Source organism: Pseudomonas sp. RG1, assembly GCF_025910115.1.
GTDB classification, from domain to species: domain Bacteria; phylum Pseudomonadota; class Gammaproteobacteria; order Pseudomonadales; family Pseudomonadaceae; genus Aquipseudomonas; species Aquipseudomonas atacamensis.
In genome coordinates this window covers 170492-228162 of record NZ_JAPCIK010000040.1, presented here as the reverse complement: position 1 = coordinate 228162, position 57671 = coordinate 170492, and the positions used below count along the sequence as shown (strand labels likewise).

Here is a 57671-nt window from a genome sequence, read left to right as displayed (position 1 = left end):
CAAGCGCTGTGGGACATCAAGGGCAAGGCCCTCGGCGTGTCGGTCAGCGATCTGCTCGGTGGCCAGGTGCGCGACAAGATTCGTGTCTATTCGTGGATCGGCGGCGACCGTCCGGCCGACACCGCGCGTGCGGCGAAAGAAGCAGTGAGCCGTGGTTTCACGGCGGTAAAAATGAACGGCACCGAAGAACTGCAGTTCCTCGACACTTTCGAGAAAGTCGACCTCGCCCTGGCCAACGTTGCCGCCGTGCGTGATGCGGTGGGGCCGAACGTCGGTATCGGCGTCGACTTCCACGGCCGCGTGCACAAGCCGATGGCCAAGGTGCTGATGAAGGAGCTCGACCCGTACAAACTGATGTTCATCGAAGAACCGGTGCTCAGCGAAAACTACGAAGCATTGAAAGAACTGGCGCCGCTGACCAGCACGCCGATTGCCCTCGGCGAGCGGCTGTTCTCGCGCTGGGACTTTAAACGGGTGTTGAGCGAAGGCTACGTCGACATTATCCAGCCGGATGCCTCCCACGCTGGCGGCATCACCGAAACCCGCAAGATCGCCAACATGGCCGAAGCCTACGACGTCGCGCTGGCGCTGCATTGCCCGCTGGGACCGATCGCGCTGGCGGCCTGTTTGCAACTGGACGCGGCTTGTTACAACGCGTTTATCCAGGAGCAGAGCCTGGGCATCCATTACAACGAGAGCAACGACTTGCTCGACTATGTGAAGGATCCGCGCGTGTTCGACTACGACCAGGGCTTCGTGAAGATTCCGAACGGCCCAGGGCTGGGCATCGAGATCAACGAGGAATACGTGATCGAGCGTGCCGCCGTCGGCCACCGCTGGCGCAACCCGATCTGGCGCCATGCCGATGGCAGCTTTGCCGAGTGGTGAGTCTCTGACTCGCTAGCATCAGATCGTTCCCACGCTCTGCGTGGGAATGCCTCAATGGACGCTCTGCGTCCGCTGCTGGGACGCGGAGCGTCCCGGGCTGCATTCCCACGCCGAGCGTGGGAACGATCAGTTCTCCGAGGGAGAGGAGATCTGCGTCATGACCTCAACAAACATAAAAAGAGGCATCTCTCATGCAAACGCACACCCTCTCCGGGCAGGCGTCTTTAGTCACGCCTAGCCGCAAGCGATTTTTCATCATGGTGTTGCTGTTCATCACCGTGGTCATCAACTACCTGGACCGCAGCAACCTGTCGATTGCCGCGCCGGCGCTGACCAGTGAGCTGGGCATCGATCCGGTTCATGTCGGTCTGATCTTCTCCGCCTTCGGCTGGACTTACGCCGCGATGCAGATCCCCGGCGGCTGGCTGGTCGATCGCGTGCCGCCGCGCATCCTTTACAGCGTCGCGCTGCTGCTGTGGTCGGTGGCCACAGTGATGCTCGGATTCGTCAGCAGCTTCATCGCGCTGTTCGTGCTGCGCATGGCCGTCGGTGCGCTGGAAGCGCCCGCCTATCCGATCAACAGCCGCGTGGTCACCACCTGGTTTCCTGAGCGCGAGCGCGCCACGGCGATCGGTTTCTACACCTCCGGGCAGTTTGTCGGTCTGGCCTTCCTGACCCCGGTGCTGGCGTGGCTGCAACATGCATTCGGCTGGCACATGGTGTTCGTCGCCACCGGCGCGGTGGGCATTCTCTGGGCGCTGATCTGGTACGCGGTGTATCGCGAGCCGCGCGATTTCAAAGGCACCAACCAGGCGGAAATCGACCTGATCCGCGAAGGTGGCGGGCTGGTCGATATCCAGGCCGAGACAGCCAAGGTCAAAGCCAAGTTCAGCTGGACCGATCTGGGCATCGTCCTCAGCAAGCGCAAGTTGTGGGGCATCTACCTCGGCCAGTTCTGCCTGAACTCGACGCTGTGGTTCTTCCTCACCTGGTTCCCGACTTACCTGGTGAAGTACCGTGGCATGGACTTCATTAAATCCGGCCTCCTGGCGTCGCTGCCGTTTCTTGCCGCGTTCGTCGGTGTTTTGTGCTCGGGGTTCTTTTCCGACTGGTTGATCCGCCGTGGTTACAGCGTCGGGTTCGCGCGCAAGTTGCCGATCATTGGCGGGCTGTTGATTTCGACCTCGATCATCGGCGCCAACTTTGTCGAGTCGACGCCGCTGGTGATTGCCTTCCTCGCCCTGGCATTTTTCGGCAACGGTCTGGCGTCGATCACCTGGTCGCTGGTGTCGACGCTGGCACCGGCGCGGTTGCTCGGCCTGACCGGTGGCGTGTTCAACTTCATCGGCAATCTTTCGGCGATCGCTACGCCGATCGTGATCGGCTTCCTCGCCAGCGGCGATTCGTTCGCTCCGGCGATCACCTACATCGCCGTGCTCGCACTGGTCGGTGCCTTGTCCTACGTGCTGCTGGTGGGCACGGTCGAGCGTATCGAGTTGTAGTGCTCAGTCTCGGGCGACCATAATGCCGCCCGTTCCTTCGCTCAACGGTAAAAGGCTGGATATGCAGGAAGACGCCCCGGAAAAAACCAAGGACGCCGCGCCCACCGGCACCCAGACGCTGCTGCGCGGCCTCGGTGTGGTGCAGGCGGTGGCCAGTGGCGCGCGTGATCTCAAGGAGATCGCCCGGCTGATCGGCACCACGCGCAGCACCACCCATCGTCTGGCCAGTTGCCTGGTCGACGAGCGTTATCTGCGCGTGGTGCCGCAGATCGGTTATCTGCTCGGGCCGAAACTGATCGAACTGGGCTTTCAGGCCCGCGAAGAGTTGCCGCTGGTGACGTTGGCCGGGCCGTATCTGGATGAGTTGTCGGCGCTGACCGGCGATACGGTGCACCTCGGAATCCGCGAAGGCGACGAAGTGCTGTATCTATTGAAGAACCCCGGACGCAACGGGCCGGAAATGCGCTCGCGGGTTGGCCATCGCATGCCGCTGGTACGCACCGGGATCGGCAAGGCGTTGATGCTCGATGATTCGCCGCAGGATTGGCGGCGGCTGTACGACATCAGCCTGCCGGCGGGTGGCAAAAGTCAGTTCTGGCCGCAGCATCCCCAGCAGTCGTGGGAACAGCTTGAGCAGCGCATGGGCGAATACGTTGCCGGTGGCTACGCGTTCGATCTGGAAGACAACGAACCGTCGATCCGCTGTGTGGCGGCGCCGATTCGTGATGCGAGCAAGGGCATAGTCGCGGCGATCAGTATCGCCAGCACCGTGCCGTATATGCCGCTGGAAAAAATGGCCGAGTTGATTCCCCTGCTGAAAGGGGTCACAACCCGGCTGTCGGCGGAGCTGGGCTTGAAGGTGTAAGCCGTGAAGGTTTAAGCCTTCAGCGTGGCCATGTCGATGACGAAGCGGTACTTCACATCACCGGCAATCATCCGCGCGTAGGCTTCGTTGATCTGGCGGATGTCGAGCATTTCGATGTCGCAGGTGATGTTGTGCTCGGCGCAGAAATCCAGCACTTCCTGGGTCTCGGCGATACCGCCGATCAAGGAACCGGCCAGCACGCGGCGGCTCATCACCAGTTTGCCGGCGTGGACGGGCGGGTTCACCGGCTCGATCAGGCCGACCAGAATGTGCACACCGTCGAAACGCAGGGTGTCGAGGTACGGGTTCAAATCGTGTTGCACCGGAATGGTGTCGAGCAGGAAGTCGAAGTAACCGGCCGCGGCCTTCATCTGCTCGGCATCGGTGGAGACGATGACGTGATCGGCGCCCTGACGGCGACCTTCTTCAGCCTTGCTCGCCGAGCGGGTGAACAGCGTGACTTCCGCGCCCATCGCCTTGGCGAACTTGATGCCCATGTGGCCGAGGCCGCCCATGCCGAGAATCCCGACCTTGTCACCGGCCTTGACGCCGTAGTGCTTGAGCGGCGAGTAGGTGGTGATGCCGGCGCAGAGAATCGGTGCGGCGCTGGCCAGAGCCAGTTTCTCGGGGATGCGCACAACGAAGTGTTCGCTGACCACGATGCTGTCGGAGTAACCGCCCATGGTGTTGCTGCCATCGACCCGGTCCGGGGTGGCGTAGGTCATGGTCGGGCCTTCGAGGCAATATTGCTCGAGGTTCGCCTGGCAGGCTTCGCAGCTGCGGCAGGAATCGACCATGCAGCCGACGCCAACCAGATCGCCTACCTTGTGACGGGTGACATTCGCACCGACAGCGGTGACTTTTCCGACAATCTCATGGCCGGGCATCAGCGGATAAACGGCGATGCCCCATTCGTTGCGTGCCTGATGGATGTCGGAATGGCAGACGCCGCAATAGAGAATTTCGATCGCTACGTCGTCGGCGCGCGGGCTGCGGCGTTCGAATTTCATCGGGGCGAGGGGAGTGGTGGCCGATTGGGCGGCATAGCCGATGGCGGTGTACATGGGTAACCTCGCAAAAACAGTGACAAGTGAGGCGGTGAATTCTGGGCGCCAGAGGCGGGTGCGGCCATGACGATTTCTCCGGGTCTCATGCCTAATCCTCCGGCATGCGGGTTTCGGCGATCGCATTGGCCAGCGGATCTGCGATGATGTTTTCATCCCCTTTTCCGTGAATTTTACGAAGACCTATTCGATGCAGTTGACCCGTCATCTTGATGCCAATGCCCGGCTGGTTTCGTTGATCGAACCGCTGGCGCTGCGCGATGGCTACAGCCAGACCGGCCTGCCCGGTGTGCAGATTTTGCGCGCCAGTTGCGACGTCGCCCGTGGCCCGCACATTTACGAGCCGAGCCTGATGATTATCGCCCAGGGCAGCAAACTGGCGTTCCTCGGCCCACGAACCATGGAGTACGGCGCCGGGCATTACCTGATCCAGGCGCTGCCGGTGCCGTTCGAATGCGAAACCTTTGCCTTGCCCGATGCGCCATTGCTCGGTGTGTCGGTGGCGATCGATCGTGTCCTGCTCGGCGAACTGGTGCTGGCCATGGGGCTGGCGCCGGGGCGGCATATTCCGGCGCAGACGCCGGAGTCGATGACCTCGGTGGTGCTCGACGATGGCATGCGCGGTTGTGTCGAACGGCTGCTCAGCTGTCTGCACGATCCGCTGGAATGCCAGATTCTCGGCCCGGCGCGGGTCCGCGAGTTATTGTTCGTCGCGCTGCGCGGGCCGCAAGCGGATGTGTTGCGGGCATTGGTCGAGCAACAAGGGCAATTCGCCCGGGTGGCGGCGTCGATCAGCCATCTGCATGCGCATTACACCGAGCCGCTGAATGTCGAGACACTGGCCAGTTGCGCGAACATGAGCGTGTCGACCTTTCATGAGCATTTCAAGCGCAGCACGCTGTTGTCGCCGGTGCAGTATCTGAAGCGTTTACGCTTGTTGAAGGCGCAGACGCTGCTGGTGGCGGAGGGGCTGGGCGTGGCGCAGGTGGCGCATCGGGTGGGGTATCAGAGCACGTCGCAGTTCAGCCGCGAATACAAGCGCTACTTCGAACGCAGCCCGGGGGAAGAGCGCGCTGCCTGAACCGACGATATTCTCCTGTGGGAGCGAGCCTGCTCGCGAAGGCGGTGTATCAGTCGACATCATTTTCATATGACACACCGCTTTCGCGAGCAGGCTCGCTCCCACAGTTGTCTTGTGGTGGCAGAGGAATTTTGGGCAACAAAAAGGCCCCCATGTCGGGAGCCTTGTTGTTCAGCGTTTCGACTTACATGTTCGGGTAAGTCGGGCCGCCGGCACCTTCCGGCGCCACCCAGGTGATGTTCTGCGCAGGGTCCTTGATGTCACAGGTCTTGCAGTGCACGCAGTTCTGGGCGTTGATCTGGAAACGCTTCTCGCTGTCTTCCTTGGTGATCACTTCGTATACGCCGGCCGGGCAGTAACGCTGCGCCGGTTCGTCGTACAGCGGCAGGTTTTTGCTGATCGGGATGCTCGGATCGGTCAGCTTCAAGTGGCACGGCTGCTCTTCTTCGTGGTTGGTACCGGAGATGAACACCGAGCTGAGTTTGTCGAAACTCAGTTTGCCGTCAGGTTTCGGGTAATCGATCTTCTTGCAGTCGGCCGCGAGCTTGAGGCAGGCGTAATCCGGTTTGGTGTCGCGCAGGGTGAACGGCAGTTTGCCGCCGAAGATGTTCTGGTCCAGCCAGTTGAAACCACCGCCGATGATCGCGCCGTACTTGTGAATCGCCGGGCCGAAGTTACGGCTGGCGAACAGTTCTTCGTGCAGCCAGCTGTTCTTGAATGCGTCGACGTAAGTGGTCAGTTCGACGGTGCAATCCTGCTCGGCGAACAGCGCATCTGCCACCGATTCCGCCGCGAGCATGCCGGACTTCATCGCCGTGTGGCTGCCTTTGATCTTGGCGAAGTTCAGGGTGCCGAGGTCGCAACCGATCAGCGCGCCGCCCTTGAAGACCATTTTCGGCAGCGAGTTCAGGCCGCCCTTGGCGATGGCGCGGGCGCCATAGCTGACGCGCTTGCCGCCTTCCAGATATTGCTTGAGCACCGGGTGATGCTTGAGGCGCTGGAACTCATCGAACGGCGACAGGTAAGTGTTGCTGTAGGACAGGTCGACGATCAGACCGACCACCACCTGATTGTTTTCCAGGTGATAGAGGAACGAGCCGCCGGTGTTCTCGGTGCCCATGATGTCCAGCGGCCAGCCGGCGGTGTGCACCACCAGGCCTGGCTGATGCTTGGCCGGGTCGATTTCCCAGATCTCTTTCAGACCAATGCCGTAGTGCTGAACGTCGGCATCGCTGTCGAGGTTGTAGCGCTTGATCAGTTGCTTGCCGATGTGGCCACGGCAGCCTTCAGCGAACAGCGTGTATTTGCCACGCAGTTCCATGCCTGGGGTGTACAGGCCTTCTTTCGGGTTGCCTTCACGGTCGACGCCCAGATCACCGGTGATGATCCCGCGCACCACACCGTTTTCATCGATCAGCGCTTCCTGAGCGGCGAAACCCGGGTAGATTTCAACACCTAGGTTTTCCGCCTGCTGAGCCAGCCAGCGGCACAGGTTGCCCAGGGAGATGATGTAGTTGCCTTCGTTGTGCATGGTCTTGGGCACAAAGAAGTCAGGAATCTTCTGCGCGCTGTCAGCGTTTTTCAGCACGAAAATGTCATCGCGTGTGACGGGCGTGTTCAGCGGCGCGCCGAGCTCTTTCCAGTCCGGGAACAGTTCGTTCAGGGCGCGGGGTTCGAATACCGCACCGGAGAGGATGTGTGCACCGACTTCGGAGCCTTTTTCGACCACGCAGACGCTGATTTCCTTACCGGCGTCAGCGGCCTTCTGCTTCAAGCGGCAGGCGGCGGACAGACCAGCGGGGCCGGCACCGACGATGACGACGTCGAATTCCATGTATTCGCGTTCCACAGGCTATCTCCTACTCAAGGCTCAACAGTTTTTTTTCTAATATGGAGGTTTGATCTCGCATCCGTATTGCCTTTACGTTAACGTCAAAGGGAATATTGGCGAATCCACCTTTCTCTCTAGGCGGCGCATTATATCTACACCACTCCGAGCGTCCAATACAAACGTTTGTTTGAATCGCCTCCAGCCCTGATAAATCAAAGAAGCGCGGCTTATGACAGGGCATTTTGGCGTATTGACCAGAATGGGCGTTCCGGTCAAGATACGGGCGGTTTTGCGCTCGCCGTAGGCAGACTGGCGGTTTCAAGAGCACCTCTAAAGACAGGGCACAGGCAGTAGACGGTGATGCGCAGCGCAAGTCCGGCGCGCAGTTTACACAGCGTGAGAATGAATGACCCGACAGTCACCCCTGACGAACGGTCACCTCCCTTCGCGAAGTGAATCACCTCACATTCAAGCCGGCGTTTTTAGAGGTGCCCTTGTCGCCCGATGAGCATCATCCGCCAGGTTCGCCTAGGCGACTTTCTTTTCACCGGAGAGTAACGAGGAATCCATGAAGGTTCTTGTAGCTGTCAAACGCGTTGTGGATTACAACGTCAAGGTCCGCGTCAAGGCGGACAATTCCGGCGTCGACCTCGCCAACGTCAAGATGTCGATGAACCCATTCTGCGAAATCGCCGTGGAAGAAGCCGTACGCCTGAAAGAGAAGGGCGTTGCGACTGAAATCGTCGTCGTCTCCATCGGCCCGACCACCGCTCAGGAGCAGCTGCGTACCGCACTGGCTCTGGGTGCCGATCGCGCCATCCTCGTCGAATCCGCTGAAGACCTGACCTCGCTGGCCGTGGCCAAGCTGCTCAAGGCTGTTGTCGACAAGGAACAGCCGCAGCTGGTGATTCTTGGCAAACAGGCGATCGACAGCGACAACAACCAGACCGGCCAGATGCTCGCGGCACTGAGCGGCTACGGTCAGGGCACCTTCGCTTCGAAAGTCGAAGTCTCCGGCGACAGCGTTGCCGTGACCCGCGAAATCGACGGCGGCGCGCAGACCGTTTCGCTGAAACTGCCAGCCATCGTCACCACCGACCTGCGTTTGAACGAGCCGCGCTACGCGTCCTTGCCAAACATCATGAAAGCCAAGAAGAAGCCTCTCGAAGTGCTGACTCCGGACGCTTTGGGCGTTTCCACCGCCTCCACCAACAAGACCCTGAAAGTCGAAGCGCCGGCTGCACGCAGCGCGGGCATCAAGGTCAAGTCGGTGGCTGAACTGGTTGAAAAACTCAAGAACGAAGCGAAGGTAATCTAAATGACTATCTTGGTTATTGCTGAACACGACAACAAAGTGCTGGCCCCGGCCACACTGAACACCGTGGCCGCTGCTGCCAAAATCGGCGGCGACATCCACGTTCTGGTAGCAGGTCAGGGCGCAGGCCCGGTGGCCGAAGCCGCGGCGAAAATCGCTGGCGTGAGCAAAGTCCTCAACGCTGACAATGCCGCCTACGCGCATCAGTTGCCGGAAAACGTTGCTCCGCTGGTTGCAGAGCTGGGCGCTGGCTACAGCCACATCCTCGCTGCCGCCACTTCCAACGGCAAAAACATCCTGCCGCGCGTTGCTGCTGCGCTGGACGTTGACCAGATCTCCGAGATCATCTCGGTCGAAAGCGCTGACACTTTCAAGCGCCCGATCTACGCCGGTAACGCCATCGCTACCGTGCAATCGACTGCTGCGATCAAGGTGATCACCGTGCGTGCCACCGGTTTCGATCCGGTTGCTGCTGAAGGTGGTTCGGCTGCCGTTGAAGCCGTTGGCGCTGCGCACGACGCCGGTACTTCGAGCTTCGTCAGCGAAGAGCTGGCCAAGTCCGACCGTCCTGAGCTGACCGCTGCCAAGATCGTCGTTTCCGGCGGTCGCGGCATGCAGAACGGTGACAACTTCAAACACCTGTACGCGCTGGCCGACAAGCTCGGCGCTGCTGTGGGCGCCTCGCGCGCTGCGGTCGACGCAGGTTTCGTACCGAACGACATGCAGGTCGGTCAGACCGGCAAGATCGTTGCGCCACAGCTGTACATCGCCGTCGGTATCTCCGGCGCGATCCAGCATCTGGCCGGCATGAAAGACTCCAAGGTGATCGTTGCGATCAACAAGGACGAAGAAGCGCCGATCTTCCAGGTGGCCGATTACGGTCTCGTGGCGGATCTGTTCGAAGCAGTACCTGAGCTGGAGAAGCTGGTCTAATCCGGCGGCTTCACTTATAAAGAGCCCGGCCTGTTGGTCGGGCTTTTTTTTGTCTCGAATTTCAAGCGGGAGCGTTTTGCCATGGATCTGCGCTGCGGATGGTTGTTGGGATGGTTGCTGTTGCCAGGTTTGGCCTTGGCCGCTGGCAAGTGCGAGCGCCTGGTCGTCACCGGCAGCCCGGACGCGCCGCCCTACTTGTGGCAGGACCCGCAAAACCCCAAGCGCCTGATCGGCGCCAGTGCTGACTTGTTGCAGCAAGTGGCCAAAGATCTGGGCATCAAAGTCGACCTGCTCTACGCCGGCAAACGCTCACAGGCCCTCGATGAAGTGCGCAGCGGGCGCATGGACATGCTGGCCGACGCGCCGCTGACCGTGACTGAGCTGGAAAACCTTGACTACATCCATCCGCCACTGCTGGAAAACGACTATCTGGTGTGGACGCGCAAAGGCTCGACGCTGACCTATGCCGAGGCCAGCGACCTGAAAGGCCATGCCGGCGCGGTGTCGGAAAAGTCGCGGATGACCCAGGCATTCGGCACTTTCGCCGAGCAGAATCTGACCCTGACCCGCACAGCAAACCTTACCGAGGCACTACAGAAGTTGCTGTTGGGCGAGGTGGAATATGTCCTCGCCGGCCGTTACTCAGGCCTGGCCGCCGCGCAGACATTGGGCATGACCAGCGATCTGTTGGCGTTCGAACAACCCATCGACCGGCCGGGTCTGTTCCTCGCGGTTTCGCATAACTCGGCCTGCAACGATCCGTGGTTGCGCGGACAGCTCGCCAAAAAGATGACAGAATTGCCCGCGTCCGGACTGACGGAAGCCGCGCTGCAACGCAACATCGAGCGCTGGAAGGCGCAACAGCAACAGCCGCCACAACCTGTCAGTGCCCCAAAACAGTAGGGATTCTTAGTGAGTATTCGACCTCTTTTCGCGGCTGTGGCCGTTCTGGCCCTGGCCGGGTGCGCATCCGATCCGGCACCCAGTGAACAAATGCGTTTGACCGAACAAGCCATCGTGCAGGCCAAGGCAGTCGGCGCCACCGCTGACGAAGTGCCGGAAATGCAACTGGCCGAAACAAAATACAACCGCGCCAAAGGCAGCATGGCCGACGAGTCCTATCGCAACGCGCGCATGCGTGCCGAGCAGGCCGAACTGGATGCGCGTCTGGCCGAGGCCAAGGTGCTGACGAAAAAAAGTGAAGAACAGCTGAATGTGCTCAATACCCGCATTGTCCGCCTGCGCAAGCAGCTGCAACTGGGGGAAGCACAATGAACCTCAAGTCCAATGCTCTCGGCATTCTGCTTCTCGCCGGTTGCGCCAGCCTCTACGGCTGCGCCGGACAGCACAGCGAGGCGGCGCTGCAACAGGCCGGCGCAGATTTCCAGAAGGTCAAGGAAGATTCCAACGTGCTGCGCATCGCGCCGAAAGACGTGATCCGCGCCGGCGAATCCCTGGCCCGCGCTGATCGGCTGTCGACCTATTGGGGCAGCGGTGCCGACGTGGTGCATTACGCCTACCTGAGCCAGCGCTACAGCGAAATCGCCCGCGAGCACACCAACCAGGCGCTCAACGAGGAACGCGCCGCCAAGCTCGAGCTTGAGCGTCAGCGTCTGCAACTGGCCCTGCGCGAATCGAAACTGCTCAGCGTGCAGCAACAAGGCAAGTGGCTGGAGGAACAGATCGTCGCGCTGGCGACCACGCAGACTGATCGCGGCCTGGTGATGACCCTCGGCGACGTGTTGTTCGACACCGGCCAGGCGGAACTGAAAAATTCAGCCAACCGCGTCGTGCTGAAGATCGTCCAGTTCCTGCAACTGAACCCCAAGCGCGTGGTGCGCATTGAGGGTTACACCGACAGCACCGGTGGCAGACAGGAAAACCTCAAACTGTCCCGCGATCGTGCGCAATCGGTGGCTGACGTGCTGGTCGATCTGGGTATCGACGAAAAACGCATTCAGGTCGAAGGTTACGGCGACCAGTTCCCGGTCGACGCCAACGCCTCCGAGCGTGGACGGGCGCAGAACCGCCGTGTGGAAATTGTGTTTTCTGACGAAAAAGGCCAGCTCGGCGCCGCCCGCTGAGGGCTGCGTCTCTGGAAAGCCCGGACTGTCATGCAGTGCCGGGCTTTTTTGTGTCTGTCGATTGCCGCGCAAAACCGTACAGATGGGGCAGACACCGCACTGTACGGTCGAGTAATCTGGCAACTGTCCCAGTACACTTCTAAACTGTTCCGGTATTGTTTCAGACAAGAATAAAACGCCCGTGAAATCGAGTGCTGCGTCATGACCAATCTCTTGCTCTACCAACGTATTGCTCAGCAACTGGCCGAAGACATCCGCCGTGGTGTCTATCAACCGGGGGAGCGCGTGCCTTCGGTGCGCAAGATGAGTTCGCAGCTCAACGTCAGCCATGCGACGGTGTTGCAGGCTTACGCCAACCTTGAGGATCAGGGCCTGATCCGCGCCCGGCCACAGTCGGGTTACTACGTACACCAGACCCCGGCGCTGACCGCGCCGACGCCGGACATCGCCCGGGTCGAACGGCCGGGGCTGGTGACGCGCAGCAGCATCATTCAACAGGTATTGGTCGAATCCCGCCGCGAAGGCGTGTTTCCGCTGGGCGCTGCGGTGCCGAGTGTCGATTATCTGCCGGTGCGCGCGCTGCATCAGCAATTGGCCAAGGTCACCCGCTTCCACAGCCCTCGGGCGTTCAGCTACATGTTCAGCCCCGGCTTCGAACCGCTGCGCCGGCAAGTGGCGATCCGCATGCGTGACGCTGGCGTGGTGGTCGATCCGTCGGAAGTGGTGATCACCCACGGCTGTGTCGACGCCTTGCAGATGTCGTTGCGCGTGCTGACCCGGCCGGGCGATCTGATCGCTGCCGAATCGCCGACCTATTACGGCCTGCTGCAACTGGCCGATCTGCTCGGCCTGAAAGTCATCGAAATCCCCAGCGATCCCGCCACCGGCATGAGCCTGGAGGCCTTGCAACTGGCCGCCAACCAATGGTCGATCAAGGCACTTGTGCTGACCACGCGCCTGAGCAATCCCCTCGGCGGGACCATGCCGGAAGAGCGGCAGAAACAGTTGTTGCGTCTGGCCTCGGATTTCGACATTCAGATTGTCGAAGACGATATCTACGGCGAACTGATGTTCGAACAGGGCCGCACCAAAGCGCTGAAAGCCTACGACCGCCTGGATCGGGTGATCTACTGCTCGAGCTTCTCCAAAACCCTGTCACCGGGTGTGCGCATCGGCTGGATGATCGCCGGCAAATACCAACAGGAAATCCAGCGCCTGCAAACCTTCAGCACCCATTCGGCGTGCAGCGTTACGCAGATGGCGATTGCCGCGTATCTGGAAAACGGCGGTTATGACCGGCATTTACGCTACATCCGTCAGGAGTACCGGAAAAACCTCAGCGCGTTCCAGCTGGCGGTGCAGCAGCACTTCCCCGAGGGCACGCAAATGTCCCGGCCTACGGGCGGTTTCATCCTCTGGGTGAGCTTGCCGGGGCGGGTCAATACTCAGGAATTGCATGTCCGCGCGCTGCAACAAGGCATCAGCATCGCGCCGGGGCTGATCTTCAGTAATACCGAGCAGTTCAACCACTGTATCCGCCTCAATTGCGGCATTCCGTGGAACCGCGAAGCGGAGCGGGCGCTGATGACGCTGGGTCTGTTGGCCACCCAACTGTGTCAGGAAACCGCTGGCGGATTCTGAACGGGGAGGCGCTGAGGCTTGTCATGTGACGCACAACAGGCGAGCATGTGGCCCTCTGCCGTTAGTTCGTTGGGTCCATGAAAGCGATTGTTCCTGCCGCGTGGGTATTGCTGGGTTTGCTGATGGTCGGTCAGGCACCGGGTGCTATGGCGGCCGCAGCCCAGGAAAAACCGGCAGCGACCAGTACCACGAACAAAGCCACCAAAACCGCGGCTCCGGCAAAAAAAGCCCAGGCGAAAAAAAACGCCACGGTGAAGAAGCGCCGCCCGGTGGCCTCGAAATCGAAATCCGCCCGTGAAGTGGCAAAGACCAAATTGCCGCCGGCAAAACTCGATCTCAGCCTGCCCAAGGATATGGTTGAAGACTTGAAGCCAAAGGGCACCGTGGAGCTGCCCAAACGCGAGGCGATCCTGCCGCAGATGTTTGGCGAGAAAGATAACGGCTTCCAGCTCAACGGCCGCTTGCTCAGCAATGAAATGGAGCTGCAATTGCGCAACGAAGCGCGACGCGATGTGGAAGGCGCGGCGCTGGATTTCGAATTCAAGCAATAGATGCGGCCCTCTGCAACGCGCAGAGCAGACGCTTCGTCGGAGACTGCCCGGTCACTTTTACTTATCGTTGAAAACCCGCTCGTAGCAATTTGAAACAGTCGTTTTAGCGGTTACTCTGTTTCCCGTCTCTTTACACATCGCCCGTCGCGAGGATCTGTTCGTCATGAAATGCCGTGAAGGCTGTGGCGCTTGCTGCATTGCCCCCTCCATCAGTTCGCCGATCCCCGGCATGCCCGATGGCAAGCCCGCCGGCGAACGTTGCGTGCAACTGTCGGTCGATAACCTGTGCAGCATTTTCGGCCGTCCGGAACGTCCGGCTGTCTGCTCGGGCTTCGCTGCGGATGTCGAGGTGTGCGGCAGCAGTTCGGAAGAAGCGATCAGATTGATCGGCTGGTGGGAGCAGATGACGGCGGCGTGATGTGTTCACCAACGGAACTTCAACAATAAGGAATAACACTATGGGTTCGCTGCACCGTATCGCTGTGTTGTGTGGTCTGACTGCCGTACTTGCCACTTCGGTCGCCCACGCAGAAGACTGGAAAGTGGCGAAGAACGAAGACGGCATCAAGGTTTCCCTGAGCGAAATACCCGGTTCGGACTACAAGTCCTACCAAGGCGTCGCGCTGATGAAAACCACCGTTGCCAAACTGCGCGCCTTGCAGGAAGACGTCTCTGGCGCCTGCGCGTGGATTCACGAGTGCAAGAGCCAGAAACTGCTCAAGCACGAAGGCGATCTGAGCTGGACCTATTCGCAATTCAACACGCCGTGGCCGGTGACCCCGCGTGATTCGGTGCTGAAGATCACCACCGTTGAAGGTGCCGATGGCAGCCTGACCCGGAACCTTGAAGGTGTACCGACCTATCTGCCGGAAGAAAAAGGTTTCGTGCGGGTTCAGCAGGTCAAAGGCTTCTGGAAGTTCGTGCCTAAGGGCGATCAGGTTGAAGTGACTTATCAGGTGCACACCGAGCCGGGCGGTAGCGTGCCGGCCATGGTCGCCAACAAGTTTGTGGTGGATGCGCCATTCAATACCCTGAAAGCGCTGAAAGAACGCGCCGAGAAATAATCAATTCGCTGTAAGCAAAACGCCCCGACCGGTTCGGGGCGTTTTGTTTTGTCTCTAAATTGTATTTCCAGATATGCGTTGCACGAAATTTTCACAAAGTCTCCAAGACAATTCGCCCGCACTTGTTGCCTGCCATTGCGCTGTCAGCCCTTTGAATGAAAGTCTCGAAGGGCAGGGCAGTAATCAATGGCAATGGTGTGAACGATCGTGCAACATTTGCGCACCGCGCACGCCCCGGGGTCTGGACTGACCAATAGAGGGCCTGGCGCCGCTGTATTTTTGCAACTTCAACTTCCAATGGGTCCTAAAACGACATGGCAAACCCGGACGCCCTGAATCAGCAGCGATCTTCTGCTCGCCTGCTGCAACCGACCGTCAAATCGCATCTGGCCTACACGCTGCTGTGCGCACTGGTCATGATGGTCATGTTTTCCGCGCTGCGCCTTGCGCTGCTGGTCTACAACCGCGAGATGATCCTCGACACCCCGGCCGCGACCTTCCTTGAAGCGTTCGTCAACGGTCTGCGTTTCGACCTGCGCCTGGTGGTCTACCTGTGCATTCCGCTGGTGCTGGCGCTGTTCAGTGCCCGGGCCATGGCCGCGCGCGGTTTCTTCCGTCTGTGGCTGACCGTCGCCTCGAGCATCGCGCTGTTTCTCGGCCTGATGGAGATGGACTTCTACCGCGAGTTTCACCAGCGCCTCAATGGTCTGGTGTTCCAGTACGTGAAGGAAGACCCGAAAACCGTAATGAGCATGCTCTGGTACGGTTTCCCGGTGGTGCGCTACGTGCTGGCATGGGTAATCGGCACGGTCATTCTGACCCTGGCGTTCAAAGGCGCCGACCGTGCTACCCGCCCGCGCGGACCGTTCAGCGGCGGTAGCGTCAGCTCCCGTCAGGTTGCGCCGTGGTACACCCGCCTGGCGGTGTTCGTGGTCTGCCTGCTGATCTGCGTCGTCGCCGCTCGCGGCACCTTGCGTCAGGGCCCGCCGATGCGCTGGGGTGACGTCTACACCACCGATTCCAACTTCGCCAACCAGCTCGGCCTCAACGGCACGCTGTCGCTGGTCGCCGCAGCCAAGGCGCGCATGGGCGAAGACCGCGACAACATCTGGAAAGCCACGCTGCCCCAGGAACAGGCGCAGCAAGTGGTGCGCGACATGCTGCTGATGCCGGACGACAAACTGGTCGATGCCGACATCGCCGCTGTTCGCCGCGACTACATGCCGCCGGCCGACAAGACCCTGCCGATCAAGAACGTCGTGGTGATCCTGATGGAAAGCATGGCCGGTCACTCGGTCGGTGCTTTGGGCGCGCCGGGCAATATCACCCCGTACCTGGACAAGCTGTCGAAGGAAGGTCTGCTGTTCGACCGTTTCTTCTCCAACGGCACCCACACCCACCAGGGCATGTTCGCGACCATGGCCTGCTTCCCCAACCTGCCGGGTTTCGAATACCTGATGCAGACCCCGGAAGGCAGCCACAAACTGTCCGGCCTGCCGCAGCTGCTCAGCGCCCGCGACTATGACGATGTCTACGTCTACAACGGCGACTTCGCCTGGGATAACCAGTCGGGCTTCTTCAGCAACCAGGGCATGACCAACTTCGTTGGCCGCAACGACTTCGTCAATCCGGTGTTCTCCGATCCGACCTGGGGCGTGTCCGACCAGGACATGTTCGATCGTGGCCTGCAGGAACTGAAGGCGCGGGAAAACGGCAAGCCGTTTTACGCATTGCTGCAAACCCTGTCCAACCACACGCCGTACGCCTTGCCCACGCCATTGCCGGTCGAGCGCGTCACTGACCGTGGCAGCCTCAACGAACACCTGACCGCCATGCGCTATTCCGATTGGGCGCTCGGCCAGTTCTTCGAGAAGGCGCGCAAAGAGAAGTACTTCAACGAAACCCTGTTCGTCATCGTCGGCGACCACGGCTTCGGCAACGAGCGTCAGATCACCGAAATGGACCTGGGTCGCTTCAACGTGCCGATGCTGATGATTGCCCCGGGCATCCAGCAGAAGTTCGGTACCCGCGACCACACCGTGGGCACGCAGATCGACATCGTGCCGACCATCATGGGCCGTCTCGGTGGCGAAGTGCGTCACCAGTGCTGGGGCCGCGACCTGCTCAACCTGCCGCAGGGCGACACCGGTTTTGGCGTGATCAAGCCTTCGGGCAGCGAGCAGACCACCGCCATCGTCACCGCCGATGAGATTCTGGTGTTGCCGCGTGACAAGGACATGGGCCCTAAAATCTGGAAATATCAGCTGGGCGCCAACCCGCACGCCGAAGTTGTACCGGACGCGCCGCGCACTGCCGAACTCAAACTCAAACTTGAGGCGTTCCTGCAAACCGCGACCAAGAGCCTGCTCGATAACACCGCCGGTGTCATTCACGGCAAGCCGGACTGATAACTGGTTAAAGTCCACGCAATAAAAAAGAGGCCCTTGCAAAGGGGCCTCTTTTTTTACAGCTTCAAATCGTCATATCTTGCCGAGTAACAACAGCACCAGCAGCACGACCAACACCACGCCGATAATACCCGACGGGCCATAACCCCAACTTCTGGAGTGCGGGAAGACCGGCAGACCACCGATCAGCAACAGGATCAGGATGATGATTAGAATTGTGCCCATGGGTGATTTCCTTGTTCAGAGTCTGGAAGAGTCTTGATGCTCAGTGGGCAGCTGGAGAGCAACTAAATTCCAGCCGGCTTACATGTTCCGACTTGCGCCGGTGAAAAATAATTCAATGTTTTTTTAATGTATTTGGATTGCTCGGTTATTTCCTTTCCAGCAAAAAGATCGCAGCCTCGTTGCACTCGTCAGCTCCTACATGAGGCCAACCGGAACGATGACGGCTGGAATCTTTTGATCCTCCATTCAGCAACTGGATGGAGCGTGGGTGAACGAAGTTCCTTCGCTACACTCGGCGCATCTCTCCCGGAACAACAAGGCTGTCCGCTATGCAAAATCGCATGATGATCACTGGTGCAGGCTCAGGCCTGGGTCGCGAAATCGCCCTGCGCTGGGCCCGTGAAGGCTGGCGGCTGGCCTTGTCCGATGTCAGTGAACCCGGCCTGCAGGAAACCCTGAAACTGGTGCGCGAGGCGGGCGGTGACGGCTTCATCCAGCGCTGCGACGTGCGTGATTACAGCCAGCTCACCGCCTTCGCCCAGGCCTGCGAAGAGAAGCTCGGCGGCATCGACATCATCGTCAACAATGCCGGCGTCGCCTCGGGCGGATTCTTCAGCGAGTTGTCGCTGGAAGACTGGGACTGGCAGATCGCGATCAACCTGATGGGTGTGGTCAAGGGCTGCAAGGCGTTCCTGCCGCTGCTGGAACAGAGCAAGGGCAAGATCATCAACATCGCCTCCATGGCCGCGTTGATGCAAGGCCCGGCAATGAGTAACTACAACGTGGCCAAGGCCGGCGTGGTGGCGTTGTCGGAAAGTCTGCTGATCGAACTGGCGCAACAGGAAGTGGCGGTGCATGTGGTTTGCCCATCGTTCTTCCAGACCAACTTGCTCGATTCTTTCCGTGGCCCGACCCCGGCCATGAAAGCCCAGGTCGGCAAGTTACTGGAAAGTTCGCCAATCAGTGCCGCCGACATCGCTGACTACATCTATCAGCAAGTCGCCGCCGGTGAGTTCATGATCCTGCCCCACGAACAAGGGCGCATGGCCTGGGCGCTGAAACAGAAGAATCCGCAACTGCTCTACAACGAAATGACTTCCATGGCCGAGAAAATGCGCGCCAAGGCCAAACAAAACAACGCTTGATCTTGTTCGATGCCCGCCGCGTCGTTAGGGTGGCCGCCACGGTCACCCTGTCGAGACGCCTCCATGCTCAATTACTTGTGGTTCTTCCTTGCGGCGCTGTTTGAAATCGCCGGCTGTTTTGCCTTCTACATGTGGCTGCGCCAGGGCAAGAGTGCGTTGTGGGTGATTCCCGCGTTGCTCAGCCTGACCCTGTTCGCGCTGTTGCTGACCCGTGTGGAAGCGGCCTACGCCGGGCGCGCCTATGCCGCGTATGGCGGGATCTACATCGTTGCTTCGATTGGCTGGCTGGCGGTGGTCGAGCGGGTGCGTCCGCTGGGCTCGGACTGGATTGGCATGGCGCTGTGCGTGGTCGGTGCCAGCATCATTCTGTTCGGGCCGCGCTTTTCCGCTGCCTGAGGCGTTTGTGCGAAGCGTCTGACAGCTGCGGGCGTGGGCAGCTGTAGGGCAAGACTGATTTGCTCGTCGTGGATTGTGAAGACGCTGTAAGCCGCGCATCTTCAGGGTTTGCCAGTCCTGAAGGATGAATCCCATGCTTGTACTCAGCCGTGTGGTCGGTGAGTTGATTTCAATCGGAGACGACATCACCCTGCGTGTTCTGTCGGTCAACGGCTCCAGCGTGCGCTTCGGCGTCGAGGCGCCGAAAAAGGTCCATGTACACCGCGCCGAGGTCTATGACCGGATCAAGCGCAAGGAGGCCGCAGCAAAGGCTGGCTGACGGCTTCAGTCGAACAAATGCTTGGGTACGTCGTGCTTGAGCATCAGCTGGCACTGTTCGCTTTCCGGGTCGAACACGATCAATGCCTGGCCTTTGGTCAGTGCCTGACGCACGCGCAGGACGCGGGTTTCCAGCGGGGTGTCATCGCCGTTGTCGGTACCGTCGCGGGTGACGAAATCCTCGATAAGGCGGGTGAGGGTGTCGACTTCAAGCGCGTCGTGGGGAATGAGCATGGGCACCTCGGTCAAATCAATGTCGGGATGCTACGGGGATTGGGTTTCGTCTGCCAGTTCTGTATTGGCCGTGCCGGGCAATTCGCGAGCAGGCTCGCTCCCACATTTGAAATGCGATCCCTGTGGGAGCGAGCCTGCTCGCGAAGGCGGTTAACTGTTCACCGAAGGCTCAACTGTCAGAACGCTGCCCCACCAGACTGTCCACCGGCGGCACGCGGGTTTCGCTTTCCATCTGCGTGTCATGCTCGATCTGATGGCTGAAGCGATCCAGTGAAGCATTGGCCGGTGCCGCGTCGCTGGCAAAGACCGGCGGGCTGAGGATGTACGCACCGAGCAAACGGCTGAGCGCTGCCAGACTGTCGATGTGCGTACGCTCGTAGCCGTGGGTGGCATCGCAGCCGAAAGCGAGCAGGGCGGTGCGGATGTCGTGGCCGGCGGTGACCGCCGAGTGCGCATCGCTGAAGTAATAGCGGAACATGTCACGTCGCACCGGCAATTCGTGTTCATCGGCCAGACGCAACAGATGCCGCGACAGGTGATAGTCATACGGCCCGCCCGAATCCTGCATCGCCACGCTCACGGCGTGTTCGCTCGAGTGCTGGCCGGGGGCGACCGGTGCGATGTCGATGCCGACAAACTCGCTGACGTCCCACGGCAATGCCGCCGCTGCACCGCTTCCGGTCTCTTCGGTGATGGTGAACAGCGGATGGCAATCGATGTTCAGTTCCTGGCCGCTGTCGACAATCGCCTTCAGAGCAGCGAGCAATGCGGCAACACCGGCCTTGTCGTCGAGGTGGCGGGCGCTGATATGGCCGCTTTCGGTGAACTCGGGCAGCGGATCGAAGGCCACCACGTCGCCGACATGAATGCCCAGCGACTCGCAATCGGCCTTGGTCGTGCAGTAGGCGTCCAGACGCAGCTCGACATGGTCCCAACTGATCGGCATTTCATCGACCTGGGTGTTGAACGCATGCCCGGACGCCATCAGCGGCAACACGCTGCCGCGAATCACCCCGGTGTCGGTAAACAGGCTGACCCGGCTGCCTTCGGCAAAGCGGCTCGACCAGCAACCGACCGGCGCGAGGGTCAGGCGACCGTTGTCTTTCACCGCACGCACAGCGGCGCCGATGGTGTCCAGGTGCGCAGACACCGCGCGGTCAGGGCTGCTCTTTTTGCCCTTCAAGGTCGCGCGGATGGTGCCGCGCCGAGTCATTTCGAACGGAATGCCCAGCTCTTCAAGACGCTCGGCGACATAGCGCACGATGGTGTCGGTGAACCCGGTAGGGCTGGGAATGGCGAGCATTTCCAGCAGGACTTTTTGCAGGTAAGCCAGATCCGGTTCAGGGATTTGTGTGGTCATGGTCATGGAAACTCCTGATGGGTTGAGCACACCGATGGTTTCGATGAGGAAAATTGGTGGTGACGTTCAGGGCCTCTTCGCGAGCAGGCTCGCTCCCACATTTGGAATGCATTCCCCTGTGGGAGCGAGCCTGCTCGCGAAGGCGTCAGCCGGAACAACGATGGTTCAAGAGACAGCCGGCTGACTATGCGGAAACAACAGATCGACAAAGCGTTCCGCCGTCGGCTGCGGTTCATGGTTGGCGAGGCCGGCGCGTTCGTTGGCTTCGATGAACACGTACTCGGGCTGATCCGCCGCCGGCACCATCAGATCGAGCCCGACCATCGGAATATCCAGCGCCCGCGCCGCACGCACGGCCGCGTCGACCAGCGTTGGATGAAGAATGTCGGTCACGTCTTCCAGCGTCCCGCCGGTGTGCAGGTTGGCCGTGCGCCGCACGAACAGATGCTCGCCGGCCGGCAGGATGCTGCTGTAGTCGTAACCGGCGGCATGCAGCGTGCGTTGGGTTTCGTGGTCCAGCGGAATCTTGCTTTCGCCACTGGTGGCGGCTTGCCGGCGGCGGCTCTGCGCTTCGATCAGCGCACCAATCGAATGCTGACCATCGCCGACCACTTCGGCGGGCTTGCGAATCGCCGCCGCCACCACTTCAAAACCGATCACCACAATGCGCAGATCAAGGCCTTCGTGGAAGCTTTCCAGCAGCACGCGGCTGTCGAACTGCTTCGCCGTTTCGATAGCCTTCTGCACTTCTTCGATGGTGCGCAGATCCACCGCGACGCCTTGGCCCTGTTCGCCATCGAGAGGCTTGACCACCACCCGTTGGTGCTCATCAAGGAAGGCCAGGTTGTCGTCGGCATTGCCCGCCAGTTGCTGCGCCGGCAGTTTCAGGCCTGCGGCCTTGAGCACCTTGTGGGTCAGACTTTTGTCCTGGCACAGGGTCATGCTGATCGCACTGGTCAGATCGCTCAGCGACTCGCGGCAGCGCACGCGACGGCCGCCATGGCTGAGGGTGAACAGCCCGGCGTCGGCGTCATCGACTTGCACGTCGATACCGCGTCGATGCGCTTCTTCGACGATGATCCGCGCGTAAGGATTGAAATTCGCCTCCGGGCCCGGGCCGAGAAACAGCGGCTGGTTGATGCCGTTCTTGCGCTTGATGGCGAAGGTCGGCAGGTTGCGGAAACCCAGTTTGGCGTAAAGGTTTTTCGCCTGACGATTGTCGTGCAGCACCGACAGATCCAGATAAGCCAGGCCGCGACTCATGAAATGCTCGACCAGGTGCCGCACCAGCACTTCGCCGACGCCGGGGCGCGAGCAATGCGGGTCGACCGCCAAGCACCAGAGGCTGCTGCCATGTTCCGGATCGTTGAAGGCTTTTTGATGATTGAGGCCCATGACACTGCCGATCACCGCGCCGCTGTCTTCGTCTTCCGCCAGCCAGTACACCGGGCCGCCCTGATGATGTGGCGTGAGCAGCTCCTGATCGATCGGCAACATGCCGCGTGCCTGGTACAAACGGTTGATGCCTTGCCAGTCGGTTTCGCTCTGCGCACGACGAATGCGGAAGCCGCGAAACACTCGCGTGGCCTGCCGGTAATCGCTGAACCACAAACGCAGGGTGTCGGATGGGTCGAGAAACAGCTGCGTCGGCTCAAGGCCGAGAATCTGCTGCGGTGCGGCAACATACAGGGCGATATCGCGCTCGCCGGGTTGCTCGTTGAGCAGCTCCTGCGCCAGTGACGCCGGATCGGGAAAGGTGTGACCGATCAGCAGCCGGCCCCAACCGCAATGCACGGCAATCGGGGCGCTGGCAGGCTCGCTGCCGTCTTCGGCCAGGCGCGCCTGCAAACGTTCATACGAGGGGGCCTGACCACGCAACAGGCGTTGGTTGATGGACGTGGCATGGGGTTTCATCAATCAGATTCCTTGTTCACTGAGCCACAGGTTCAGGGCCGCCAGTTGCCACAGTTTCGAGCCGCGCAATGGGGTCAGCTGGCCTTGCGGATCAGTCAGAAGCTTGTCGAGCATGCTCGGGTTGAACAGGCCGCGATCCTGGCCCGGATCCAGCAGCAGCTCGCGCACCCAATTGAGTGTGTCGCCCTGCAAGTGCTTGAGACCCGGCACCGGGAAGTAGCCTTTCTTGCGGTCGATCACTTCGCTTGGAATGACCCGGCGCGCAGCTTCTTTCAGCACTTGCTTGCCGCCATCGGGCAGCTTGAATTTGCCCGGCACACGGGCCGACAGTTCGACCAGTCGATAGTCGAGAAACGGCGTACGCGCTTCCAGGCCCCAGGCCATGGTCATGTTATCGACGCGTTTGACCGGGTCATCGACCAGCATCACCGTGCTGTCCAGACGCAGCGCCTTGTCCACAGCAGCCTCGGCGCCGGGCTGGGCAAAGTGCTGTTTGACGAAATCGCCCGCCGCATCGTGGTCGACCAGCCATTTCGGCTGGACCGTCGCCGCGTAGTCGTCGTAGCTGCGATCGAAGAACGCATCGCGGTAGGCCGCGTATGGGTCCGCCGCGCCGTCGACCTGCGGATACCAGTGGTAACCGGCAAACAGTTCGTCCGCGCCTTGGCCGCTCTGCACCACTTTGCAGTGCTTGGCCACTTCGCGGGACAACAGATAGAACGCGATGCAGTCGTGGCTGACCATCGGTTCGCTCATTGCGCGGAAGGCGGCGGGCAGTTGCTCGATGATTTCTTTCTCGTCGATGCGCAACTGATGGTGGCGGGTGCCGTAGTGCTTGGCGATCAGGTCCGAATACTGGAACTCGTCGCCGCGCTCGCCGCCGGCATCCTGGAAACCGATGGAAAAGGTCGACAGATTCTCTACGCCGACTTCGCGCAACAGGCCGACGAGCATGCTCGAATCGACACCGCCGGAAAGCAACACACCGACATCCACTGCCGCACGCTGACGAATCGCCACCGCTTCGCGGGTGCTGTCGAGGACGCGATCGACCCAGTCTTCCAGATTGAGGTTTTTCTCGTCTTCATTCGGGCCGTAGGGCAGGTTCCACCAGGTTTTCTGCTCGGTGCGGCCATCGGCTTCAACGCGCATCCAGGTGGCAGGCGGCAGTTTTTCGATACCGGCCAGCAAGGTGCGCGGCGCAGGTACGACCGCGTGGAAATTCAGATAGTGATTGAGCGCCACCGGATCGAGGATCGGGTTGATGTCGCCGCCCTTGAGCAGCGCCGGCAGTGCCGAGGCGAAGCGCAGGCGTTGGCCAGTGCGCGACAGGTACAGCGGCTTCACGCCGAGACGGTCACGGGCGATGAACAGGCGCTTGGCATCGCGCTCCCAAATGGCGAAGGCGAACATGCCGTTGAGCTTCGGCAGCAATGCTTCGCCCCAGGCGTGATAACCCTTGAGCAGCACTTCGGTGTCGCCACCCGAATAGAAGGCATAACCCAGTGCTTCAAGCTCTGCGCGCAGTTCCGGGAAGTTGTAGATCGCACCGTTGAACGCCAGGGACAGGCCCAGTTGGCTGTCGATCATCGGCTGCGCCGAGCCGTCCGACAGGTCCATGATTTTCAGGCGTCGATGGCCCAGGGCAATCGGCCCTTGGGCATGGAAGCCCCACGCGTCAGGGCCGCGAGGGGCCAGGTGATGGGTGATTCTCTCGATCGCTGCAAGGTCTGCAGGTTGTTGATCAAAACGTAACTCGCCAGCTAATCCGCACATAAAGTCCTTACCGGTTTTTCCGTTGGGGAAGGTCAAGCCGTACCACGCGAAAAGTGCGGGTACTCAGAAACTGACCTGTCACGGTAGGCGGAGTTTTAGATCGATAAGTTATAAGCGCGGCGTTACAGCCTCTGCAGGTGGGTGCTAGAGGGCGCCCTGGCAGCGTTAGCCGGTTTTTTTTGCAGGGCGGTAGCGGGCTGTTTTATAGGCCGAAAAACTGCGTGTGTTTGCGGCATTTGCCAGCAGTTTTTTCCATTATCAATTCATTCACACCATCGCTAAGGTCGAAAGCCCCAACAGCAATAAAGGACTATTGCCATGTCAGTGCAGCAACAGAAACAAAACCTTGCTCCATCTTCAGTGCTCGGCACGCTGCTGGAAGCCACCTCAGACCTCGACACGGCCGAAGCCGTGGAGAAAAGTCTGCCGCCTTATTTGCTCAAGGCTTCGACCGACACGCTGGCGACGCTGGATCAGACCGCTCGCGAGCTGCATCGCCTGCAGCTCAAAGTGGCCAAGGATCTGGCCGGATTGCAATCGTTGCGCGGTTTCTGCAAAAAAGAACTCACCGCTGCGTTGAACGCCAAGTGGCCGGCGGTCTATGACGTCGAACAGGATGTGCTCAGTCTGCCGGGTGACGATTGCGGCTGCGACGCGACGGCGACCAACCAAGCGGGTATCGATGTCGTAAAACACGCCGAGCAAACCCTGCTGCAGGCGGCGATGCAGAACTTCACTGAAGACGAGGAGCAAGCCGATGGTTTCCCGTCCGGCAGTGTCGTGCGCATTGCCAGTGCGCCTGCGGGAGTGCAGGGCCTGACACCGCAGGCGTTCGCCGCGTTGTGCCGCACGCTCGACCTGGGCAAGCAATATCAGCAACATTTCCAGCAAGTCTTCGGCCTGCGCGATGCCGACGGCAAAGTCGTGACCAGTAGCGTCCTGACCCGCGACATTGGCGCGATGAAAAAAAGCCTGTTGCAGCTCGACGCTCATCTGGCCGCGCTCAAGGCTGATATCACTCCGCAGGGATTGCGCATGCTGCAGGATCTGATTGACGCCCAGGGCGTGGCGTCGGCAACCCTGCACCACGGCAACGACCCGATGATCATGCAGGGCATCGAGATACTGGACAGCTGCGTGTGGGGCGTCGTGGTGTTCTGCGCGCGCTCGGTGCAGGAGCATCCCGAGGATGGCTGCCTGGTCTACATGGCGGGCGAGCCCGAGAGGGCGTTGTACGAATATCCGAGCTTCAATGCCTTCAAAAACTATCTCACGCAACAACTGCGCAAACCGGACTACAAGGATTATTTCGGTCGATGCCTAGATGAGGATGACAAGGCCGATTTCTTCAAAACGTTCGAGGAAAAAGGCGAGTTGGGCCTCATCAGGCAACTGTCGATGAGTGTCCCGCTTTTTGATTTCATGGTGCAGAGTCACGTCGGCAAATTACAGATCGATGCGCGCAAACTGGCGGTGCCGACGGCAGATATCGATGAGGACGCACGCCAGAAACGTCTGCTGGATTTTCTCCAGCTGGGCGTGACCATCGCGTCAGTGGCAGGCATGTTTGTGCCGGTCCTTGGCCAACTGATGATGGGCGTTGCGGTCGGGCAATTGCTCGGCGAAGTGTATGAAGGGGTCGAAGACTGGCAGCGTGGCGATCATCAGCAAGCGCTTTCGCACCTGCTCAGCGTGGTGGAGAACATCGCGCTGATGGCGGCGTTTGCCGGCGGGCAGAAGGCGTTGGGCACGCTGGGCGGCAAACTGCTGCGCTCGCACCCGGAGTTCTTCAGGCAATTTCGGGCCATCCTCAATCACGCAGGCAAGGCACGTCTGTGGAAGCCCGATCTCGTTGCCTATGAGCATTCACTCCCGGCGGGATTCACCATTGATGCCAGCTCCAAGGAGTTTTATCAGGTGGGCCGCAAAACCCTTGGGCGTGTCGATCATCGATTCTTTGCCGGCAGTTACGATGCCGATGCCAGCCTGTGGCGTCTGGAGCATGCCAGTCGCGCTGACGCCTATGCCCCGGAGTTGGCCCGACACGTTGAGGGCGGCTGGCGCATTCCTGGCGAAGAGCCCGAGGAGTGGGGCAGTTCTGCGTACACACTCAAACGCATCGACCCGCACCTGAGCGAATTCACCGACAGCGACCTGGATAACATGCGTCGGCTCAGTGGCACCAGTCATGACCAATTGCTCCAGGCGTTCAACGATAACCTGGCGTTGCCGGAGCGTCTGCGCGACACGGTGGAACGCGTGCGTCTCTCCCGTCAACTGCGCCAGCTGACCCGCGAACTGCAGGCCGGCGAAGTACATTCCGGCCAGCCCGCCGAGGAGCAATTGCACGCATTGCCCAAGCTCAAGGGCTGGCCAACCGACCGCTACATCGAGGTTACCGACGCCGATGGCAGCGTCGAGGCAACTTATCCATCGACCCGCGAGCCCGACGAAGCTCTGAGCGTGGCAGTCAGCCGTGAACAACTGGCGGCGGGGCAGTTGCTGCGAACGGTCATTGATGGCCTGTACCAGAACGAAGTCGATGCTTTGCTCGGCGGTAAAACCGCCGCCAGCCTGGAAGAGTCGGCGCTGGCAAAAAAGCTCGGCGCGGCGCTGAAGACGGATCATCGTGAGGTGCTTGAGCGTATGTATCAGCGTTATGACCGGAGCGAGGCGGACGATGTGCTGAAGTTGCGCAAGGTCTTTGCCGCCATTGCGACGCGCCATGGGCAGCAGGTGATCGAGCGCGCGCCGAGTATCGAACGATTGCATCTGCGCGAGACCGGGCAGGTGCCGTTACGGATGGGGCAACGCGTCAGGCAAAACATCAACGCAGTGCGACTCGATCGTGCCCTGGCAGGTTTGCATTGGCCACGACTGGCCAATGCCGATACCGACAAACTGGCCATTCAGTTGCTGCCACGACTGCGCGGCTGGGATGCGCAATTGCGCTTGCAAGTGCGTGACAAGACACTCGCCGGGCCGATCCTGGAAGCCATCGGCGATGCTGCTGCGAAACCCGAAAATACCTGCTCGCTGGTGAAGTCTGCTGCCGGTTACGAGGCGTTCAGTGGCGACGGCAAGTCACTTGGCAAAGTGGCAGCAGCGCCGGGGGATCTGTACAGCGCGATTCTCAAAGCGCTGCCGTTGCGTCAGCGGACGGCCGCCGGGTTGGGCGAGTCTGCACAGGCCGACACCGTGCGCTTGCGCAGCAAATTGCTCGATGCAGCGCTGGATGAACGCGAGGAGACGGCGCAGACATTGGTTCGCGGCACGTTTGAGCCTCGGCTTGTCGAGCCGGCCTGCATGCAGAGCGATCAGGCTGCCGGGACGGAGCATTCGCGGGCGCTGCTGCGCAAGGCGCGCAAACTGTATCCGCGCTTGAATCAGCAGCAGCTCAGCCAATTGCTCGATGAGCTGGGCGATGATCCGTTGAGCCGTGCGACCCGCATCAAAGCCCTGCGTCAGGATCTGCAGACCCTGCGTGACGCGCTGTTTGTCTGGAGCGAAGATGCCGCCGCACTGAAAGCCATGGGGGGCGATCTGGCCGAAGCGCGGCACAGCCGGAAAATCGCCGCCGAGTTGATCGAAGAAGGATTTCGACGCTTTCATTGGGCCACCAACGAAGAGGGAAAAAGCCTCTGTACCCTCAACCTTGACGGCATGCGCATCGGTAAGGTGCCAACATTGCCGCCGTCGGTGAGCTTCGACCACATAGAGCAATTGTCGATGCGCAACATGGCGCTGGGTGATGATGTCGCGCACTTCCTCAAGTCCTTCAAACAGCTCGAGCTACTGGAACTGGGCAGCAACACGATCACCCGGTTGCCTGAAGTGTTGTCGCACATGCCGCGTCTGCAACGGCTGAACTTGGCAAACAATCAGCTCAAGCTGACCGAGCAGACCCTGGCGAAGCTGAACAGGCTGAGCGCTTTACGCTACCTGAATCTGGACAAGAATCCGTTGGGCGCCACCCCTGATTTCAGTCAAATGACGCAACTGCGCCGCTTGTCCTTGCAAGACACCGGCATCACGGAGCTGCCAGAAGGCCTGTCCAATTCCGTCCACATTGAATTGATGAACCTGACCGGGAATAAAATCAAAGAGCTGCCCGACTGGTTATTCCAGAAAACACGCCATTTCACCAGCGCACTCAAGCTGGGACTGAATCCTTTTTCCGAACGCAGCAAAACGCATCTGGAAAACTATCGCGATAATTTCGGCATCGGTATGGACTACCTCCCCGATGACATCGCCAGGATGAACGAGCAACACGCCCGCTCGCTCTGGTTGACCAAGAACAGTGGCGAGGAGTGGGCAGAACAGACGCGGATCTGGACGGCATTGCGAAACGAGCCGAAGGCCGATGGGTTGTTCACCGTGCTGGCGCAACTGGGCGATACCGCGGACGGGAAAAAGGCCAGCGCCGACTTGCAGCGACGCGTCTGGGCGGTATTGAAGGCGGCCGAAGCTGACGGGCCGCTGTGTGAACAAGTGCTCGACACGGCTGCCGATCCGCTTCATTGCACCGACAACGCAACGCTGGTGTTCAGTCGCCTGGAAGTCGAGGTGGAAGTCGAGCGGGTAACCAGCGCGGCAAGCGGCCGCAAGGTCACTGCCAAGGCTCTGCTGGAACTGGGCCGCAGTCTGTTCAGGCTGGACAAGCTGGAAGAAATTGCCCTGGAGCATTCGCTCCGGGCGCCGAAGGTCGATGCACTGGAAATGAACCTTGCTTATCGCATCGGTCTGACCGATGAGCTGGGGCTGCGCGGTCAACCGAAAGGTATGCTGTTCGATGCCCAGAGTGGCGTGACAGCCGCTGATCTTGAGGTCGCCAGAAATCGCGTGATGACTGCCGAACTTTCCCCGCAATGGCTGAAATACATGCAGGAGCGAACGTTCTGGCGTGATTATCTGAAGCGTACGTTTACGCGCAAATTTTCAATGATCGATGAATCGTTCGCGCCGCGCATGAGTGCCCTCGATGAGCAGGCGGACACCCTCCTCAGTGCCGACTATGTGAGTCAGGCGAATGCCCTCCAGCTTGAAAAGGAGCAGGCACAAGAGGCAGTGATCAAGCGCCTGACCGAAGAGTCGATACGCCTGATGGATCTCGGCCTCTGTGTGATGCCGGACATCTGATATTCACTTGCCGCGAATCAGTTTGCGCAAGGCAAACCGGTTGGGATGGCACGCTTCGGCCACGCTGCGCGGCAACGGCAGCGGCTCGTTGTCCAGCCACGCGGCGAGCAGCTCGCCGGACAGCGGCGCGGTGATCAGCCCGCGAGAACCGTGGCCGCTGTTGACGTACAGACCATCGAGCCATGGGCAGGCGATGTCCGGCACTTGTCGGGCGTCTTTGCTCAATGCAGCGTAGGTTTGATTGAAGGTTTGCAGATCAGCGAGCGGGCCGACAATCGGCAGGTAATCGGGGCTGGTGCAGCGATAGGCTGCGCGGCCCTCAAGGCTCTCAATTGGCTGCTCGCTGATGTTCAGACGGCTCAGCAGATCGCTGGAAATTTCTTCGAGCATCGCCAGGTTGCCTTGGTGCTCGGCAGTCGTGGGCGTCAGGTCGTCGCTGTTGAAGTCGAAACTCGCGCCCAGGGTGTGCTCGCCCAGACGCGCCGGGGCGACGTAGCCTTCGGCGCACACCACGGTGGCCAGCTCACGACTGTCTGCGGTTTCAGGCAGACGCGTAATTTGTCCGCGAATGCGCTTGAGCGGCAATTCGGCACTCTGGGCAAAACGTTTGATTTCGGCAGCACCGGCCAGGATCACCACCGGCGCACTGGCGAGCAAACGCTCGCCGTCGAACGCTTGCCACTGGTCAGCGACTTTACGCAGCTCCAAAGCTTCGTGATGGCTGAGCAATTCAATGTTGGCGTGCATCGCCTGGGCCTGACACAGCGCTGGCGGATGCACCCAGCCGCCTTCGGGGTAGAACAAACCGCCGTGGGCCACGCCGACACCGGCGCGAGCCTGCGCTTCGGGTTGTTCCAGCCACTGCAAGAGATCTTCAGGAAACGCCGCCGCCAGTTGCGCGTGGCGCTCGGCTTCCTTGGCATTGAACGCCAATTGCAGCACGCCGCAGTCATCCCAGTCGCTGCCGCGTTGCAGGCTTTCCAGCAGGCGTCGGGTGTAACCGAAGCCACTGACAATCAACTGCGACAACGCCGTGCCATGGGCGGACAACTTGAGATAGAGCACGCCTTGCGGATTCCCCGAAGCTTCCTGCGCCACCGCCGAGTGGCGCTCGAGCAGACTCACCTGCCAGCCGCGCGCCGCCAGACTCGACGCTGTCGCGCAGCCAGCCAGGCCCGCGCCGATCACCAGCGCCCGGCGCTCACCGCGCAACGGAGCAGGGCGGGCGAACCAGGGTTTCGCCGGTATGGGCGCCGCCACCTCGGCGGGCCAGCCGAGAAATTCGCCACGCAGGATTTCCCACTTGTGGCCGATGCCCGGTGTGCGCTTCATCTTGAACCCGGCAGCGTTGAGCAGACGCCGGACCCAACCGGTGCTGGTGAAGGTGCTGATAGTCGATCCCGGCGCAGCCAGGCGCGCCAGTTCGACGAACAGCTCAGCGGTCCACATGTCCGGATTTTTCGCCGGAGCGAAACCGTCGAGAAACCACGCGTCGATCTGCGCATCGAGTTGCGGCAGTTGCTCCAGCGCATCGCCGATGAGCAAGGTCAGCGTCACGCGGCCGTTGGCCAGAGTGATGCGTTGAAAGCCTTGATGAATCGCCACGTAATGCCTGAGCAACTGATCCGCCAATGGCATGAGTTCTGGCCACAGTGCCAAGGCTCGGCGCAGATCCGCAGGCGCCAGCGGGTACTTCTCGACGCTGACAAAATGCAAACGCGCGCCGGCCACCGCGTGCTGTTCGAACAACTGCCAGGCGCAGAGAAAATTCAACCCGGTGCCGAAACCGGTTTCGCCAATGACCAGGCGTCCATCCGCCGGCAGCGCAGCAAAGCGCTCGGCCAGACGGTTCTGCTCAAGAAACACGTAACGGGTTTCCTCCAGCCCCGACTGATCGGAAAAATACACGTCATCGAACACCCGCGAACGTGGGCGTCCCTGGTCGTCCCAGTCGAGTTGGGCGTGGGGCATTTCGGCTTTCATGGCAGGCTCGGCAAACACAAGGCGGCCATTCTAGCCGATCGCGCCGGTACTACCGATCCAGCACAAGACTCGCGGTGAAAAGAACCCTGTGGCGAGGGGATTCATCCCCGCTGGACTGCGCAGCAGTCCCAAAACCACAAGACTCGCAGTGAAAAGAACCCTGTGGCGAGGGGATTTATCCCCGCTGGACTGCGAAGCAGTCCCAAAACCACAAGACTCGCAGTGAAAAGAACCCTGTGGCGAGGGGATTCATCCCCGCTGGACTGCGAAGCAGTCCCAAAACCACAAGACTCGCGGTGAAAAGAACCCTGTGGCGAGGGGATTTATCCCCGCTGGACTGCGAAGCAGTCCCAAAACCATCCACCCCGTTTTCCCGATCCAAACCGCACTTCCCCGATCTACGACTACTGCACAGCCAGTCAACGATAAATCCGCTCACCACAAAGTTCTCATTCCGTCCTGAGTTCGTGGGAATTTCTGCCCTGCGCCCGTGCCCAATCCGCTAGTCTTGCTGAACCCTGGAAGGAGCCGTCCAATGTTTGAATCCGCTGAAATCGGTCACGCCATCGACAAAGACACTTATGAGGCGGCCGTCCCTGCGCTGCGTGAAGCCTTGCTGGAAGCGCAGTTCGAGTTGCAGCAGCAGAAACGCTTTCCGGTGATCATCCTGATCAACGGCATCGAAGGGGCGGGCAAGGGCGAGACGGTCAAGCTGCTCAATGAATGGATGGACCCGCGCCTGATCGAAGTGCGCACCTTCGACCAGCAAACCGATGAAGAACTGGCGCGGCCACCGGCGTGGCGCTACTGGCGCATGCTGCCGGCCAAGGGGCGGATGGGCGTGTTCTTCGGCAACTGGTACAGCCAGATGCTCCAGGGGCGGGTGCATGGGTTGTTCAAGGATCCGCGTCTGGACCAGGCCATCGCCGGCGCCGAGCGTCTGGAAAAAATGCTCTGCGATGAAGGCGCGCTGATCTTCAAGTTCTGGTTTCACCTGTCCAAGAAGCAGATGAAAGCGCGGCTAAAATCGCTGGCCGACGACCCGCTGCACAGTTGGCGCATCAGCCCGTTGGACTGGCAGCAGTCGCAGACCTACGACAAGTTCGTCAAATACGGCGAGCGGGTGTTGCGCCGCACCAGCCGCGATTACGCGCCGTGGCATGTCATCGAAGGCGTCGATGCCAATTACCGCAGCCTGGCGGTGGGCAAGATTCTCCTCGAAGGCCTGCAAAGTGCGCTCAAGCGTGCCGACGTCAATCCCCACGAAGTCAGTGCCGCGCCGCTGGGCACGCCGGTCGATCAGTTGAACCTGCTCGACAGCCTCGACCTGACCCAGCGTCTGGACAAGAAAGACTATGAAGAACAACTGATCACCGAACAGGCGCGTCTGTCCGGACTGATGCGCGACAAACGCATGCGTCGCCATGCGCTGGTCGCGGTGTTCGAGGGTAACGACGCAGCCGGCAAGGGCGGGGCGATTCGCCGCGTGGCAGCGGCGCTCGATCCACGTCAGTACAGCATCGTCCCGATCGCCGCGCCGACCGAAGAAGAGCGCGCGCAACCCTACCTGTGGCGGTTCTGGCGACACCTTCCGGCGCGGGGCAAATTCACCGTGTTCGACCGCTCCTGGTACGGGCGGGTGCTGGTCGAGCGGATCGAAGGCTTCTGCACCCCGGCCGACTGGCTGCGCGCCTACGGCGAAATCAACGACTTCGAAGAGCAACTGGCCGATGCCGGCGTCATCGTCGTCAAGTTCTGGCTGGCGATCGACAAGGACACGCAGATGGAGCGCTTTCAGGAGCGCGAGGAGATTTCCTTCAAGCGCTTCAAAATTACCGAGGACGACTGGCGCAATCGGGAAAAGTGGGACGACTATCGCCGGGCGGTCGGCGACATGGTCGATCGCACCAGCACCGAGATCGCGCCGTGGACGCTGGTCGAGGCCAACGATAAACGCTGGGCACGAGTGAAAGTATTGCGCACCATCAACCGCGCGCTGGAAGACGCGTTCGAGAAATCCGACAAGAAGGCCAAAAAGCACAAGGACTGAGGCGATGGCCGCGCATACGCCGGGTGAATGATCCTCGCGGTCGGCAAGAAGGTGGACTTATGCTCAGGTCCACTTTCAACCGACAACAACAATGAGGTATGCCATGCGTGAAGTGGTGATCGTCGACAGCGTGCGGACCGGCCTGGCCAAATCCTTTCGCGGCAAGTTCAACCAGACCCGCCCCGATGACATGGCGGCCCACTGCGTCAATGCCCTGCTGACCCGCAACGATATCGACCCGGCCAGCGTCGAGGACTGCATCGTCGGCGCCGGCTCCAACGAGGGCGCGCAGGGCTACAACATCGGCCGCAACGTCGCGGTACTGTCGCGCCTGGGCACCGGCACCGCCGGCATGACCCTCAACCGTTTCTGCTCCTCGGGCTTGCAGGCCATTGCGATTGCCGCCAACCAGATCGCCTCCGGTTGCAGCGACATCATCGTTGCCGGCGGCGTCGAGTCGATCAGCCTGACCCTGAAAAGCGTCAACACCGATCACCTGATCAACCCGCTGCTCAAGCAACAGACTCCCGGCATCTACTACACCATGGGCCAGACCGCCGAAGTGGTGGCACGACGTTACGGCGTCAGCCGCGAAGCGCAGGATCGCTATGCGCTGCAAAGCCAGATCCGCACGGCCCAGGCCCAGGCTGCGGGTTTGTTCGATGATGAAATCGTGCCGATGGCGGTGAAATACCGCGTCGAGGACAAGCACAGTGGCGAAGTGCAGATTGTCGACGGCGTCGTCGAGCGCGACGACTGCAACCGCCCGGACACCACCTACGAAAGCCTTGCCGGTTTGAAACCGGTGTTCGCCGACGACGGTTCGGTGACGGCGGGCAATTCCTCGCAGCTGTCCGATGGTGCCTCGATGACGCTGGTGATGAGCCTGGATAAAGCCCTGGAACTGGGGCTCAAGCCGAAAGCGTTTTTCCGTGGCTTCACCGTCGCCGGCTGCGAGCCGGACGAAATGGGCATCGGCCCGGTGTTCTCGGTGCCGAAACTGCTTAAGGCCAAGGGTTTGCAAGTGGCGGATATCGATCTGTGGGAGTTGAACGAGGCGTTCGCTTCGCAGTGCCTGTACAGCCGCGACCGGCTGGAGATCGACAACGACAAATACAACGTCAACGGCGGCTCGATTTCCATCGGCCACCCGTTCGGCATGACCGGCTCGCGTCAGGTCGGGCATTTGATCCGGGAATTGCAGCGACGCAATTTGCGCTACGGCATCGTCACCATGTGCGTGGGTGGCGGGATGGGGGCGAGTGGGTTGTTTGAGGCCGTGCGCTAAAGGATTGGTTGCCTGTTCAGGCCCCTTCGCGAGCCTGCTCGCGAAGGCAGCGCCACGGCTCAGCGGCTGGAACCCTGCCGCTGCATCCGCGCTATATAAGCCTGAATCTCCCGCTCGATCACCTGACCGTCAAACGGCCCTTCGAGGGTATTTTCCCGGGTGCTGAAATACAGCTCGCCATTGACCCGACACACGCGGTCGCTGCGAAAACGGGTGGCGGGGGCGCTGTCCTCGGCGCGCATGGCGTACATGTCGGTCTCCCTGATCAATGCGTTGAAAGTCTGCAATCAGCTTATGCCTGAAGCACTTGGCGCGCCTGCCCGGCCGATCAACGGCGGCGCGCCGGTTTACTGCTGCGACCTGCACAGTTTCATTCGCGGCCTGCCGGTAACTGTCCCTGTGTTGTGCGCAGCCGGACGCCTAGAATGAGTGCTCTTGTCAGCAGGCTTTTGGGGTTCGCATGCACATTTCATCGGGGCGCTGGGTGTACGGACTGTTCCTGGCGCTGCTGACCGCGTTTCTGTGGGGCATCCTGCCGATCAAGCTCAAACAGGTATTGCAGGTGATGGACCCGGTCACGGTGACCTGGTTTCGCCTGATGGTGTCCGGTGGCTGCCTGTTCATCTATCTGGCGTCGGTCAAGCGCCTGCCAAGTCGCAAGGTGCTAGGGCCCAAGGGTGGCTGGCTGGTGCTGATGGCGGTACTGGGGCTGGTCGGCAATTACGTGCTGTACCTGATGGGCCTCAACCTGCTCAGCCCCGGCACTGCGCAATTGGTGGTGCAAATGGGTCCGATCATGCTGCTGATCGCCAGTCTGTTCGTGTTCAAGGAGCGCTTCAGCATCGGCCAGGGCATCGGCTTGCTGGTGTTGCTGATCGGCTTTGGCCTGTTCTTCAATCAGCGCCTGGCCGAGCTGCTGACTTCGCTGTCCGACTACACCGCCGGCGTGCTCTTGGTGCTGCTGGCGTCGACGGTCTGGACCTTCTATGCGCTGGGCCAGAAGCAATTGCTGACGGTGTGGAATTCGTTGCAGGTGATGATGGTGATCTATCTGTTCTGCGGGCTATTGCTGACGCCGTGGGTGCATCCGCTTGAAGCGCTGAACCTGAGCCCGTTGCAGGGCTGGCTGCTATTGGCGTGCTGCATGAACACCTTGATCGCCTACGGCGCATTCGCCGAAGCGCTGGCGCACTGGGAAGCATCGCGGGTCAGCGCAACATTGGCAATCACGCCGCTGGTGACGTTTGTGGCGGTGGCGATTGCGGCGCGGATCTGGCCGGACTACGTGCATGCCGAGCAGATCAATGCGCTGGGCTATGGCGGGGCGGTGCTGGTGGTGCTGGGTTCGGCGCTGGTGGCGTTGGGGCCGTCGTTGATTGCCGGGCTCAGGGCGCGGCGGGCCAGGGTTGTGCCAGGCTGACGATCGGCGGCGCCTGAATTCGCGAGCAGGCTCGCTCCCACTTTGCAATGCAATTTTCCTGTGGGAGCGAGCCTGCTCGCGAAGACGGATTTTCAGGCGCTAAATGACTCAGCCCTTGGCGCCAGCCTCGATCATGTTCTCCGGCCGCACCCAGGCATCGAACTCTTCATCAGTCAGATAACCCAGCTGCAACGCCGCCTCACGCAAAGTCAGCCCTTCGCTGTAAGCCTTCTTGGCGATCTCCGCCGACTTGTCATAACCGATGTGCGGGTTCAGCGCGGTCACCAGCATCAATCCACGTTCCAGATGCCTGGCCATGACCTCCGCATCCGGTTCGAGCCCGGCGATGCAGTGCTGCTGGAAGTTGCTGCAGCCATCACCAAGCAGACGGATCGATTGCAGCAGGTTGTGGATGATCACCGGTTTGAACACGTTCAGCTGCAAGTGCCCCTGACTGGCGGCAAAACCGATCGCCACGTCATTGCCGAGCACCTGACAGGCGAGCATCGACAGCGCTTCGCATTGGGTCGGGTTGACCTTGCCGGGCATGATCGAGCTGCCGGGTTCGTTGGCCGGCAGCTTCACTTCAGCGAAACCTGCGCGAGGACCTGAGCCCAGCAGACGCAGGTCGTTGGCGATCTTCATCAAGGCCACGGCGAGGGTTTTCAGCGCGCCGGACAGTGTTACCAGCGGTTCATGACCGGCCAGTGCAGCGAACTTGTTCGGCGCGGTGACGAACGGCAGACCGGACAGTGCTGCGAGTTCAGCGGCAATCGCCTCACCGAAGCCGTGCGGTGAATTCAAACCGGTACCAACGGCGGTGCCGCCCTGAGCCAGTTCGCAGACTGCCGGCAGCGCGGCACGAATCGCGCGCTCGGCGTAATCCAGTTGCGCGATGAAGCCGGACAGTTCCTGACCGAAGGTGATCGGCGTCGCGTCCATCATGTGCGTGCGCCCGGTCTTCACCAGTTTCATATGCCGCGCCGCCAGCTCAGCGAGGCCGCCGGACAGCTCGGCAATCGCCGGCAGCAGTTGTTCCTGCACCGCTTTGGCGGTGGCAATGCTCATGGCGGTGGGGAAGCAGTCGTTGGAACTTTGCGAGCGGTTGACGTGATCGTTCGGGTGCACCGGCGACTTGCCGCCGCGCGGGTTGCCGGCCAGTTCGTTGGCGCGACCGGCGATCACTTCGTTGACGTTCATGTTGCTCTGGGTGCCGCTGCCGGTCTGCCAGACCACCAGCGGGAACTGCTCGTCATGCTCGCCGGCGAGCACTTCATCGGCGGCCTGTTCGATCAGGCGGGCGATGTCGGCAGGCAGGTCGCCGTTGCGGTCGTTGACCCGTGCGGCGGCTTTCTTGATCAGCGCCAGGGCGTGCAGCACCGGTAGCGGCATGCGTTCCTGACCAATGGCGAAGTTGATCAGCGAGCGTTGCGTCTGAGCACCCCAGTAAGCGTCGTCCGGGACCTCGATCTGGCCCAGGCTGTCGGTTTCGATACGGCTCATCGTGCACACTCCTGTTGGTCTGTTGGCGCAATTTAGGCCGGCGTCGGCCCGGGTGGTTCCATCGGCTCGATTGTTGACCGCAAAACCCCGCCAATCAAGCGCGGCAAGGGCCGGGGGTTGAGCCACAGCGATTGTTAGGCGCAGAATGGTCGCCCTTGGGGTTCGACCTCGCTTTGCTTAAAGGAAACTCGATGACTCGTCTTCGCGCCATCTGTACCGCGGTTGCACTGGTTTGCGCCAGCGGCCAGGTGCTTGCCGATACCGCCAGCCACAACGCCAGTGCCGAAGCTTTCCTGACGCTGGCTCACGCTGACAAGCTGGGTACCCCGGTGTACATGCAAGTGCAGCAAATGTTCGCCCAGCGCTTTGAACAGACCAAAGCGCCTGAGTCGAAGAAAGCCGTGCTCGAAACCTATCAGGCCAAGGCCAACGCTGCGCTGGACCAGGCCATTGGCTGGAACAAGCTCAAGCCCGACATGGTCAAGCTCTACACCAGCAACTTCAGCGAATCCGAGCTCAAGGATCTGGTTGCCTTCTACCAGTCGCCACTGGGCAAAAAGGTCCTGGAAAAAATGCCGCAGCTGACCCAGCAATCGGCACAGATGACCCAGGGCAAACTGGAAAGCGCGGTGCCAGTGGTCAACAAGCTGCTCGACGACATGACCAAAGAGCTGACCCCGGCCGCGGCGCCAGCCAAGAAGAAGTAAGCGGAGTTCGTGATGACCATGCAACAACGCATCGAATCGACGCTGGCCCTGTTGCAGCCTGAGCACCTGCAAGTGCTGGACGAAAGCCACATGCACAGTCGCGGGTCACAGACCCACTACAAGGCGGTGGTGGTCAGCGCGCAGTTCGAAGGCCTGAACCGGGTCAAGCGCCACCAGAAAGTCTACGGCACGCTCGGCGAGCTGATGGGCGAGTTCCATGCGTTGGCGCTGCACACCTACACCCCTCAGGAATGGGCAGAGATCGACGGCGCCCCGGCGTCGCCGACCTGTGCTGGCGGTAGCAAGCACTGATTTTGGATGTGGCGGGATTTTTGTGGTGAGGGGATTTATCCCCGTTCGGCTGCGCAGCAGTCGTAAACCCTGTAACCACGGTCCTGGCAGAAGGAGCGGGGCTGAATGGGTTTAGGGTTGCTTCGCCACCCAACGGGGATAAATCCCCTCGCCACAGGTTTTGTGTTGTCACAGAAGACTGAGTAAATCCAAAACACATCATGTTTTTGCTAGAATCCGCAACGCGCCGCTTAGCCGGCGCGTTTTTTTTTGAATCCGGTTCACCCTTTGCGAGGGTAGCCACCTGGAGAAATACCCATGACACAACCGATTGTCGTGGCGGCACTGTACAAGTTCGTCACCCTCGAAGATTACGTTGACCTGCGCGAGCCACTGCTGCAAGCGATGGTCGACAACGGCATCAAAGGCACTCTGCTGATCGCCGAAGAAGGCATCAACGGCACGGTTTCCGGCAGCCGCGAAGGCATCGACGGCCTGCTCGCCTGGCTCAAGAATGACGCACGCATGGTCGACATCGACCACAAGGAATCGTACTGCGACGAGCAGCCGTTCTATCGCACCAAGGTCAAGCTGAAGAAAGAGATCGTCACCCTCGGCGTTGAAGGCGTTGACCCGAACAAGAAGGTCGGCACCTACGTCGAACCGCAGGACTGGAACGCGCTGATCAGCGACCCGGAAGTGCTGCTGATCGACACGCGCAACGATTACGAAGTGTCGATCGGCACCTTCGAAGGCGCCATCGATCCGAAAACCACCAGTTTTCGCGAGTTTCCCGACTACATCAAAGAACACTTCGACCCGGCCGTGCACAAGAAGGTCGCGATGTTCTGCACCGGCGGCATTCGCTGCGAGAAAGCCTCGAGCTACATGCTCGGCGAGGGCTTCGAAGAGGTTTACCACCTCAAGGGCGGCATCCTGAAGTACCTCGAAGAGGTGCCGCAGGAAGAAACCAAATGGCGCGGCGACTGCTTCGTCTTCGACAACCGCGTCACCGTGCGTCACGACCTGACGGAAGGCGACTACGATCAATGTCATGCCTGCCGCACGCCGGTCAGCGTTGAAGATCGCGCCTCCGAGCACTACGTCGCCGGCATCAGTTGCCCGCATTGCTGGGACAAGCTCAGCGAGAAGACCCGGCGCAGCGCCATCGATCGGCAAAAGCAGATCGAACTGGCCAAGGCGCGCAACCAGCCGCACCCGATCGGCTACAACTATAAGCAAGCATCCACCGAGGCTTAACCATGTCTGCGCGCCTGCTCTATGTGATGGATCCGATGTGTTCATGGTGCTGGGGGTTTGCTCCGGTGGCCAAGGCACTGGTCGAGCAGGCGCAGGCAGCCGGGGTCGAGCTGCATCTGGTGGTTGGCGGTCTGCGCACCGGCAGCGGTTCGGCGCTGGAGCCGACCACGCGGCGCTACATCCTTGAGCACTGGCAAGCGGTCACCGAGGCCACCGGCCAGCCGTTCAAGTTCGATGGCGCGTTGCCCGACGGTTTTGTCTACGACACCGAGCCTGCCTGTCGCGCGATTGTCACCGCGCGCAGTCTGGCGCCGGATTGCGCGTGGACACTGGTCGGGATGATCCAGCAGGCGTTTTACGCCGAAGGTCGCGATGTCACCCAGGCCAGCGTGCTGGTCGAACTGGCGGAGCAGGCCGGCGTGCCGCGTATCGAATTCGCCGCGTTGTTCGATCATGCCGATCAGCACAAGGCGACCCAGGCCGATTTCACCTGGGTACAGGATCTGGGCATCGCCGGTTTTCCGACCCTGCTGGCCGAGCGCAACGGGCAACTGGCGCTGCTGACCAATGGCTATCAACCGCTCAGCGAGCTGTCGCCATTGCTCGGCCGCTGGCTGGAGCGCGCGGCCTGTGTCTGACCGTGCCGATGACACGCCAGCCGTAGAGCGTGTCGACCGGCTGAGCTGGGCTGAAGTCCGGCGTCTGGCACTGCATCACAAGAAATCCCTGTGGATCGCCAACGGCGTGGCCGTGCTGGCGACGCTGTGCAGCGTGCCGATTCCCTTGCTGCTGCCGTTGCTGGTCGACGAAGTGCTGCTCGGCCACGGCGATGCCGCGCTGAAAGTCATGAACCACTTTCTGCCGAGCATGTGGCAGCAGGCGGCGGGTTATATCGGTCTGATGCTGGTGGTGACCCTGACCTTGCGTTGCAGCGCCCTGTGTTTTGGCGTGTTGCAGTCGCGATTGTTCGCGCGCCTGGCCAAGGACATCGTCTACCGCATTCGCGTGCGCCTGATCGAGCGGCTCAAGCGCATTTCCCTCGGCGAATACGAAAGCCTCGGCAGCGGCACGGTGACCACGCATTTGGTCACCGATCTGGATACCCTCGACAAATTCGTCGGCGAAACCCTCAGCCGCTTCCTCGTCGCGATGCTGACCCTGGTCGGCACCGCCAGCATTCTGATGTGGATGCACTGGAAGCTGGCGCTGCTGATCCTGCTGTTCAACCCGTTGGTGATCTACGCCACGGTGCAGCTGGGCAAGCGGGTCAAGCACCTGAAGAAACTGGAAAACGACAGCACCTCGCGCTTCACCCAGGCACTGAGCGAAACCCTCGATGCGATTCAGGAAGTGCGCGCCGGCAACCGTCAGGGCTATTTCCTCGGACGCCTCGGTGTGCGCGCGCAGGAAGTGCGCAACTACGCAGTCAACTCGCAGTGGAAAACCGACGCCTCGAACCGCGCCAGTGGTTTGCTGTTCCAGTTCGGCATTGACATCTTCCGCGCGGCGGCGATGCTCACCGTGCTGTTTTCCGACCTGTCGATCGGGCAGATGCTCGCGGTGTTCAGTTACCTGTGGTTCATGATCGGCCCGGTCGAACAGCTGCTCAATCTGCAATACGCCTACTACGCAGCGGGCGGTGCGCTGACGCGGATCAATGAACTGCTGGCGCGTGCCGACGAGCCGCAGTATCCCGGCGGCATCGATCCGTTCAAGGGGCGCGACACCGTCGGCATCGAGGTGCAAGGCCTGAGTTTCGGTTATGGCGACGAGTTGGTGCTGGACCAGATGAACCTGTCGATCCTGCCCGGCGAAAAAGTCGCGATCGTCGGCGCCAGCGGCGGCGGCAAAAGCACCTTGGTGCAATTGCTGTTGGGCCTGTACACGCCAGCGGCCGGGACCATCCGCTTTGGCGGATCGACCCAGCAGGAGATCGGTCTGGAGGCGGTGCGCGAGAACGTTGCGGTGGTGCTGCAGCATCCGGCGCTGTTCAACGACAGCGTGCGCGCCAATCTGACCATGGGCCGCATGCGCAGCGACGAAGCCTGCTGGCAGGCGCTGGAAATCGCGCAAATGGCCGCGACCATCCGTGCGCTGCCCGCTGGCCTCGACAGCATCGTCGGTCGCTCCGGCGTGCGTTTGTCCGGCGGTCAGCGCCAGCGTCTGGCGATTGCGCGGATGATTCTCGCCGAGCCGAAAGTGGTGATTCTCGACGAAGCCACTTCGGCCCTGGATGCCGCCACCGAGTACAACCTGCACCAGGCGATGGCGAAGTTTCTCCATGGCCGCACCACGCTGATCATTGCCCATCGCCTGTCGGCGGTGAAGCAGGCCGACCGCGTGCTGGTGTTTGACGGCGGGCAGATCGCCGAGGACGGCGACCATCGCCAGCTGATCGCCGACGGCGGTCTGTACGCCAAGCTCTACGGCAACTTGCAACAGCACTGATCGAAACCCTCGCCGACCTGTCAGAGGTTCTGCGCGCGGTGTAACGCCGCGCCTTGCCTTGAACGAGAACCCCACCTAGTCTCGTCATAGCGAATTCGCCCGGAAGGCGAGCGGGCAGTGCTCATGCAAGGACTCTCATGAAGCAAAAGCAGACTCTGGGAACACCACGGTTGTTGGGTATCGTCTGGCCCTTTATTGCTGTCGTGGTGTTCCAGGCATTACTGGGGGGCGTGAGCCTTTACGTGCTTTCGGCCGTGCGTGGCTACGTAGCTGGCGAAAGCCTGTGGTCCAAGGGCCAGAAAGATGCCATCTATTACCTCAATCTCTACGCCGACAGTCGTGACGAGGCGATCTATCGCAAATACCTGACGGCGATCGCCGTGCCCCAGGGCGGGCACCAATTGCGCCTGGCGCTGGATCGTCAGCCGCCGGATCTGCAAGCGGCGCGCGAAGGCATTCTCAAGGGTGGCAATCATCCAGACGATGTCTCCAGCGTCATCTGGCTGTACCTCAATTTCCGCCACTACAGTTATCTGGAAACCGCGATCGATCGCTGGACGATTGGCGATGCCTATCTCGACCGACTGCACGAAGTCGCGCAGGAGATGCACCAAGGCATTGCGCAGAACCAGGCCAGCCCCGGCGATGTGCAGCGCTGGAAGTTACAGATCTTCGCCATCAACGATGCAGTCACCCCAGCGGCCAGGGCTTTCAGCGATGCCTTGGGCGAAGGCTCGCGGGTGATCATGCGCCTGCTGCTGTTCACCAACTTGGCCACCGCGCTGGGTCTGATCGCGCTGGCGCTGTGGCGCACGCACAAACTGCTCAAGCAGCGCCATGAGTTTGCCCAGGCGCTGCAACTGGAAAAGGATCGCGCGCATATCACGCTGCAGTCGATTGGCGATGGCGTGATCACCACCGACGTCAACGGCGCGATCGATTACATGAACCCGGCCGCCGAGGCCATGACGCACTGGAAGGCCGAGCAGGCGGCAGGGCTGCCGTTGTCGGCGCTGTTCAACCTGCTTGACGATAACGCCCAGACCGAAGGGCTGACGTTGATCGAGCACATTCTCAGCGGCCAGCTCAGCGGCGGCAGCGAACATTCCAAGCTGATCCAGCGTCTGGACGGCAGCACCCTGTCGGTGACCCTGGTCGGCGCGCCGATCCGCAATGCCGGCAACGTCAGCGGCACGGTGCTGGTGCTGCACGACATGACCCAAGAGCGGCAGTACATCGCCAATCTGTCCTGGCAGGCGACCCACGATGCCCTGACCGGGCTGGCCAACCGCCGCGAATTCGAATATCGCCTCGAACAGGCCTTGCACAAACTGACGCGCCAGCCCGGGCGGCATGCACTGATGTTCCTCGATCTGGACCAGTTCAAACTGGTCAACGACACCTGTGGTCATGCGGCGGGCGATGAGTTGCTGCGGCATATCTGCACGCTGTTGCAATCAGACTTGCGCGAGGGCGATACCCTGGCGCGACTGGGCGGCGACGAATTCGGGATTTTGCTCGAGAACTGCCCGCCGGACATCGCCGAGAAGATTGCCGAAAGCCTGCGCCAGACCGTGCAGAACCTGCATTTTGTCTGGAAGGGGCGGCCGTTCCTGACCACCGTCAGTATCGGCCTGGTGCATATCGCGCAGAATCCCACCAGCCTTGAGGCCTCGTTGCGTGCGGCGGACATGGCTTGCTACATGGCCAAGGAAAAGGGCCGCAACCGCGTGCAGGTCTACCATGCCGATGATTCCGAACTGTCCATGCGCTTCGGTGAAATGGCCTGGGTACAGCGCCTGCATATGGCGCTGGAAGAAAATCGCTTCTGCCTTTATGCCCAGCAGATCGCACCGCTCAAGCCGCAACCCGGCCAGGCCGGACACATCGAAATCCTCCTGCGTTTGCATGATGAATCCGGGCGGATGATTTTGCCTGACAGCTTTATTCCGGCAGCGGAGCGATATGGTTTGATGACCCAGTTAGATCGCTGGGTAGTTGAAAATGTTTTCAAGGTTATTGCCCAGTGTATTGAACAGGAACATGAACTTCCTTTGGCAATGTGTGCGATTAATCTGTCAGGCATTACTATAGGAGATGACGCGTTTTTGCACTTCCTGCGGGAACAGTTTGTTAACTACGCTATACCGCCTGAAATGATTTGTTTTGAAATTACTGAAACCAGTGCAATCGCAAATCTTGGCAGCGCAATTCGTTTTATCAATGAACTCAAAGGCTTAGGTTGTCACTTTTCTCTGGATGACTTTTGTGCCGGAATGTCTTCATTCGCTTACTTGAAACATTTGCCTGTAGACTTCCTGAAGATCGACGGGAGTTTCGTTAAGGATATGCTGGACGACCCGATTAATCGGGCAATGGTCGAAGTGATCAATCACATTGGCCATGTTATGGGTAAGCAGACAATTGCCGAGTTTGTTGAAACTAACCAGATCGAACAGGCATTGCTTGAAATAGGTGTGGATTACGCTCAGGGGTATGTCATCGAGCGCCCGCAGTTATTTACCTGTGACAGTTTGCAAAGTCGCCCTGCCAGACCGCAGCCGTTGTTGTTCAAAGCGCCTGGCACGTTCCGTTGAAGTCTCTCGCCGATCCTTGCCATCACAACTCAAAAGGAGCCGAACAGTGATCGACACATTCAACCGAACCGGACCCCTCATGGAAGCTGCAAGTTATCCTGCCTGGGCGCAACAGCTCATCAAGGATTGCAGCGAGAGCAAGCGCCGGGTTGTCGAACATGAACTTTATCAGCGCATGCGTGACAACAAGCTCAGCGCGAAAACCATGCGCCAGTACCTGATCGGTGGCTGGCCGGTGGTCGAGCAGTTTGCCTTGTACATGGCGCAGAACCTGACCAAGACCCGCTTTGCCCGCCATCCCGGCGAAGACATGGCGCGGCGCTGGCTGATGCGCAACATCCGCGTCGAACTCAACCATGCCGACTACTGGATGCACTGGAGCCGCGCCCATGGCGTCAGTCTCGAAGACCTCCAGGCCCAGCAAGTGCCGCCGGAGCTGCACGCTTTGAGTCACTGGTGCTGGCACACCAGCTCGGCGGATTCGCTGATCGTGGCGATTGCCGCGACCAACTATGCGATCGAGGGGGCGACCGGGGAGTGGTCAGCGGTGGTCTGCTCGACCGGGGTCTACGCCGCGGCGTTCCCGGAAGAGGACCGCAAGCGCGCGATGAAGTGGTTGAAGATGCATGCCCAGTACGACGATGCCCACCCGTGGGAAGCGCTGGAAATCATCTGCACCCTCGCCGGCATGAACCCGAGCAAGGCGTTGCAGGCCGAGCTGCGGCAGGCGATCTGCAAGAGTTATGACTACATGTACCTCTTTCTGGAGCGGTGCATGCAGTTGGAGACTTCGGAGCGCTTGCTGGTCAACCGCGAGCGCCGGACCGTAACCGAAAGCTGATTGAACTGTGGGAGCGAGCCTGCTCGCGAAAGCGGTGGGTCATGCAACGAATCGTTGTCTGACCCTCCCTCTTCGCGAGCCGGCTCGCTCCCACAATTGTTTTTCAGCCAGCCATCGCCAGCCGGTTCCGCCCCTCGCGCTTTGCGACATAGAGCGCACTGTCGGCGCGGCGCAGCAAGCTGTCGGCCGACTCGCCCGGCAACAACGTCGAGCAGCCCAGGCTCACGGTGATCTCGATCAACTGGCCATCGGCAAAATATTCCTCTGACTGCGTCGCCTGGCGCAAACGCTCGCCGACCATCGCTGCCGCTTCGCGACCGGTGTTGGACAGCAGGATCAGAAACTCTTCGCCGCCGTAACGGAACACCATGTCGACATTGCGCAGTTGCGCCTTGATCGACGCGGCAATAGCTCTGAGCACCTCATCACCGGCGCCATGCCCGTGGTCATCGTTGACCCGTTTGAAGTGGTCGATGTCGAGCATCAGTACCGACAGCGGTTGCGCATGGCGGCGCGACATGTCGATCTCGCGCTGCAAGGTCTGCTCCATGGCCACCCGGTTGCCGGCACCGGTCAACGGGTCGCGCAAGGCACTTTGCGTCGCAGCGCGGTAGAGCAGGGCGTTGCGCATCGGGTATAGCAGGCAGGACAGCAGCGACTCGAGGTCGCCCTGTTCCTTGTCGTTGAAGCGTTGATTACGGCGGAAGACCAACTCGCCCATGTGCTCGCCTTCGTGGCTGAGGGTGTAGCTGAGCGAGTGGTGGCCGCGCGCGCCGAACTCCAGGCGCAAGTCGCTGGCCTGATGCACATAGCTCAGGGCGTCCAGTGGCACCAGGCGTTGGATTTCGCGGAAGAACAGGCCAAGGATGCGCTGAGGCTCCAGGCTGGTTTGCAGTTGCAGGCTCATTTGCTGACGCAGTTGCGCCAGGCTGGTCGGGCGCTCGATCAGCGCCGGTAGTTGACCGAAGCCCAGGCGCTGCAATTTGGCACTGTCAAAGTCAATTGCATGGGTCTGGGAAGGAGATTTCATATGGCGTGAGCCCCTAAGCAGTAAGTCTGTCTTACAGGCTGGGTGAGAGCGGCTATGGGCTGCGCGTCGTACTGATCCATCAGTCCCGTAGGACGTTTGGCGTAAGTTTAGTCTGCCGCAAGACGATCAGTCAGCTATCGAAATCGGCGTCTGCCCCATGGCCATCACACGGCATGTTTTGAGGGAATTTAGAGCGAAACCCGTGCCATTCGGTTCGATTTAAATTAAAGCTTTTCGAATCAATGACTTGCTGACAGATGCCGGGCCGCCGCGCTGGGTTATTGGCGGCTTTGTGACGGTTATGAGCGGCAATGGCTTGCCGCGACAGCATTCTGCCGCGGCAACAAATGCGACGTATGGCGTTATTGGGCGTTGAAAGCCTGGCCATTGACGCCCGCGCTGTCCGGGCCCATCAGGTACAGATACACCGGCATGATCTCTTCCGGTGTCGGGTTGTTCAGCGGATTCTCCCCCGGATAAGCCTGCGCGCGCATGCTGGTGCGCGTACCGCCCGGGTTGATGCTGTTGGAGCGTACCGGCGCAACGCCTTCGACTTCATCGGCCAGGGTTTGCATCAGGCCTTCGGTGGCAAATTTCGACACACCGTAAGCGCCCCAGTACGCGCGACCCTTGCGCCCGACGCTGCTGGAGGTGAACACCACCGAAGCATCCTGGGACAGCTTGAGCAGCGGCAGCAGGGTGCTGGTCAGCATGAACATCGCGTTGACGTTGACCTGCATGACACGCATGAAGTTTTCGCCGGAGAGTTGTTCGATCGGCGTGCGCGGGCCGATGATCGAAGCGTTGTGCAGCAGGCCGTCGAGATGGCCGAACTCGGTTTCGATCATCGCCGCCAGCTCATCATATTGATGGGGCAGGGCGGTCTCGAGGTTGAACGGGATCACCGCTGGTTGCGGGTGGCCGGCAGCCTCGATTTCGTCGTAGACCTCGGTCAGATTGGCTTCGGTCTTGCCCAGCAGCAACACGGTGGCACCGTGGGCGGCATAGGTTTTCGCCGCAGCCGCGCCGATGCCACGGCCGGCACCCGTGACCAGAATGACCCGATTCTTGAGCAATTCAGGGCGAGCGGTGTAATCAAACATAAAAACCTCACAATCCATTTGATGAAGACCTGCTTCACCCCTGTGGCGAGGGGATTTATCCCCGTTCGGCGGCGAAACCGTCGCAAAACCTGTGTGTCACATCGCCTGGATAAAAGCGGGGGCCGCTTCGCAGCCCAGCGGGGATAAATCCCCTCGCCACACAGGGAGCTTGCAGCAGTCAGGTCAGCAGCTGCACAGCGCGCTGTCGAGCACTTTGCGCAACTCCAGCGGGTGGTCCACTACCACGTCCGCGCCCCAGTGCCGTGGGTTGTCGTCCGGGTGGATGTAGCCGTAAGTCACCGCAGCGGTTTTGGTGCCGGCATCGCGGCCCGATTCGATATCGCGCAGATCATCGCCGATAAACAGCACTGTCGACGGATCCAGATCAAGCATCTTGCAGGCGAGGATCAGCGGCTCCGGGTCCGGCTTGCTGTTCTTCACATGATCCGGGCAGATCAGCAGCGCCGAACGCTCGGCCAGCCCCAGACGCTGCATGATCGGCTCGGCGAAGCGCACCGGTTTGTTGGTGACCACGCCCCAGATCAGGTTGGCTTTTTCGATATCGGCGAGCAGTTCGCCCATGCCGTCGAACAGTTTGCTGTGCACTGCGCAACCGACCAGATAGCGCTCGAGAAACTCCTGGCGCAATTCCTCGAAGCCCGGCGATTCCGGATCCATCGAAAACGTTACCGCGACCATGGCCTTTGCCCCGCCGGAAATCTCGTCGCGGATGTGCTTGTCGTTGATCGGCGGCAAACCGCGATCGGCGCGCATCGCCTGGCAGATGGCGATGAAGTCCGGCGCGGTGTCGAGCAGGGTGCCGTCCATGTCGAAAAGTACCGCTCTGATGGCCATCGGCTTATTCCTCGCGCAGGGTCTGGATCATGTAGTTGACGTCAACGTCGTTGGCCAGCTTGTAGTGCTTGGTCAGCGGGTTGTAGGTCAGGCCGATGATGTCCTTGACGGTCAGGCCAGCCATGCGGCTCCACGCGCCGAGCTCGGATGGGCGGATGAATTTCTTGAAGTCGTGGGTGCCGCGCGGCAGCAGCTTCATGATGTATTCGGCGCCGATGATCGCGAACAGATACGCCTTCGGGTTGCGGTTGATGGTCGAGAAGAATACCTGGCCGCCCGGCTTGACCATGCGGAAGCAGGCACGGATTACCGAGGATGGATCCGGCACGTGCTCGAGCATTTCCAGGCAGGTGACCACGTCGAACTGCTCGGGCATTTCGTCGGCGAGGGCTTCGGCGGTGATCTGCCGGTATTCGACGCTGACCCCGGATTCCAGCTGATGCAGTTGCGCGACCGCCAGCGGCGCTTCGCCCATGTCGATGCCCATCACCGTGGCGCCGCGCTGGGCCATGGCTTCGCTGAGGATGCCGCCGCCGCAGCCGACGTCGAGGACTTTCTTGCCGGCCAGATTGACCCGCTCGTCGATCCAGTTGACCCGCAGCGGGTTGATGTCGTGCAGCGGCTTGAATTCGCTTTCACGGTCCCACCAGCGATGGGCCAGGGCCTCGAATTTGGCGATTTCGGCGTGGTCGACGTTGCTCATGTTCAATTCCTCGAAAAACCTGAAAAGGACTGTAGCCGCGGATATAGCGCCGCGGTGTTTACGATTCGGTGTGGCCGCTGATGCGCTGGCCCCAGTGGCGGGCGGTCGCGCCGAGCTGTTGTTCGTCCATGCGGGTCAGGCGCCGGTCGTCGAGCAGTTGCTTGCCGGCAACCCACAGGTGTTTCACGCAATCACGCCCGGTGGCATAAATCAGCTGCGACACTGGGTCATACACTGGTTGCTGCGCCAGACCGGACAGGTCGAAAGCGACGATGTCTGCGGCTTTGCCGATCTCCAGCGAGCCGACCTGCGCCTCGATCCCCAGCGCGCGGGCGCCATTGAGAGTGGCCATGCGCAAGGCGCGGTGGGCGTCCAGCGCGGTGGCGGAACCGGCGACGGCTTTGGCCAGCAGGGCGGCGGTGCGGGTTTCGCCGAGCAGATCCAGATCATTGTTGCTCGCCGCGCCATCGGTGCCGACGGCAACGTTCACCCCAGCCTGCCACAAACGTTCGACCGGGCAGAAGCCGCTGGCCAGTTTCAGATTGGATTCCGGGCAGTGGATCACGCTGCTGTTGCTTTCTACCAGCAGCGCGAGGTCTTCATCGCTGATCTGGGTCATGTGCACCGCCTGGAAGCGCGGGCCGAGCAGGCCAAGGCGACCCAGGCGCGCCAGTGGCCGTTCGCCGGTCTGCTCGACGGCCTGCTGCACTTCGAACGCGGTTTCATGCACATGCATGTGGATCGAGGCGTCCAGCTCCTCGGCGATTACCCTGATTTTCTCCAGGTTCTCATCACCGACGGTGTAGGGTGCATGCGGGCCGAAGGTGATCTTGATGCGCTCGTGATGCTTGAGATCGCCGAACAATTCGACGCCCTGACGAATGGCTTCGTCGGCACTGCTGGCGCCGGGGATCGGGAAATCGAGGATCGGAATGGCGATCTGCGCGCGGATACCGCTGTTGTGTACGCGCTCGCTGGCGACTTTCGGGAAGAAATACATGTCAGAGAAGCAGGTGATGCCGCCCTTGATCTGCTCGGCGATGGCCAGATCGGTGCCGTCGCGGACGAAGTCCTCATCGACCCATTTGCCTTCGGCCGGCCAGATATGATTTTCCAGCCAGGTCATCAGCGGCAGATCGTCGGCCAGGCCACGGAACAGCGTCATCGCCGCGTGGCCGTGGGCATTGATCAGTCCCGGCGCCAACAGAACATCCGGCAATTCACGGATTTCTGTCGCGTTACACTTCAACGCTTCGGCGCGCGGGCCGATAAATACGATGCAACCGTCACGGATGCCCAGGCCGTGCTCCTTGAGCACCACGCCTGCCGGTTCGACGGGGACCAGCCAGGTCGGCAGCAATAACAGGTCGAGCGCAATGGCAGGTTTCGGCATCGAGGGTCGGTTCCAGTGCTTTTGTAAAGGATGGCGAAGTATACCCGAGCGTCTTCGCGGGGGGATCGCTATAATCGGCGGCTTTTGTTCATGAGTGCGGGGTGTGGGATGCGCGATCGACTGTTGGCTGCGGAGAAAGTAAAGGCCATCGATTGGCGTGATGGCGCGCTGCACCTGCTGGATCAGCGTATTTTGCCGTTCGAGGAAACCTGGATCGCCTACACCAGCGCCGCTGGCGTGGCCGAAGCGATTCGCTCGATGGTCGTGCGCGGCGCGCCGGCTATTGGCATCAGTGCGGCTTATGGCATCGTCCTCGCGGCGCGGGCGCGGATTGCCGAGGGCGGCGACTGGTACGCGGCGCTGGAAGAGGATTTCGCGCTGTTGGCCGATTCGCGTCCGACCGCGGTCAATCTGTTCTGGGCGCTGGGCCGCATGCACGATCGCCTGGATCGTTTGAAAAGCAAAGCCGATCCGCTGGCGGCGTTGGAAGCCGAGGCCATCGCCATTCACCAAAGCGACCGCGAGGCCAACCTGACCATGGCGCAGCTTGGTGTCGATCTGATTCGCAAGCATCAGGGCAACGCTCAAGCCATCCTGACCCACTGTAATACCGGCGCGCTGGCCACCGGCGGGTTCGGTACTGCGCTGGGGGTGATCCGCGCTGCTTATATAGAAGGCATGGTCGAGCGCGTTTACGCCGACGAAACCCGGCCATGGTTGCAGGGCTCGCGGCTGACCGCGTGGGAGCTGGCCAACGAAGGCATCCCGGTGACCCTGAACGCCGACTCCGCCGCCGCGCACATCATGAAAACCAAAGGCGTGACCTGGGTGATCGTCGGCGCTGACCGCATCACCGCCAATGGCGACGTGGCGAACAAGATCGGCACCTATCAACTGGCGGTGAATGCCATGCACCACGGCGTGCGCTTCATGGTCGTGGCGCCGAGTTCGACCATCGACATGAATCTGGCCAGCGGCGATGACATCCCGATCGAAGAGCGTGATGGCGCCGAACTGCTCGAAGTCGGCGGTAAACGCGTCGGTGCCGATGTTGAAGCGTTCAACCCGGTGTTTGATGTCACCCCGGCGGATCTGATTGATGCGATCGTCACCGAAAAAGGCATCGTTGAACGCCCGGATACCGCGAAAATGGCCCAGCTGATGTGTCGCAAGCGCCTGCATTGAAGGTCTTTAGCGTCTGAGCGGGCCCCATCGCTGGCAAGCCAGCTCCCACAGGTTTTGTGCCCGGCATTGAACCTATGGGAGCTGGCTTGCCAGCGATGAGGGCCTGAATGTCAATAAACAACTGTAAATCTGCCCCAGATTTCACATTCAAAGAAGCTCAGAGCTTCTGTCGTCCCCCTCAAGCCTGTCATCGGTCAACTAACTATGCTCCATGCGCATCTGGGGGATAGGTGCGTGGCGGCCTTTGTGATAACATCCGGCGTTTTCCGAGGCGGCTCCACGGAGCTGTCTTTACTGCGCAAATCCGCGATCCAATGTTGATTTGTCGTAAGTCGGCGCATGGCACTCGGCCGGCCCCGACGAGCTTCGTTGCTCCCACAAGGATATGACGAAGTTTCACCAGAAAAAGGAATCAGGCTTCTCATGGGCGAACTGGCCAAAGAAATCCTCCCGGTCAATATCGAAGACGAGCTGAAACAGTCCTACCTCGACTACGCAATGAGCGTGATCGTCGGCCGTGCACTGCCGGATGCGCGCGATGGCCTCAAGCCCGTGCACCGTCGCGTACTGTTCGCGATGAGCGAGCTGGGCAACGACTACAACAAGCCGTACAAGAAATCTGCCCGTGTCGTCGGCGACGTGATCGGTAAGTATCACCCGCACGGTGACACTGCCGTGTACGACACCATCGTTCGTATGGCCCAGCCTTTCTCCCTGCGCTACCTGCTGGTCGACGGCCAGGGCAACTTCGGTTCGGTCGACGGCGACAACGCTGCGGCCATGCGATACACCGAAGTGCGCATGACCAAGCTGGCGCACGAGCTGCTGGCTGACCTGCACAAGGAAACCGTGGACTGGGTGCCGAACTACGACGGCACCGAACTGATCCCGGCAGTCATGCCGACCCGCGTACCGAACCTGCTGGTCAACGGTTCCAGCGGTATCGCCGTGGGCATGGCGACCAACATTCCGCCGCACAACCTCGGTGAAGTCATCGACGGTTGCCTGGCCCTCATCGACAACCCCGAGCTGACCGTCGATGAGCTGATGCAATACATTCCCGGTCCGGACTTCCCGACGGCTGCGATCATCAACGGTCGCGCCGGCATCATCGAAGCCTACCGCACCGGTCGCGGGCGCATTTACATGCGTGCCCGCTCGATCATCGAAGACATCGACAAGGTGGGTGGCCGTCAGCAGATCGTCATCACCGAACTGCCTTACCAGCTGAACAAGGCGCGTCTGATCGAGAAGATCGCCGAGCTGGTCAAAGAGAAGAAACTCGAAGGCATCACCGAGCTGCGCGACGAGTCCGACAAGGACGGTATGCGTGTCGTGATCGAGCTGCGTCGCGGCGAAGTGCCTGAGGTGATCCTCAACAACCTCTACGCCCAGACCCAGCTGCAATCGGTGTTCGGTATCAACATCGTCGCGCTGATCGACGGCCGCCCGCGCATCCTCAACCTCAAGGATCTGCTGGAAGCCTTCGTCCGTCACCGTCGCGAAGTGGTTACCCGTCGTACCGTGTTCGAACTGCGCAAGGCGCGCGAGCGCGGGCACATTCTCGAAGGTCAGGCCGTTGCCCTGTCGAACATCGATCCGGTCATCGCCCTGATCAAAGCTTCGCCAACGCCGTCGGAAGCCAAGGAAGCGCTGATCAGCACGCCTTGGGAATCTTCCGCCGTGGTGGCGATGGTTGAACGCGCTGGTGCCGATTCGTGCCGTCCGGAAAACCTCGATCCGCAATATGGCCTGCGCGAAGGCAAGTACTTCCTCTCGCCAGAACAGGCGCAAGCCATTCTCGAACTGCGCCTGCACCGTCTGACCGGTCTGGAGCACGAGAAGCTGCTGGCCGAGTATCAAGAGATCCTCAACCAGATCGGCGAGCTGATCCGCATCCTCAACAGCGCTGTGCGCCTGATGGAAGTGATCCGCGAAGAGCTGGAAGTGATCCGCGCCGAATACGGCGACGTGCGCCGCACCGAAATCCTCGATGCCCGTCTCGACCTGACCCTGGGTGACATGATCCCGGAAGAAGAGCGCGTCGTGACCATCTCTCACGGTGGCTACGCCAAGACCCAGCCGCTGGCTGCGTACCAGGCTCAGCGTCGTGGCGGCAAAGGCAAATCGGCTACCGGCGTCAAGGACGAGGACTACATCGCTCACCTGCTGGTTGCCAACAGCCACACCACGCTGCTGCTGTTCTCCAGCAAGGGCAAGGTGTACTGGCTCAAGACCTACGAGATTCCGGAAGCATCCCGCGCGGCCCGTGGTCGTCCGCTGGTCAATCTGCTGCCGCTGGATGACGGTGAATACATCACCACCATGCTGCCGGTCGAGGAATACACCGAAGGTCACTACATCTTCATGGCCACCGCCAACGGCACCGTGAAGAAGACCCCGCTGGAATCCTTCAGCCGTCAGCGCAGCGTCGGTCTGATCGCGCTGGAGCTGGACGAAGGCGACGTGCTGATCTCCGCGGCCATCACCGATGGCGAGCGCGAAGTGATGCTGTTCTCCGACGGCGGCAAGGTCACCCGCTTCAAAGAGTCCGACGTGCGTGCCATGGGCCGTACCGCTCGCGGCGTGCGCGGCATGCGTCTGCCGGAAGGGCAGAAGCTGATTTCCATGCTGATCCCGGAAGAAGGCAGCCAGATCCTCACCGCTTCCGAGCGTGGTTATGGCAAGCGCACCGCGATCACCGAGTTCCCTGAGTACAAGCGTGGCGGCCAGGGCGTGATCGCCATGGTCAGCAACGAGCGTAACGGCCGTCTGGTCGGCGCAGTTCAGGTGCTCGACGGCGAAGAAATCATGCTGATCTCCGATCAGGGCACCCTGGTGCGTACCCGTGTCGACGAAGTGTCGAGCCTGGGACGTAATACTCAGGGCGTGACGCTGATCAAGCTGGCCAAGGATGAAACCCTGGTCGGCCTGGAGCGGGTTCAGGAGCCTTCGGAAATCGAAGGCGAAGAGCTCGAAGGTGAAGAGGGCGAGGAAATCGCAGGCAGCGTCGGTATCGACGAGGCCGCAGACGACCAGCAACTCGACGCCGCAGCAGACGAAGAACCGCAGGAATAAGCGGACAAACGAGGGGGCGGATGAGAATTCGCCCCCTTGTTATTTGTCCGGTATGAATTTTCGACATCATGGAGATCCCCTGTGGGAGCGAGCCTGCTCGCGAAAGCAGGCGCTGCGGTACCTCTGAAGCACCGCGGTGATGCATTCGCGAGCAGGCTCGCTCCCACAGGACCATGTTGATCGGTAGTGTGATTTATTGCGTGATACCACCAAATCAGAGCGAGATTGGATGTGAGCAAGCGAGCCTATAACTTCTGCGCCGGTCCGGCGGCGCTGCCTGAAGCTGTCCTGCAGCGCGCCCAGGGTGAACTCCTTGATTGGCACGGCAAGGGTCTGTCGGTCATGGAAATGAGCCATCGCAGCGATGAGTTCGTGTCCATTGCCACCCAGGCCGAGCAGGATCTGCGTGACCTGCTGAATATCCCGTCGAACTACAAAGTTCTGTTTTTGCAGGGCGGCGCCAGCCAGCAGTTCGCACAGATCCCGCTGAACCTGTTGCCTGAAGGCGGCTCGGCCGACTACATCGACACCGGTATCTGGTCGCAGAAAGCCATCGAAGAAGCCTCGCGCTACGGCCACGTCAACGTTGCTGCCACTGCCAAGCCTTACGACTATTTCGCCATCCCAGGCCAGAACGAGTGGAACCTGTCGAAAGACGCCGCGTACGTTCACTACGCGCCGAACGAAACCATCGGCGGTCTGGAATTCCAGTGGATCCCGCAAACCGGTGACGTACCGCTGGTGGCGGACATGTCTTCGGACATCCTCTCGCGCCCGGTCGATATTTCGCGTTTCGGCATGATCTACGCCGGCGCGCAGAAGAACATCGGCCCGAGCGGCATCGTCGTCAACATCATCCGCGAAGACTTGCTCGGCAAGGCCCGCTCGCTGTGCCCAACCATGCTCAACTACAAGGTCGCGGCTGATAACGGCTCGATGTACAACACCCCGCCGACGCTGGCCTGGTACCTGTCCGGTCTGGTGTTCCAATGGCTGAAAGAGCAGGGCGGCGTCGAAGCGATCGCCAAGCTCAACGACGTCAAGCAGCGCACCCTGTACGACTTCATCGACGCCAGCGGTCTCTACAGTAACCCGATCAACAAGTCGGATCGCTCGTGGATGAACGTGCCGTTCCGTCTCGCTGACGATCGTCTGGACAAGCCGTTCCTCGCCGGTGCCGACGAGCGCGGTCTGCTCAACCTCAAGGGTCACCGTTCGGTGGGCGGCATGCGCGCCTCCATCTACAACGCCGTCGACATCACTGCGGTCAACGCGCTGGTGGCGTACATGGCGGAATTCGAGAAGGAACACGGCTGATGTCCGAGCAAGAACTCAAGGCACTGCGCGTTCGCATCGACGCTCTGGACACCAAAGTCCTGGAGTTGATCAGTGAGCGTGCGCGTTGCGCCCAGGAAGTCGCCCGCGTGAAGATGGCCTCGCTGGCCGAAGGCGAAGTGCCGGTGTTCTATCGTCCTGAGCGCGAAGCTCAGGTGCTCAAACGGGTGATGGAGCGCAACCAGGGGCCGCTGGGCAACGAAGAGATGGCGCGGTTGTTCCGCGAAATCATGTCGTCGTGCCTCGCGCTGGAGCAGCCGCTGAAAGTGGCCTACCTCGGCCCTGAAGGCACCTTCACCCAAGCGGCAGCGATGAAGCACTTCGGTCACGCGGTGATCAGCAAGCCGATGGCGGCGATTGATGAAGTGTTCCGTGAAGTGGCGGCCGGTGCGGTGAATTTTGGCGTGGTGCCGGTGGAAAACTCCACCGAAGGCGCGGTCAACCACACGCTGGACAGCTTCCTCGAGCACGACATGGTGATCTGTGGCGAAGTCGAGTTGCGCATCCACCATCATCTGCTGGTAGGCGAAAACACCAAGACCGACAGCATCAGTCGCATCTATTCCCACGCGCAGTCGCTGGCCCAGTGCCGCAAGTGGCTGGACGCGCATTACCCGAATGTCGAACGCGTCGCGGTGTCGAGCAACGCCGAAGCGGCCAAACGGGTCAAGGGTGAGTGGAATTCGGCAGCGATCGCTGGCGACATGGCGGCAGGGCTATATGGCCTGACGCGTCTGGCCGAGAAGATCGAAGATCGCCCGGACAACTCGACCCGCTTCCTGATGATCGGTAATCAGGAAGTGCCGCCGACCGGCGACGACAAGACCTCGATCATCGTGTCGATGAGCAACAAGCCCGGCGCGC

47 protein-coding genes (2 of these 47 running past the window's edge) are annotated in these 57671 nt (G+C 60.7%); 32 read left to right on the top strand and 15 right to left on the bottom strand.

The window, feature by feature from the left end:
- The 3 genes from dgoD to OK411_RS20450 all read left to right on the top strand — a co-directional run.
- Nucleotides 1-888 carry the 3' portion of a galactonate dehydratase gene (dgoD, locus tag OK411_RS20460; protein WP_016770960.1) on the top strand. It extends 261 nt beyond the left edge of the window, so the window shows 888 of its 1149 coding nt (coding positions 262-1149); its start codon lies beyond the left edge, outside the window; it ends in the stop codon at nt 886-888.
- Nucleotides 889-1079: 191 nt separating this feature from the next.
- A complete protein-coding gene (locus OK411_RS20455) occupies nt 1080-2390 on the top strand; it encodes an MFS transporter (protein ID WP_264365605.1) in 1311 nt (436 codons plus the stop codon).
- A 61-nt stretch (nt 2391-2451) separates the two neighbouring features.
- On the top strand, nt 2452-3255 hold the full coding sequence (locus tag OK411_RS20450) for an IclR family transcriptional regulator (protein ID WP_016770958.1): 804 nt from the start codon (nt 2452-2454) through the stop codon (nt 3253-3255).
- A gap of 11 nt (nt 3256-3266) precedes the next feature.
- On the opposite strand, the gene OK411_RS20445 is transcribed toward OK411_RS20450, so the two are convergent.
- Nucleotides 3267-4319 (bottom strand): NAD(P)-dependent alcohol dehydrogenase, encoded by a 1053-nt coding sequence (locus OK411_RS20445; protein WP_016770957.1) that lies wholly within the window; start codon nt 4317-4319, stop codon nt 3267-3269.
- Between the two features lie 190 nt (nt 4320-4509).
- On the opposite strand from OK411_RS20445, the gene OK411_RS20440 reads away from it, so the two are divergent.
- Nucleotides 4510-5400 (top strand): AraC family transcriptional regulator, encoded by an 891-nt coding sequence (locus tag OK411_RS20440; RefSeq protein ID WP_024013897.1) that lies wholly within the window; start codon nt 4510-4512, stop codon nt 5398-5400.
- A gap of 184 nt (nt 5401-5584) precedes the next feature.
- On the opposite strand, the gene OK411_RS20435 is transcribed toward OK411_RS20440, so the two are convergent.
- Nucleotides 5585-7249 (bottom strand): electron transfer flavoprotein-ubiquinone oxidoreductase, encoded by a 1665-nt coding sequence (locus tag OK411_RS20435; protein ID WP_264365604.1) that lies wholly within the window; start codon nt 7247-7249, stop codon nt 5585-5587.
- Nucleotides 7250-7799: 550 nt separating this feature from the next.
- Here OK411_RS20435 and OK411_RS20430 point away from each other — a divergent pair.
- The 10 genes from OK411_RS20430 (at nt 7800) to OK411_RS20385 (ending at nt 17227) form a co-directional block, all read left to right on the top strand.
- Entirely contained in the window at nt 7800-8549 is a 750-nt protein-coding gene (locus OK411_RS20430; RefSeq protein ID WP_007908338.1) for an electron transfer flavoprotein subunit beta/FixA family protein, read from the top strand.
- Nucleotides 8550-9479, top strand: a complete 930-nt coding sequence (locus tag OK411_RS20425) for an electron transfer flavoprotein subunit alpha/FixB family protein (RefSeq protein ID WP_016770954.1) — start codon at nt 8550-8552, stop codon at nt 9477-9479. It abuts the gene before it with no gap.
- A gap of 81 nt (nt 9480-9560) precedes the next feature.
- Nucleotides 9561-10382, top strand: a complete 822-nt coding sequence (locus OK411_RS20420; RefSeq protein ID WP_264365603.1) for a substrate-binding periplasmic protein — start codon at nt 9561-9563, stop codon at nt 10380-10382.
- 9 nt (nt 10383-10391) lie between these two features.
- On the top strand, nt 10392-10754 hold the full coding sequence (locus OK411_RS20415) for a DUF4398 domain-containing protein (protein ID WP_038860459.1): 363 nt from the start codon (nt 10392-10394) through the stop codon (nt 10752-10754).
- The gene (locus tag OK411_RS20410; RefSeq protein WP_016770951.1) at nt 10751-11563 is read left to right on the top strand and encodes an OmpA family protein; all 813 of its coding nucleotides are present in this window, start codon (nt 10751-10753) and stop codon (nt 11561-11563) included. Before OK411_RS20415 ends, OK411_RS20410 begins: the two co-directional genes overlap by 4 nt.
- Before the next feature lie 201 nt (nt 11564-11764).
- Nucleotides 11765-13204 (top strand): PLP-dependent aminotransferase family protein, encoded by a 1440-nt coding sequence (locus tag OK411_RS20405; protein WP_024013893.1) that lies wholly within the window; start codon nt 11765-11767, stop codon nt 13202-13204.
- A 77-nt stretch (nt 13205-13281) separates the two neighbouring features.
- Entirely contained in the window at nt 13282-13755 is a 474-nt protein-coding gene (locus OK411_RS20400; protein WP_024013892.1) for a hypothetical protein, read from the top strand.
- Nucleotides 13756-13918: 163 nt separating this feature from the next.
- Nucleotides 13919-14173 carry a YkgJ family cysteine cluster protein gene (locus OK411_RS20395; RefSeq protein ID WP_016770949.1) on the top strand — a complete coding sequence of 85 codons (255 nt, stop codon included), beginning with the start codon at nt 13919-13921 and terminating at the stop codon, nt 14171-14173.
- A gap of 40 nt (nt 14174-14213) precedes the next feature.
- On the top strand, nt 14214-14819 hold the full coding sequence (locus OK411_RS20390; RefSeq protein WP_056788309.1) for an START domain-containing protein: 606 nt from the start codon (nt 14214-14216) through the stop codon (nt 14817-14819).
- Nucleotides 14820-15133: 314 nt separating this feature from the next.
- Entirely contained in the window at nt 15134-17227 is a 2094-nt protein-coding gene (locus tag OK411_RS20385) for an LTA synthase family protein (RefSeq protein ID WP_056788312.1), read from the top strand.
- A gap of 72 nt (nt 17228-17299) precedes the next feature.
- Here OK411_RS20385 and OK411_RS20380 read toward each other — a convergent pair whose 3' ends face one another.
- Complete coding sequence (locus tag OK411_RS20380; protein ID WP_003183939.1) at nt 17300-17452, bottom strand: DUF3309 family protein; 153 nt, start codon at nt 17450-17452, stop codon at nt 17300-17302.
- 329 nt (nt 17453-17781) lie between these two features.
- On the opposite strand from OK411_RS20380, the gene OK411_RS20375 reads away from it, so the two are divergent.
- The 3 genes from OK411_RS20375 to csrA all read left to right on the top strand — a co-directional run bounded on the left by OK411_RS20375 (nt 17782) and on the right by csrA (nt 19312).
- A complete protein-coding gene (locus OK411_RS20375) occupies nt 17782-18597 on the top strand; it encodes an SDR family oxidoreductase (RefSeq protein ID WP_101156344.1) in 816 nt (271 codons plus the stop codon).
- Between the two features lie 63 nt (nt 18598-18660).
- Entirely contained in the window at nt 18661-18993 is a 333-nt protein-coding gene (locus OK411_RS20370; protein ID WP_016770946.1) for a YnfA family protein, read from the top strand.
- Nucleotides 18994-19126: 133 nt separating this feature from the next.
- Nucleotides 19127-19312 (top strand): carbon storage regulator CsrA, encoded by a 186-nt coding sequence (gene csrA / locus OK411_RS20365; protein ID WP_024013891.1) that lies wholly within the window; start codon nt 19127-19129, stop codon nt 19310-19312.
- A 5-nt stretch (nt 19313-19317) separates the two neighbouring features.
- Here csrA and OK411_RS20360 read toward each other — a convergent pair whose 3' ends face one another.
- The 4 genes from OK411_RS20360 to OK411_RS20345 all read right to left on the bottom strand — a co-directional run bounded on the left by OK411_RS20360 (nt 19318) and on the right by OK411_RS20345 (nt 24595).
- Nucleotides 19318-19545, bottom strand: coding sequence for a YheU family protein (locus OK411_RS20360; RefSeq protein WP_003172962.1), 228 nt, complete (start codon nt 19543-19545; stop codon nt 19318-19320).
- A 169-nt stretch (nt 19546-19714) separates the two neighbouring features.
- Nucleotides 19715-20905 (bottom strand): osmoprotectant NAGGN system M42 family peptidase, encoded by a 1191-nt coding sequence (locus OK411_RS20355; RefSeq protein WP_024013890.1) that lies wholly within the window; start codon nt 20903-20905, stop codon nt 19715-19717.
- A 165-nt stretch (nt 20906-21070) separates the two neighbouring features.
- Complete coding sequence (gene ngg / locus OK411_RS20350) at nt 21071-22819, bottom strand: N-acetylglutaminylglutamine synthetase (protein WP_264365602.1); 1749 nt, start codon at nt 22817-22819, stop codon at nt 21071-21073.
- Nucleotides 22820-22822: 3 nt separating this feature from the next.
- Nucleotides 22823-24595 carry an N-acetylglutaminylglutamine amidotransferase gene (locus OK411_RS20345; RefSeq protein WP_264365601.1) on the bottom strand — a complete coding sequence of 591 codons (1773 nt, stop codon included), beginning with the start codon at nt 24593-24595 and terminating at the stop codon, nt 22823-22825.
- Nucleotides 24596-24913: 318 nt separating this feature from the next.
- Here OK411_RS20345 and OK411_RS20340 point away from each other — a divergent pair, with 318 nt between their 5' ends.
- The gene (locus tag OK411_RS20340; RefSeq protein WP_264365600.1) at nt 24914-29737 is read left to right on the top strand and encodes an NEL-type E3 ubiquitin ligase domain-containing protein; all 4824 of its coding nucleotides are present in this window, start codon (nt 24914-24916) and stop codon (nt 29735-29737) included.
- Nucleotides 29738-29740: 3 nt separating this feature from the next.
- Here OK411_RS20340 and mnmC read toward each other — a convergent pair whose 3' ends face one another.
- Nucleotides 29741-31720, bottom strand: a complete 1980-nt coding sequence (mnmC, locus tag OK411_RS20335; protein ID WP_264365599.1) for a bifunctional tRNA (5-methylaminomethyl-2-thiouridine)(34)-methyltransferase MnmD/FAD-dependent 5-carboxymethylaminomethyl-2-thiouridine(34) oxidoreductase MnmC — start codon at nt 31718-31720, stop codon at nt 29741-29743.
- Between the two features lie 535 nt (nt 31721-32255).
- Between mnmC and pap the strand changes: the two genes are divergently transcribed.
- Together pap and OK411_RS20325 are read left to right on the top strand one after the other, a co-directional pair.
- On the top strand, nt 32256-33770 hold the full coding sequence (pap, locus tag OK411_RS20330) for a polyphosphate:AMP phosphotransferase (RefSeq protein ID WP_016770941.1): 1515 nt from the start codon (nt 32256-32258) through the stop codon (nt 33768-33770).
- A 103-nt stretch (nt 33771-33873) separates the two neighbouring features.
- Nucleotides 33874-35058, top strand: a complete 1185-nt coding sequence (locus OK411_RS20325) for a thiolase family protein (RefSeq protein WP_024013885.1) — start codon at nt 33874-33876, stop codon at nt 35056-35058.
- A 59-nt stretch (nt 35059-35117) separates the two neighbouring features.
- On the opposite strand, the gene OK411_RS20320 is transcribed toward OK411_RS20325, so the two are convergent.
- On the bottom strand, nt 35118-35309 hold the full coding sequence (locus tag OK411_RS20320) for a DUF6316 family protein (RefSeq protein WP_129997355.1): 192 nt from the start codon (nt 35307-35309) through the stop codon (nt 35118-35120).
- A gap of 209 nt (nt 35310-35518) precedes the next feature.
- Between OK411_RS20320 and OK411_RS20315 the strand changes: the two genes are divergently transcribed.
- Nucleotides 35519-36478 (top strand): DMT family transporter, encoded by a 960-nt coding sequence (locus tag OK411_RS20315; RefSeq protein WP_186567789.1) that lies wholly within the window; start codon nt 35519-35521, stop codon nt 36476-36478.
- 108 nt (nt 36479-36586) lie between these two features.
- On the opposite strand, the gene OK411_RS20310 is transcribed toward OK411_RS20315, so the two are convergent.
- Nucleotides 36587-37981, bottom strand: coding sequence for a class II fumarate hydratase (locus tag OK411_RS20310; RefSeq protein ID WP_056788329.1), 1395 nt, complete (start codon nt 37979-37981; stop codon nt 36587-36589).
- Nucleotides 37982-38172: 191 nt separating this feature from the next.
- Here OK411_RS20310 and OK411_RS20305 point away from each other — a divergent pair, with 191 nt between their 5' ends.
- The 7 genes from OK411_RS20305 to OK411_RS20275 all read left to right on the top strand — a co-directional run bounded on the left by OK411_RS20305 (nt 38173) and on the right by OK411_RS20275 (nt 46125).
- A complete protein-coding gene (locus OK411_RS20305) occupies nt 38173-38688 on the top strand; it encodes a DUF2059 domain-containing protein (protein WP_016770936.1) in 516 nt (171 codons plus the stop codon).
- Between the two features lie 12 nt (nt 38689-38700).
- On the top strand, nt 38701-39000 hold the full coding sequence (locus tag OK411_RS20300) for a BolA family protein (RefSeq protein WP_016770935.1): 300 nt from the start codon (nt 38701-38703) through the stop codon (nt 38998-39000).
- Between the two features lie 297 nt (nt 39001-39297).
- Nucleotides 39298-40239 (top strand): rhodanese-related sulfurtransferase, encoded by a 942-nt coding sequence (locus OK411_RS20295; protein ID WP_264365598.1) that lies wholly within the window; start codon nt 39298-39300, stop codon nt 40237-40239.
- A 35-nt stretch (nt 40240-40274) separates the two neighbouring features.
- On the top strand, nt 40275-40877 hold the full coding sequence (locus OK411_RS20290; RefSeq protein WP_177433361.1) for a DsbA family protein: 603 nt from the start codon (nt 40275-40277) through the stop codon (nt 40875-40877).
- Entirely contained in the window at nt 40870-42687 is a 1818-nt protein-coding gene (locus tag OK411_RS20285) for an ABC transporter ATP-binding protein (protein WP_264365597.1), read from the top strand. Before OK411_RS20290 ends, OK411_RS20285 begins: the two co-directional genes overlap by 8 nt.
- Nucleotides 42688-42824: 137 nt before the next feature.
- A complete protein-coding gene (locus tag OK411_RS20280; RefSeq protein WP_024013879.1) occupies nt 42825-45284 on the top strand; it encodes an EAL domain-containing protein in 2460 nt (819 codons plus the stop codon).
- A gap of 79 nt (nt 45285-45363) precedes the next feature.
- Nucleotides 45364-46125, top strand: a complete 762-nt coding sequence (locus tag OK411_RS20275; RefSeq protein ID WP_404822179.1) for a TenA family transcriptional regulator — start codon at nt 45364-45366, stop codon at nt 46123-46125.
- Nucleotides 46126-46228: 103 nt separating this feature from the next.
- On the opposite strand, the gene OK411_RS20270 is transcribed toward OK411_RS20275, so the two are convergent.
- The 5 genes from OK411_RS20270 to OK411_RS20250 form a co-directional block, all read right to left on the bottom strand.
- A complete protein-coding gene (locus OK411_RS20270; RefSeq protein WP_123443575.1) occupies nt 46229-47155 on the bottom strand; it encodes a GGDEF domain-containing protein in 927 nt (308 codons plus the stop codon).
- 362 nt (nt 47156-47517) lie between these two features.
- Nucleotides 47518-48258 carry a YciK family oxidoreductase gene (locus tag OK411_RS20265; RefSeq protein WP_264365596.1) on the bottom strand — a complete coding sequence of 247 codons (741 nt, stop codon included), beginning with the start codon at nt 48256-48258 and terminating at the stop codon, nt 47518-47520.
- A gap of 183 nt (nt 48259-48441) precedes the next feature.
- Complete coding sequence (mupP, locus tag OK411_RS20260) at nt 48442-49113, bottom strand: N-acetylmuramic acid 6-phosphate phosphatase MupP (protein WP_073472346.1); 672 nt, start codon at nt 49111-49113, stop codon at nt 48442-48444.
- A 4-nt stretch (nt 49114-49117) separates the two neighbouring features.
- Complete coding sequence (ubiG, locus tag OK411_RS20255; protein ID WP_024013875.1) at nt 49118-49816, bottom strand: bifunctional 2-polyprenyl-6-hydroxyphenol methylase/3-demethylubiquinol 3-O-methyltransferase UbiG; 699 nt, start codon at nt 49814-49816, stop codon at nt 49118-49120.
- Nucleotides 49817-49874: 58 nt separating this feature from the next.
- Entirely contained in the window at nt 49875-51209 is a 1335-nt protein-coding gene (locus tag OK411_RS20250; protein ID WP_024013874.1) for a TRZ/ATZ family hydrolase, read from the bottom strand.
- Between the two features lie 108 nt (nt 51210-51317).
- Between OK411_RS20250 and mtnA the strand changes: the two genes are divergently transcribed.
- The 4 genes from mtnA to pheA form a co-directional block, all read left to right on the top strand.
- Nucleotides 51318-52394 carry an S-methyl-5-thioribose-1-phosphate isomerase gene (gene mtnA / locus OK411_RS20245; RefSeq protein ID WP_110646027.1) on the top strand — a complete coding sequence of 359 codons (1077 nt, stop codon included), beginning with the start codon at nt 51318-51320 and terminating at the stop codon, nt 52392-52394.
- Nucleotides 52395-52817: 423 nt separating this feature from the next.
- Nucleotides 52818-55472 (top strand): DNA gyrase subunit A, encoded by a 2655-nt coding sequence (gyrA, locus tag OK411_RS20240; RefSeq protein WP_110646028.1) that lies wholly within the window; start codon nt 52818-52820, stop codon nt 55470-55472.
- 231 nt (nt 55473-55703) lie between these two features.
- Nucleotides 55704-56789: a 3-phosphoserine/phosphohydroxythreonine transaminase gene (gene serC, locus OK411_RS20235; protein ID WP_038860448.1), complete on the top strand. Its 1086-nt coding sequence runs from the start codon at nt 55704-55706 to the stop codon at nt 56787-56789.
- Nucleotides 56789-57671 carry the 5' portion of a prephenate dehydratase gene (gene pheA / locus OK411_RS20230; RefSeq protein ID WP_016770924.1) on the top strand. 212 nt of this gene lie beyond the right edge of the window, so 883 of the gene's 1095 nt are visible here — the first part of the coding sequence; the start codon lies at nt 56789-56791; the stop codon falls past the right edge of the window. Before serC ends, pheA begins: the two co-directional genes overlap by 1 nt.

Coding starts and splice junctions, on each gene's coding strand:
- OK411_RS20455 (WP_264365605.1), top strand. CDS start 1,080: ATGCAAACGCACACCCTCTCCGGGCAGGCGTCTTTAGTCACGCCTAGC.
- OK411_RS20450 (WP_016770958.1), top strand. CDS start 2,452: ATGCAGGAAGACGCCCCGGAAAAAACCAAGGACGCCGCGCCCACCGGC.
- OK411_RS20445 (WP_016770957.1), bottom strand. CDS start 4,319: ATGTACACCGCCATCGGCTATGCCGCCCAATCGGCCACCACTCCCCTC.
- OK411_RS20440 (WP_024013897.1), top strand. CDS start 4,510: ATGCAGTTGACCCGTCATCTTGATGCCAATGCCCGGCTGGTTTCGTTG.
- OK411_RS20430 (WP_007908338.1), top strand. CDS start 7,800: ATGAAGGTTCTTGTAGCTGTCAAACGCGTTGTGGATTACAACGTCAAG.
- OK411_RS20425 (WP_016770954.1), top strand. CDS start 8,550: ATGACTATCTTGGTTATTGCTGAACACGACAACAAAGTGCTGGCCCCG.
- OK411_RS20420 (WP_264365603.1), top strand. CDS start 9,561: ATGGATCTGCGCTGCGGATGGTTGTTGGGATGGTTGCTGTTGCCAGGT.
- OK411_RS20410 (WP_016770951.1), top strand. CDS start 10,751: ATGAACCTCAAGTCCAATGCTCTCGGCATTCTGCTTCTCGCCGGTTGC.
- OK411_RS20405 (WP_024013893.1), top strand. CDS start 11,765: ATGACCAATCTCTTGCTCTACCAACGTATTGCTCAGCAACTGGCCGAA.
- OK411_RS20400 (WP_024013892.1), top strand. CDS start 13,282: ATGAAAGCGATTGTTCCTGCCGCGTGGGTATTGCTGGGTTTGCTGATG.
- OK411_RS20395 (WP_016770949.1), top strand. CDS start 13,919: ATGAAATGCCGTGAAGGCTGTGGCGCTTGCTGCATTGCCCCCTCCATC.
- OK411_RS20390 (WP_056788309.1), top strand. CDS start 14,214: ATGGGTTCGCTGCACCGTATCGCTGTGTTGTGTGGTCTGACTGCCGTA.
- OK411_RS20385 (WP_056788312.1), top strand. CDS start 15,134: ATGGCAAACCCGGACGCCCTGAATCAGCAGCGATCTTCTGCTCGCCTG.
- OK411_RS20380 (WP_003183939.1), bottom strand. CDS start 17,452: ATGGGCACAATTCTAATCATCATCCTGATCCTGTTGCTGATCGGTGGT.
- OK411_RS20375 (WP_101156344.1), top strand. CDS start 17,782: ATGCAAAATCGCATGATGATCACTGGTGCAGGCTCAGGCCTGGGTCGC.
- OK411_RS20370 (WP_016770946.1), top strand. CDS start 18,661: ATGCTCAATTACTTGTGGTTCTTCCTTGCGGCGCTGTTTGAAATCGCC.
- csrA (WP_024013891.1), top strand. CDS start 19,127: ATGCTTGTACTCAGCCGTGTGGTCGGTGAGTTGATTTCAATCGGAGAC.
- OK411_RS20360 (WP_003172962.1), bottom strand. CDS start 19,545: ATGCTCATTCCCCACGACGCGCTTGAAGTCGACACCCTCACCCGCCTT.
- OK411_RS20355 (WP_024013890.1), bottom strand. CDS start 20,905: ATGACCACACAAATCCCTGAACCGGATCTGGCTTACCTGCAAAAAGTC.
- ngg (WP_264365602.1), bottom strand. CDS start 22,819: ATGAAACCCCATGCCACGTCCATCAACCAACGCCTGTTGCGTGGTCAG.
- OK411_RS20345 (WP_264365601.1), bottom strand. CDS start 24,595: ATGTGCGGATTAGCTGGCGAGTTACGTTTTGATCAACAACCTGCAGAC.
- OK411_RS20340 (WP_264365600.1), top strand. CDS start 24,914: ATGTCAGTGCAGCAACAGAAACAAAACCTTGCTCCATCTTCAGTGCTC.
- mnmC (WP_264365599.1), bottom strand. CDS start 31,720: ATGAAAGCCGAAATGCCCCACGCCCAACTCGACTGGGACGACCAGGGA.
- pap (WP_016770941.1), top strand. CDS start 32,256: ATGTTTGAATCCGCTGAAATCGGTCACGCCATCGACAAAGACACTTAT.
- OK411_RS20325 (WP_024013885.1), top strand. CDS start 33,874: ATGCGTGAAGTGGTGATCGTCGACAGCGTGCGGACCGGCCTGGCCAAA.
- OK411_RS20320 (WP_129997355.1), bottom strand. CDS start 35,309: ATGTACGCCATGCGCGCCGAGGACAGCGCCCCCGCCACCCGTTTTCGC.
- OK411_RS20315 (WP_186567789.1), top strand. CDS start 35,519: ATGCACATTTCATCGGGGCGCTGGGTGTACGGACTGTTCCTGGCGCTG.
- OK411_RS20310 (WP_056788329.1), bottom strand. CDS start 37,981: ATGAGCCGTATCGAAACCGACAGCCTGGGCCAGATCGAGGTCCCGGAC.
- OK411_RS20305 (WP_016770936.1), top strand. CDS start 38,173: ATGACTCGTCTTCGCGCCATCTGTACCGCGGTTGCACTGGTTTGCGCC.
- OK411_RS20300 (WP_016770935.1), top strand. CDS start 38,701: ATGACCATGCAACAACGCATCGAATCGACGCTGGCCCTGTTGCAGCCT.
- OK411_RS20295 (WP_264365598.1), top strand. CDS start 39,298: ATGACACAACCGATTGTCGTGGCGGCACTGTACAAGTTCGTCACCCTC.
- OK411_RS20290 (WP_177433361.1), top strand. CDS start 40,275: ATGTGTTCATGGTGCTGGGGGTTTGCTCCGGTGGCCAAGGCACTGGTC.
- OK411_RS20280 (WP_024013879.1), top strand. CDS start 42,825: ATGAAGCAAAAGCAGACTCTGGGAACACCACGGTTGTTGGGTATCGTC.
- OK411_RS20275 (WP_404822179.1), top strand. CDS start 45,364: ATGGAAGCTGCAAGTTATCCTGCCTGGGCGCAACAGCTCATCAAGGAT.
- OK411_RS20270 (WP_123443575.1), bottom strand. CDS start 47,155: ATGAAATCTCCTTCCCAGACCCATGCAATTGACTTTGACAGTGCCAAA.
- OK411_RS20265 (WP_264365596.1), bottom strand. CDS start 48,258: ATGTTTGATTACACCGCTCGCCCTGAATTGCTCAAGAATCGGGTCATT.
- mupP (WP_073472346.1), bottom strand. CDS start 49,113: ATGGCCATCAGAGCGGTACTTTTCGACATGGACGGCACCCTGCTCGAC.
- ubiG (WP_024013875.1), bottom strand. CDS start 49,816: ATGAGCAACGTCGACCACGCCGAAATCGCCAAATTCGAGGCCCTGGCC.
- OK411_RS20250 (WP_024013874.1), bottom strand. CDS start 51,209: ATGCCGAAACCTGCCATTGCGCTCGACCTGTTATTGCTGCCGACCTGG.
- mtnA (WP_110646027.1), top strand. CDS start 51,318: ATGCGCGATCGACTGTTGGCTGCGGAGAAAGTAAAGGCCATCGATTGG.
- gyrA (WP_110646028.1), top strand. CDS start 52,818: ATGGGCGAACTGGCCAAAGAAATCCTCCCGGTCAATATCGAAGACGAG.